This window comes from Actinoplanes sp. NPDC049668, assembly GCF_044465445.1.
Taxonomy (GTDB): domain Bacteria; phylum Actinomycetota; class Actinomycetes; order Mycobacteriales; family Micromonosporaceae; genus Actinoplanes.
This window is the reverse complement of record NZ_JBITLR010000007.1, coordinates 313,305-370,975: the sequence shown is the minus strand read 5'-3', so window position 1 is coordinate 370,975 and position 57,671 is coordinate 313,305. Positions and strand designations below refer to the sequence as shown.

Annotated in this window: 48 protein-coding genes (1 of these 48 only partly in view); 28 read left to right on the top strand and 20 right to left on the bottom strand. The window is 71.1% G+C overall.

From position 1 onward, the window contains the following. Positions 1–413: 413 nt before the first annotated feature. Positions 414–827 carry an Ig-like domain-containing protein gene (locus ACIBSW_RS29790; protein ID WP_354725171.1) on the top strand — a complete coding sequence of 138 codons (414 nt, stop codon included), beginning with the start codon at positions 414–416 and terminating at the stop codon, positions 825–827. Between the two features lie 81 nt (positions 828–908). Here the strand turns inward: ACIBSW_RS29790 and ACIBSW_RS29785 are convergent, their stop codons facing one another. Then, the gene (locus tag ACIBSW_RS29785) at positions 909–1,202 is read right to left on the bottom strand and encodes a hypothetical protein (RefSeq protein ID WP_354725169.1); all 294 of its coding nucleotides are present in this window, start codon (positions 1,200–1,202) and stop codon (positions 909–911) included. Between the two features lie 73 nt (positions 1,203–1,275). Here ACIBSW_RS29785 and ACIBSW_RS29780 point away from each other — a divergent pair, with 73 nt between their 5' ends. Together ACIBSW_RS29780 and ACIBSW_RS29775 are read left to right on the top strand one after the other, a co-directional pair. Next, a complete protein-coding gene (locus ACIBSW_RS29780; RefSeq protein ID WP_354725167.1) occupies positions 1,276–1,647 on the top strand; it encodes an STAS/SEC14 domain-containing protein in 372 nt (123 codons plus the stop codon). Then, positions 1,644–2,066: a nitroreductase/quinone reductase family protein gene (locus tag ACIBSW_RS29775; protein ID WP_354725165.1), complete on the top strand. Its 423-nt coding sequence runs from the start codon at positions 1,644–1,646 to the stop codon at positions 2,064–2,066. Before ACIBSW_RS29780 ends, ACIBSW_RS29775 begins: the two co-directional genes overlap by 4 nt. Positions 2,067–2,108: 42 nt before the next feature. On the opposite strand, the gene ACIBSW_RS29770 is transcribed toward ACIBSW_RS29775, so the two are convergent. Beyond that, positions 2,109–4,868: an HAD-IC family P-type ATPase gene (locus tag ACIBSW_RS29770; RefSeq protein ID WP_354725163.1), complete on the bottom strand. Its 2,760-nt coding sequence runs from the start codon at positions 4,866–4,868 to the stop codon at positions 2,109–2,111. Positions 4,869–5,110: 242 nt separating this feature from the next. Here ACIBSW_RS29770 and ACIBSW_RS29765 point away from each other — a divergent pair, with 242 nt between their 5' ends. After that, positions 5,111–12,769 carry an FG-GAP-like repeat-containing protein gene (locus tag ACIBSW_RS29765; RefSeq protein WP_354725161.1) on the top strand — a complete coding sequence of 2,553 codons (7,659 nt, stop codon included), beginning with the start codon at positions 5,111–5,113 and terminating at the stop codon, positions 12,767–12,769. 25 nt (positions 12,770–12,794) lie between these two features. On the opposite strand, the gene ACIBSW_RS29760 is transcribed toward ACIBSW_RS29765, so the two are convergent. From ACIBSW_RS29760 to ACIBSW_RS29740, 5 genes are read right to left on the bottom strand one after another with little or no spacing between them, the layout of a single operon-like run. Further along, on the bottom strand, positions 12,795–13,274 hold the full coding sequence (locus ACIBSW_RS29760; RefSeq protein WP_354725159.1) for a hypothetical protein: 480 nt from the start codon (positions 13,272–13,274) through the stop codon (positions 12,795–12,797). A 38-nt stretch (positions 13,275–13,312) separates the two neighbouring features. Then, positions 13,313–14,095, bottom strand: a complete 783-nt coding sequence (locus ACIBSW_RS29755) for a MerR family transcriptional regulator (RefSeq protein ID WP_354725157.1) — start codon at positions 14,093–14,095, stop codon at positions 13,313–13,315. A 14-nt stretch (positions 14,096–14,109) separates the two neighbouring features. After that, a complete protein-coding gene (locus ACIBSW_RS29750) occupies positions 14,110–14,871 on the bottom strand; it encodes an ABC transporter permease (RefSeq protein WP_354725155.1) in 762 nt (253 codons plus the stop codon). Continuing rightward, the gene (locus ACIBSW_RS29745) at positions 14,868–15,635 is read right to left on the bottom strand and encodes an ABC transporter ATP-binding protein (protein ID WP_354725154.1); all 768 of its coding nucleotides are present in this window, start codon (positions 15,633–15,635) and stop codon (positions 14,868–14,870) included. Before ACIBSW_RS29745 ends, ACIBSW_RS29750 begins: the two co-directional genes overlap by 4 nt. Before the next feature lie 23 nt (positions 15,636–15,658). Next, positions 15,659–17,245 (bottom strand): ATP-binding protein, encoded by a 1,587-nt coding sequence (locus ACIBSW_RS29740; RefSeq protein WP_354725153.1) that lies wholly within the window; start codon positions 17,243–17,245, stop codon positions 15,659–15,661. A 223-nt stretch (positions 17,246–17,468) separates the two neighbouring features. Between ACIBSW_RS29740 and ACIBSW_RS29735 the strand changes: the two genes are divergently transcribed. Further along, on the top strand, positions 17,469–18,335 hold the full coding sequence (locus ACIBSW_RS29735) for a cation transporter (protein WP_354725151.1): 867 nt from the start codon (positions 17,469–17,471) through the stop codon (positions 18,333–18,335). Here ACIBSW_RS29735 and ACIBSW_RS29730 read toward each other — a convergent pair whose 3' ends face one another. Then, on the bottom strand, positions 18,336–19,523 hold the full coding sequence (locus tag ACIBSW_RS29730) for a methyl-accepting chemotaxis protein (RefSeq protein WP_354725149.1): 1,188 nt from the start codon (positions 19,521–19,523) through the stop codon (positions 18,336–18,338). A gap of 278 nt (positions 19,524–19,801) precedes the next feature. Between ACIBSW_RS29730 and ACIBSW_RS29725 the strand changes: the two genes are divergently transcribed. Further along, positions 19,802–20,026, top strand: coding sequence for a hypothetical protein (locus ACIBSW_RS29725; protein ID WP_354725147.1), 225 nt, complete (start codon positions 19,802–19,804; stop codon positions 20,024–20,026). Further along, entirely contained in the window at positions 20,017–20,433 is a 417-nt protein-coding gene (locus ACIBSW_RS29720) for a PIN domain nuclease (RefSeq protein WP_354725145.1), read from the top strand. The genes ACIBSW_RS29725 and ACIBSW_RS29720 overlap by 10 nt, the downstream gene beginning before the upstream one ends. A gap of 45 nt (positions 20,434–20,478) precedes the next feature. Here ACIBSW_RS29720 and ACIBSW_RS29715 read toward each other — a convergent pair whose 3' ends face one another. Next, positions 20,479–21,648, bottom strand: coding sequence for a MalY/PatB family protein (locus tag ACIBSW_RS29715; protein ID WP_354725143.1), 1,170 nt, complete (start codon positions 21,646–21,648; stop codon positions 20,479–20,481). 124 nt (positions 21,649–21,772) lie between these two features. Between ACIBSW_RS29715 and ACIBSW_RS29710 the strand changes: the two genes are divergently transcribed. From ACIBSW_RS29710 to ACIBSW_RS29700, 3 genes are all read left to right on the top strand, one after another. Beyond that, a complete protein-coding gene (locus ACIBSW_RS29710) occupies positions 21,773–24,253 on the top strand; it encodes a DUF4118 domain-containing protein (protein ID WP_354725141.1) in 2,481 nt (826 codons plus the stop codon). Then, the gene (locus tag ACIBSW_RS29705; RefSeq protein ID WP_354725139.1) at positions 24,250–24,924 is read left to right on the top strand and encodes a response regulator; all 675 of its coding nucleotides are present in this window, start codon (positions 24,250–24,252) and stop codon (positions 24,922–24,924) included. Before ACIBSW_RS29710 ends, ACIBSW_RS29705 begins: the two co-directional genes overlap by 4 nt. Positions 24,925–25,016: 92 nt before the next feature. Beyond that, complete coding sequence (locus ACIBSW_RS29700) at positions 25,017–25,748, top strand: DUF4118 domain-containing protein (protein WP_354725137.1); 732 nt, start codon at positions 25,017–25,019, stop codon at positions 25,746–25,748. Between the two features lie 4 nt (positions 25,749–25,752). On the opposite strand, the gene ACIBSW_RS29695 is transcribed toward ACIBSW_RS29700, so the two are convergent. Genes ACIBSW_RS29695 through ACIBSW_RS29675 form a run of 5 tightly spaced genes read right to left on the bottom strand, consistent with a single transcriptional unit; the run spans position 25,753 to position 30,630 of the window. Next, complete coding sequence (locus tag ACIBSW_RS29695) at positions 25,753–25,887, bottom strand: hypothetical protein (protein ID WP_354725135.1); 135 nt, start codon at positions 25,885–25,887, stop codon at positions 25,753–25,755. 36 nt (positions 25,888–25,923) lie between these two features. Then, a complete protein-coding gene (locus ACIBSW_RS29690) occupies positions 25,924–26,787 on the bottom strand; it encodes a potassium-transporting ATPase subunit C (protein ID WP_354725133.1) in 864 nt (287 codons plus the stop codon). A gap of 5 nt (positions 26,788–26,792) precedes the next feature. Continuing rightward, complete coding sequence (gene kdpB, locus ACIBSW_RS29685; RefSeq protein ID WP_354725131.1) at positions 26,793–28,898, bottom strand: potassium-transporting ATPase subunit KdpB; 2,106 nt, start codon at positions 28,896–28,898, stop codon at positions 26,793–26,795. After that, positions 28,895–30,541 (bottom strand): potassium-transporting ATPase subunit KdpA, encoded by a 1,647-nt coding sequence (kdpA, locus tag ACIBSW_RS29680; protein WP_354725129.1) that lies wholly within the window; start codon positions 30,539–30,541, stop codon positions 28,895–28,897. Before kdpA ends, kdpB begins: the two co-directional genes overlap by 4 nt. Next, positions 30,541–30,630, bottom strand: coding sequence for a potassium-transporting ATPase subunit F (locus ACIBSW_RS29675; RefSeq protein WP_354725127.1), 90 nt, complete (start codon positions 30,628–30,630; stop codon positions 30,541–30,543). The genes kdpA and ACIBSW_RS29675 overlap by 1 nt, the downstream gene beginning before the upstream one ends. Positions 30,631–30,870: 240 nt before the next feature. On the opposite strand from ACIBSW_RS29675, the gene ACIBSW_RS29670 reads away from it, so the two are divergent. The 5 genes from ACIBSW_RS29670 (at position 30,871) to ACIBSW_RS29650 (ending at position 36,996) form a co-directional block, all read left to right on the top strand. Then, positions 30,871–31,209: a YnfA family protein gene (locus ACIBSW_RS29670; protein ID WP_354725125.1), complete on the top strand. Its 339-nt coding sequence runs from the start codon at positions 30,871–30,873 to the stop codon at positions 31,207–31,209. Positions 31,210–31,316: 107 nt separating this feature from the next. Beyond that, the gene (locus tag ACIBSW_RS29665; RefSeq protein ID WP_354725123.1) at positions 31,317–32,357 is read left to right on the top strand and encodes a GGDEF domain-containing protein; all 1,041 of its coding nucleotides are present in this window, start codon (positions 31,317–31,319) and stop codon (positions 32,355–32,357) included. A gap of 824 nt (positions 32,358–33,181) precedes the next feature. Beyond that, on the top strand, positions 33,182–33,775 hold the full coding sequence (locus tag ACIBSW_RS29660) for a hypothetical protein (RefSeq protein ID WP_354725121.1): 594 nt from the start codon (positions 33,182–33,184) through the stop codon (positions 33,773–33,775). Between the two features lie 132 nt (positions 33,776–33,907). Beyond that, complete coding sequence (locus ACIBSW_RS29655) at positions 33,908–35,527, top strand: diguanylate cyclase (RefSeq protein ID WP_404799493.1); 1,620 nt, start codon at positions 33,908–33,910, stop codon at positions 35,525–35,527. 50 nt (positions 35,528–35,577) lie between these two features. Then, complete coding sequence (locus ACIBSW_RS29650; RefSeq protein ID WP_354724504.1) at positions 35,578–36,996, top strand: GGDEF domain-containing protein; 1,419 nt, start codon at positions 35,578–35,580, stop codon at positions 36,994–36,996. Here the strand turns inward: ACIBSW_RS29650 and ACIBSW_RS29645 are convergent, their stop codons facing one another. Together ACIBSW_RS29645 and ACIBSW_RS29640 are read right to left on the bottom strand one after the other, a co-directional pair. Beyond that, positions 36,997–39,096, bottom strand: coding sequence for an alpha-galactosidase (locus ACIBSW_RS29645; protein ID WP_354724502.1), 2,100 nt, complete (start codon positions 39,094–39,096; stop codon positions 36,997–36,999). A 23-nt stretch (positions 39,097–39,119) separates the two neighbouring features. Next, positions 39,120–40,142: a LacI family DNA-binding transcriptional regulator gene (locus ACIBSW_RS29640; RefSeq protein ID WP_354724500.1), complete on the bottom strand. Its 1,023-nt coding sequence runs from the start codon at positions 40,140–40,142 to the stop codon at positions 39,120–39,122. A 141-nt stretch (positions 40,143–40,283) separates the two neighbouring features. On the opposite strand from ACIBSW_RS29640, the gene ACIBSW_RS29635 reads away from it, so the two are divergent. From ACIBSW_RS29635 to ACIBSW_RS29580, 12 genes are all read left to right on the top strand, one after another. After that, a complete protein-coding gene (locus tag ACIBSW_RS29635) occupies positions 40,284–42,302 on the top strand; it encodes a beta-galactosidase (protein ID WP_354724498.1) in 2,019 nt (672 codons plus the stop codon). Further along, positions 42,299–43,174 (top strand): sugar ABC transporter permease, encoded by an 876-nt coding sequence (locus ACIBSW_RS29630; RefSeq protein ID WP_354724496.1) that lies wholly within the window; start codon positions 42,299–42,301, stop codon positions 43,172–43,174. Before ACIBSW_RS29635 ends, ACIBSW_RS29630 begins: the two co-directional genes overlap by 4 nt. Then, on the top strand, positions 43,171–44,082 hold the full coding sequence (locus tag ACIBSW_RS29625) for a carbohydrate ABC transporter permease (RefSeq protein ID WP_354724494.1): 912 nt from the start codon (positions 43,171–43,173) through the stop codon (positions 44,080–44,082). The genes ACIBSW_RS29630 and ACIBSW_RS29625 overlap by 4 nt, the downstream gene beginning before the upstream one ends. A gap of 34 nt (positions 44,083–44,116) precedes the next feature. Continuing rightward, positions 44,117–45,445 carry a sugar ABC transporter substrate-binding protein gene (locus ACIBSW_RS29620; RefSeq protein ID WP_354724492.1) on the top strand — a complete coding sequence of 443 codons (1,329 nt, stop codon included), beginning with the start codon at positions 44,117–44,119 and terminating at the stop codon, positions 45,443–45,445. A 157-nt stretch (positions 45,446–45,602) separates the two neighbouring features. Then, a complete protein-coding gene (locus ACIBSW_RS29615; protein ID WP_354724490.1) occupies positions 45,603–46,619 on the top strand; it encodes a UDP-glucose--hexose-1-phosphate uridylyltransferase in 1,017 nt (338 codons plus the stop codon). Continuing rightward, the gene (gene galK / locus ACIBSW_RS29610) at positions 46,616–47,818 is read left to right on the top strand and encodes a galactokinase (protein WP_354724488.1); all 1,203 of its coding nucleotides are present in this window, start codon (positions 46,616–46,618) and stop codon (positions 47,816–47,818) included. Before ACIBSW_RS29615 ends, galK begins: the two co-directional genes overlap by 4 nt. Positions 47,819–47,911: 93 nt before the next feature. Next, on the top strand, positions 47,912–48,337 hold the full coding sequence (locus tag ACIBSW_RS29605) for a TOBE domain-containing protein (protein WP_354724486.1): 426 nt from the start codon (positions 47,912–47,914) through the stop codon (positions 48,335–48,337). Next, complete coding sequence (gene modA / locus ACIBSW_RS29600; protein ID WP_354724484.1) at positions 48,334–49,110, top strand: molybdate ABC transporter substrate-binding protein; 777 nt, start codon at positions 48,334–48,336, stop codon at positions 49,108–49,110. The genes ACIBSW_RS29605 and modA overlap by 4 nt, the downstream gene beginning before the upstream one ends. Positions 49,111–49,112: 2 nt before the next feature. Next, entirely contained in the window at positions 49,113–49,943 is an 831-nt protein-coding gene (locus tag ACIBSW_RS29595; protein WP_354724482.1) for an ABC transporter permease, read from the top strand. Further along, positions 49,940–51,019, top strand: coding sequence for an ABC transporter ATP-binding protein (locus tag ACIBSW_RS29590; protein ID WP_354724480.1), 1,080 nt, complete (start codon positions 49,940–49,942; stop codon positions 51,017–51,019). The genes ACIBSW_RS29595 and ACIBSW_RS29590 overlap by 4 nt, the downstream gene beginning before the upstream one ends. Before the next feature lie 48 nt (positions 51,020–51,067). After that, positions 51,068–51,832 carry a class I SAM-dependent methyltransferase gene (locus ACIBSW_RS29585; RefSeq protein WP_354724478.1) on the top strand — a complete coding sequence of 255 codons (765 nt, stop codon included), beginning with the start codon at positions 51,068–51,070 and terminating at the stop codon, positions 51,830–51,832. 56 nt (positions 51,833–51,888) lie between these two features. Next, positions 51,889–52,800: a MerR family transcriptional regulator gene (locus ACIBSW_RS29580; RefSeq protein ID WP_354724476.1), complete on the top strand. Its 912-nt coding sequence runs from the start codon at positions 51,889–51,891 to the stop codon at positions 52,798–52,800. Here ACIBSW_RS29580 and ACIBSW_RS29575 read toward each other — a convergent pair. Genes ACIBSW_RS29575 through ACIBSW_RS29560 form a run of 4 tightly spaced genes read right to left on the bottom strand, consistent with a single transcriptional unit; the run spans position 52,790 to position 57,358 of the window. Then, a complete protein-coding gene (locus ACIBSW_RS29575; protein ID WP_354724474.1) occupies positions 52,790–54,259 on the bottom strand; it encodes a GAF domain-containing protein in 1,470 nt (489 codons plus the stop codon). The two genes, ACIBSW_RS29580 and ACIBSW_RS29575, sit on opposite strands and share 11 nt — an antisense overlap. Continuing rightward, positions 54,177–55,148, bottom strand: coding sequence for a HEAT repeat domain-containing protein (locus tag ACIBSW_RS29570; protein ID WP_354724472.1), 972 nt, complete (start codon positions 55,146–55,148; stop codon positions 54,177–54,179). The genes ACIBSW_RS29575 and ACIBSW_RS29570 overlap by 83 nt, the downstream gene beginning before the upstream one ends. Next, positions 55,141–56,679, bottom strand: a complete 1,539-nt coding sequence (locus ACIBSW_RS29565; protein ID WP_354724470.1) for an MFS transporter — start codon at positions 56,677–56,679, stop codon at positions 55,141–55,143. The genes ACIBSW_RS29570 and ACIBSW_RS29565 overlap by 8 nt, the downstream gene beginning before the upstream one ends. Then, positions 56,669–57,358, bottom strand: a complete 690-nt coding sequence (locus tag ACIBSW_RS29560) for an LppX_LprAFG lipoprotein (RefSeq protein ID WP_354724468.1) — start codon at positions 57,356–57,358, stop codon at positions 56,669–56,671. The genes ACIBSW_RS29565 and ACIBSW_RS29560 overlap by 11 nt, the downstream gene beginning before the upstream one ends. Before the next feature lie 128 nt (positions 57,359–57,486). On the opposite strand from ACIBSW_RS29560, the gene ACIBSW_RS29555 reads away from it, so the two are divergent. Continuing rightward, positions 57,487–57,671 carry the start of a diguanylate cyclase gene (locus ACIBSW_RS29555; RefSeq protein ID WP_354724466.1) on the top strand. It continues 1,435 nt past the right edge of the window, so only the first 185 of its 1,620 coding nucleotides appear in the window; its start codon is at positions 57,487–57,489; the stop codon falls past the right edge of the window.

Here is a 57,671-nt window from a genome sequence, read left to right as displayed (position 1 = left end):
ATCTTGCAAGCGGGTCACCCGGATGGGTTTCTCCACCGCGTAAGTGCAGTACGTCGCAGGTCGCTCCGACCGGGATGGACGGTGCAGACGCGAATGCCGCTTTCGCCGCCGTGTCGAATGTGGTCGGACTCGGCCGATTATCTGCGCGGCCGCACTCGGCACTTCCGCTTTAGTCATTAGGAGCGCGACACCCGACCCCCGCGGAGCCTCCCGGGGCCGCTTCTCACTGAATCTCTCGCATTTACCGGAGCCAGCGAATGACCGGGCGGCCGATACGCCCGGCATCCCGCGACACCCTCTCGGCGCACCGGGCCGACAGACTGAGAATGTCTCATACACCCGATAGTGGGCATTTCAACACGCTTGGGTGTGTCCGTGCCTGTTAGACAGACAAACCACCTACTTTGTGCTCCATGAAGCAAACCATCCAGCGATTGCTCGCGATCGCCGTGGCGCTCATAAGCGTCGCTACTGCAAGCCCGGCCCAGGCCGTCGGGGCGCAACCGCCGCCGCAGCGGCTTCACGCCACCGCCTACTACGGCACCCTGGACGTGATCGCCCGCGAGGTGCTCGGTCTCCGGGCCCGGATCACTACCCTCGACGGCCGCCCGGTGCCGGGTCTGCCGGTCTCCTTCGTCACCACCGGCGAGCGCTGGTTCATGTGCGAGGCGACCACCGACTGGAACGGCGTCGCCGAGTGCCGCAACGGGCCCATCCCGCCGCCGATCTCCCTGGCGAACCTGCTGGTGAACGGCTACGACGCCATCTTCTCCGGCAACCGCTGGTTCCGGCCCGTCATGGCGCACAACAACATCGGCATCGGCTGACCGACCCCGCCGCACCCATCGCACCCGCCCGGCTCCGGCCGAGCGGGGCGGTGGGGCGCCCGGGGCCGCCGCCGCGGCGCGTCAGCCGAGACCGCGGTGCCCGGCCCACAGCTCGCCGGCGCGGCCGGCGGCCCGGTCGACCAGGGCCACGAGCTCGGGCCGGTCGGGCACGGTGAACGAGACGTAGGCGCCGCGGCCGCCGGCGGTCGGCCGGCCGTACGCCTTCGCCGCGAGGCTGCCGTCCTTGAGCAGCCGGACGTTGAGCGTGGTCAGCATGAACTCCACACCGCGCCGGGTGTCGGTCCAGCGGAGCTCCTCGGGGATCGTGACGTTGATCGCCAGGGCGCTCACCTCGGGGTCCACGTCACCGCTCATGAACGCAGTTTCTCACGCGGATCACCCATCGCGGATGAGGTGCCCGCGGGCCGGCCGGTGCACAGTCAGATCCATGATCGAAGTGCTTCCCGACCTGCCGGACGGCGCCCTCGGTTTCCGATTCACCGGGCCGATCAGCCGCGAGGAGTACGTGGACATCCTGCTGCCGCCGATGAAGGCCGCGCTCGAGAAGGGCGGGGTACGGCTCCTGTTCGTCATCGACGACGACTTCGGCTGGTTCCAGCCGGGCGCCTTCTGGGAGGACCTGAAGTTCGGCCTCGGCCCGGCCCTGTCACATCACAAGGCCTGGGCACGGATCGCGATCGTCTCCGATCTCGACTGGATACGCCACGCCATGGGCCTGTTCGCCTGGATGATGCCCGGCGAGGCGCGTACCCTCCCGAAGTCGGAGCTGGACCAGGCCAAGCAGTGGGTGGCGGCGTGAGCGACTGGAACACCAAGATCATCGAAGAGTTCCGGGCGAACGAGGGCCGCGTCGGCGGGCCGTTCGCCGGTGCGCCCATGGTGCTGTTGCACCACCGCGGCCGCAAGAGCGGACGCGAACTCGTCGCACCGCTGATGTACCTGCCGAACGAGACCGACGACGACGTCATCCACGTGTTCGCGTCCAAGGGCGGCGCGCCGGAACACCCCGACTGGTACCGCAACGTCGTCGCGGCCGGCCGGGCCACCGTCGAGCTCGGCACCGACACGTACGCCGTGACCGTACGGGAGCTGACCGGCGACGAGCGCGACCGGCGCTTCGACGAGCAGGCCCGCCGCTATCCCGGCTTCGCCGAATACGCGCAGAAGACCGCCGGAATCCGGACCATCCCCGTCGTCGAGCTCACCCGCACGGCCTGACCCCCGGGTGCCGCGGTCACCGCGGCCGCCGGGTACGCCTCGTCAGAGCGGGCTGGTTCGGATGGACTGTGCGTTGCCGGCCCGCGCCGCGCCCCGGGCGCGGCGACGGACGACCACTTTGCGTGCCTCCTCGAGCCACAGCACGACCGAGCCGGCGGCCAGGCAGACCGCGAACTGCGCCCCGCTCAGGTGGGTGGCGTCGAAGAACTCGCCCAGCCACTCGACCTTGACGATGGCGAGCTGGGCGACGGCGACGGCGCCGACGGAGAGCCAGAGGTAGCGGTTCGAGAAGAAGCCGGAGACGAACGCGGACGCCCGCTCGGCGCGCGCGTTGAAGACGTTGAAGAGCTGGGCCAGCACGAACGTGGTCCAGCCCATCGTGGCCGCGACGGCGACGCCGTACGCCGGCTCGGCGAGGGCGACCACCCCGAGGGAGCAGGCGGCCATGACCGCGGCGAGCCAGAGCAGCACCCGCAGGCGGGCACCGGGCAGGATCTGCGTCTTCTTCGCCCGCGGCGGCTCGTCCATCGCCCCCGGGCGGGGCTCGTCGACGCCGAGCGCCAGCGCCGGCGGGCCGTCGCAGATGAGGTTGACCCAGAGAATCTGGATCGTCGTGAACGGCGCGGCCAGGCCCAGCAACGCGCTGGCCAGGACCGCCATGATGGCGCTCAGGTTGGTCGAGAGCTGGAAGCGGACGAACTTGACGATGTTCTCGTAGATCGTCCGCCCCTCGCGGACCGCGGTCACGATCGTCGCGAAGTTGTCGTCCAGCAGGATCATGTCGGCGGCTTCCTTGGTCACCTCGGTGCCGGTGATCCCCATGGCCACGCCGATGTCGGCCTGCTCCAGCGCGGGCGCGTCGTTCACGCCGTCGCCGGTCATCGACACCACCAGGTCGTGCGACTGCAGCGCCCGTACGATGCGCAGCTTGTGCTCGGGCGCGACCCGGGCGAACACGCCGATGTCGCGTACCCGGCCGGCCAGCTCCCGGTCGTCCAGGTGCTCGAGATCGGCGCCGCGGATCACCTCGCCGGTGATGCCGAGGGCGTCGGCGATGGCGCCCGCCGTGGCCGGATGGTCCCCGGTGATCATCTTGATCTCGATGCCGGAGTTGTGCGCGGCGGCGATCGCCTCCTTCGCCTCGATCCGCGGCGGATCCACGATGCCGACCAGGCCGAGGAAGGTCATGCCGGTGGCGGCCTGCGCGAGATCGCCGTCGAGGTCGATCCGGTTACGGGGCACCCAGCGGCCCGCGGCCGCCAGCACGCGCTGCCCGCCCTCCGCGAGCCGCTCGGCGGACGCCCGGACCGCGGCGCGACCCGCGTCGTCGAGGGCCACCGGCTCGCCGTCGTGATCCGCGATGTCGTCGACGCGCTCGAGCACGCTCTCGACCGCGCCCTTGACGCAGATCACCAGCTCGTCGCCGTGCTGCCGCAGCCGGTCCTCGTGGATCGTCGCCATGTACTTGGTGGTGGAGTCGAACGGCACCTCGCCGACCCGCGGGAACCGCTGCCGGGCGCCGTCCACGTCGATGCCCGCCTTGGCGGCCAGGACCACCAGCGCGCCCTCGGTGGGGTCGCCGATGCAGGCGCCGTCGCGGATGACGGCGTCGTTGCAGAGCGCCATCGCGGCCGCGAGCCGGCGCAGCTCGGGCGGCCGGCGGTCGAAGTCGGTGGCGACGATCCGCCCGTCGAGCGAGTAGCCCTGGCCGTCGACGGAGAACTCCTCGTCGCCGCGCACCAGCGTCCGTACGGTCATCTGGTTGAGGGTCAGGGTTCCGGTCTTGTCGCTGCAGATGACCGAGGTCGAGCCGAGGGTCTCCACGGCGTGCAGGCGCTTGACCACCGCGCGACGCTTGGCGAGGCGGCTCATGCCCACCGCGAGCGTCACCGTGACGGTCGCCGGCAGCGCCTCCGGGATGGCCGCGACGGCCAGCGCGATCGCGCCGACGACCAGCTCGGCGAACTCCTGGCCCTGCGCGAGCCCGATCAGCAGCAGACCGAGCACGGCGAAGCCGGCGATGATCGCCAGCCGCCGGCCGAGCTGGGCGGTCTGGCGCTGCAGCGGCGTCGGCTCCGACTCCACCTCGGACATCAGCGTCGCCAGCTTGCCGATCTCGGTGTCCATGCCGGTCGCGGTGACCAGGACCTCCGCCCGGCCGGCCGTGACCGCGGTGTGGGTGAACGCCATGTCGGTACGGTCGGCGAGGGCGGCGTCGCGGCCGACCGGGCCGGAGTCCTTGTCGACCGGCACCGCCTCGCCGGTGAGCGCCGCCTCCGCCATCGCCAGCCGGAACGCGGCGATGAGGCGGCCGTCGGCCGGCACCGTGTCGCCGGCCTCCAGCAGCACGACGTCGCCCGGCACGATCTGATCCGCCGGGATCTGCTGCACGGCGCCGTCGCGGCGGACCCGGGCCTGCTGCACGACGAGCGCCTGGATCGCGGCGAGCGACTTCTGCGCCTGCCGCTCCTGCCAGAACCCGAGCAGGCCGTTGAACACCAGGAGAACCGCGATGAAGGCGGCCTCCTCGATCTCGCCGATGGCCAGGGACAGCACCGCCGCGCCGAACAGCACCAGGATCAGCCCGTCGGTGAACTGCGCCAGCAGCGTGCGCCACCACGGCGTCGGCGGCGCCGACTTGAGCGCGTTCGGCCCGTACCGGGCCTGGCGTGCGGCGACCTCCGCGCTCGACAGGCCCCGCCCGGCGTCGGCGGCCAGCGTCTCGGCCACCTCGTCGACCGTCATGGCATGCCACTGCAGGCCACGCAGTTCCCGCAGATCGGACTCCAGCTCGACGGACAATTGCTTCTCCTTGGTGGTGCCATGGATCCGGCGGGAACTCCTCCCGGCGCCGTGCGGTCAACGTCAGGCGCGCGCCGGGAAGCTGTTCCAAATATCCATATTGCGAAGATAGGCCATATCCGTCCTAAGCCCCGCTGGAAACCCCGAACTTCAATCGCATACCCGACTATCCGCTGACCACCATCGATGGCTTTTGTGCACGATTGGCGCTGAGAGCCATTCCTGCGCCGAGAGCCGAGACCATGGGAGTACGCGCGTCCGCCGCGGTGGTGCTCGTGTGCGGCCTGCTGGCCTCGGATCTGGTCGGAATGCGGCCCGAGGCGCAGAGCCGGGCGGGCGGCCCGGACGCGAGCGGACCCGGCGGCTACACCGACGTCCGGGTGGAGGTGCCCGCCTTCCGCGGTCTCGAACCGGCGCTGCGGCTGAGTTATGACGCGGGTGCGCCGAACGGCTGGCTCGGCGTCGGATGGTCGCTGTCCGGCCTGTCGGAGATAACGCGGCTGGCGCCGGGCCGCGGGGTGCCGAGCCACACGGATCAGGACGAGTTCCACCTCGACGGGCTCCGGCTGGTGCGATGCCGGGCCGGCGGTGCCGCACCGGTACGGAGTCCCGGATGCGAGCATCCGTCCTCACCGGCCGCACAGGGTTACGCCACGCAGGTGGAGGGCTACCGGCGAATCGAATTCGAACCCTCCGCCGCGGGCGGCACGTGGCGCGTCTGGAATCGGGACGGAACGCGGCTGACGTACCGGCCGCGCCTGCCGGTGGGTACGGATCCGGCGGCCTGGCACCTGGCCGGCGTCCAGGATCCGCGGGGCAACCAGGTCGCCTACTCCTACTCACAGAACGCCGACCCGCTCGGCACCGGCCGCGAATATCCACGCGCCATCTCGTACAACGGCGTGGTCGTCACGTTCCACTCGGAGCCTCGGCCCGATCCGATCGATCAGGCCGACGGTCGCGCACTCGTGGTGACCCGGCACCGCCTCAAGTCCATCGACGTCCAGGTGCACGGGGAGCGGCTGCGGGCATACGCGCTGCGGTACGAGACGCGAACGGGCACCACCTCCCGCTCGATGCTGCGAGCGGTGCAACAGTACGGCCGGGACGCCGTGCTCGACGGCTCGGGCACCGTGGTGTCCGGCACGGCCGCGCCTGCCCTCACGCTGACCGCGCAGGCCGGCCCGGCGCCGGCCGCCTGGTGGGCCGCCGAGCCCGTCGCGACGATCCCCGATCCGGGCCCGCGGTGGAACGGCTCGCGACCCGGTTCGGTCTTCCGCGACCAGGTGGTCGACCGCGAGTTCCACCAGCGGCCGCGAGATCCGGAGGACACCCCGTACACGACGGGCGACATCAACGGCGATGACCGCACCGATTGGATCAAGGTCAACGCCAACGACGACGCCGGGCCGGCCCGGGTGGAGATCACCACCGGAGTGAGCGACCGCGGGCTGGTACCGACCTCCGTCTCCGAGATCCTCCCGTGGCCGGACCCGGACGGCTGGGGCGATCCGCTCGACCGTGGCCTGCAGGTGTGGGCGACCGACGTCAACGCGGACGGCAGCGACGACCTGATCCTGACCGTCGGCCATCGGCGGGGCCGGCCGGTGATCTCGTTTCCGGTGGGCGGCCAGACGGCACCACAGGTGATGCTGATCTTCGTGGCGCTGTCCGAGCACGACGGCACCTTCCGCCTGCTGCCGTCGTTCACCGAGACCTCCTGGATCGACAACCCGAACTCGGGCTTCGACATGCTCTGCCAGCCCGGCGACGCGAACGGGGATGGCCGGGCCGATCTGGTCTGCGTGTACTCGGACCCGTTCGTGAGCCCGATCCTGGAGCCGCTCAACCAGTATCTCGGCACCGCGCTGGGCCGGGGCGACGGCACCTTCACCACCGCCTCCGTCGCCGCCCCGGATCGCGGCTCGCACCGCGGCACACCGGACCTGGCCGTCGGCGACGCCGACGCCGACGGCCGCGCCGACGTGAGCCTGGCGTTCAGGCACCGCTGGTGGACCGGATTCGGACGCGGCGACGGCACCTACTCCCTGGTGGATCACCAGACGGCGTTCCACGGATGGAACGGCCGGCTGCGCGCCGCCGACGTCAACGGCGACGGCCGCGCCGATCTGCTGCGGGTGGTCACCCTGCCGGGCCAGCCGACCCGGCGTGGCCTCGTGCAGACCCTGGTGAGCCAGCGCGGCGGCGGCTGGCTGGCGCGGGAGGACCAGGTTCCCGACCGGCTGGTCGGCGACGAGCGATACCTGATGGTCCACGTGACCGCCGGCGACGCCGACGGCGACGGGAACATCGACCTGTTGTTCCCCATGCTGACCGAGGCGCATCCGGCCACCGCCTGCTCGCCCGCGTTCGACCGCCCGCACACCAGCTTCACCCGGGTGTTCGGCGTCGGTGACGGCACGTTCCGGTGGCCGGCGAGCTGGACCGACTGCGGCGCGTCCAGCGAACGCGCGTACACGTTCGACGACCTGCTGACGTGGCAGGGCGTGCACGCCCCGGACGTCGACGGCGACGGCCTCGCGGACCTGTTCGGCATGTACAGCGACGCCGGTCCGCTGATCGCGGTGGATGACGTGTCGCCACGCACCGGGGCGGACAGCGCCCGGCGGTCGATCGGTGCCGACGTGGACGGCGACGGCCGGCAGGACACCCTCTACGTCCATCCGGCCAAGGACTCCACCACGATCTACGCCCTGCTGCGGCGACCGGGCGGCGGCTACCTGCAGCGGGCCCAGCGCGTGTTGCCGGGCCGCGGCACCCAGGTCGCCCGGAACTGGAAGGTCGGCGACGTCAACGCGGACGGCCGCGCCGATCTCATCTACCTGGTGGACGAGCCCGGCCGATTCCGGATCACCTCCCTGCTGGCCGACGGTGCCGGCGGGTGGACCGAGCGGACGCGGGTCGCCTGGCCCAACTACGTCGCGCAGAACCCGGGCGAGTCCGGGCGCGACGACCCCGGCTGGCGGACCATGGATGTCAACGGCGACGGCCGGACGGACCTGATCCACCTGTACCGCGCCGACCAGGTGCTGCGTATCAACACCCTGTTGTCCACCGGCGATGCGGCCTGGACGCCCCGGCCGGGGCGGGTGCCGGGCGAGCCGCCGGCCGCGGGACCGCTGAGCTGGCAACAGGCCGATGTGAACGGTGACGGCCGGACCGACCTCGTCCGGGTTCGCCCGGTCGCCGGCGGCGGCTGGGTGGACACCGTTCTGTCCACCGGCGACGGACTCCGCTGGCGCCGGGCGACCCAGCCCTTCGCCGGCACGCACCTCGCCGTCGACGCCCGCAGGTGGCTGGTAGCGGATGCCAACGGCGATGGCAAGGCGGACCTCGTCCGGCCGGACCGTACGGCGACCGGGATCTCCGTTCGGTCGCTGCTGGCACACGGCGACGGCAGGTGGCGGCCGGAGAACGCCGCCGACGCGTTTCCGAACCCCTTCGCCGACGACGCGGCGATCGCCGACACGGCACGCTGGCGGGTGACCGATGTCAACCACGACGGCCGATCGGACCTGCTGCACCTGCTGCCCTTCCGGCTGCCGCCGCACGTGCCCGGCGGTCAGCCGGAGCTCGGTCTGCGGATCGACACGCTCACCTCGCTGGGGCAGGGGGTGTGGCGGCCCACCGCGCCGGTGCCGAACGCGCTACCCGGCTACGCGTCACCGGGCGCCCTGGAGTTCGCGCCGGCCGACGCGGACGGTGACGCGGACGCGGACCTGGTCCGTCTCGACCTGCGGGCGGGATCGCTGCAGGTCACCACGATCCGCGCGGCCGCGCCGCCGGACCTTCTCGTCGGCGTCGACAACGGCCTCGGCGCCCGGACCAGCATCGGCTACCGGCCGTCGTCGGCGTTCCGGACGCGCAGCCCGCCGGCGCCGGAGTTGTCCGGCTGCCACCTTCCGCACGGCGTCGTCCTGAACCTGCCGGCGGCGGTGGAGCTACGCGTCGCGGGCACCTCGCCGGCGCGCGCGGAGTACGACTACTCGTGTGCGCGATGGTCGTACACCGACCGGCGGCTGCTCGGCTGGGCCCGGACCGCGACAACCCAGGCGGCCGCCGCGAACCGGCCGGCCCGCAGCACCGTGCAGCACTACCGCATCGACGACACCTGCCTGGTGCGGCCGGTGTCGTCCTTCCGCCAGGACGCGGCCGGCCGCCTGCTGGGCCGCACCGTCACCTCGTACCTGCCCACCGGCGGACGCGTCCCGGCCACCTGTCTGCCGGAGACCGCCGGCACCTGGGAGTACGACACACCGACCGGCGGCGGCCCGGCGGTGGGCCGGGAGAGTCGCATCGCGTACGCCTACGACCGTTTCGGCAATGTCGAGCGGTTCCAGGCCCTGGGGGACCCCGCGGACCCGGGCGACGACCAGGTGATCCGGCGGCGTTTTCGACCCGCCACCCAGCCGTGGATCGTCGACGCACCGGCCGGCGAGGAACTTCGGGACGGCACGGGTGCGACCTCGAAACGGCTGCGCGACACCGGTTGGTGCTACGACGGCGACAACGGCCCGCCGCGGGGTGCCTGCCCCGGCGTGCCGGGCAGGCTCGGCCTCCTGACCGCGGTCAAGCGGCTGGACGACCGGGGCCGCTACCTCACCACCACCCTCACCTACGACGCGTTCGGCAACCGCACCTCGGTCACCGACGCCCTCGGTCACACGACTACGACCACCTACGACCCCGAGCGCCAGCTGCTGCCGGAGCGCGTGTGCAACGCGTTGCGGCAGTGCACCGTCACCGACTGGGACCGTCGGCAGGGCCTGATCACGGCGTTCACCGACGCCAACGGCGCCCGGCTGGAGACCGACCCCGATCCGTTCGGCCGGCCGGCGACCGTGCGGCAGCCCGGCCGGGGCGCGGTCCGCTACAGCTATCTCGACTGGAACGATCCGGCCCGCCGACGGATCCGCGAGGTACGCGACGACGGCACCCCCGACGGCCTCTGGTCGGAGACGTTCCTGGACGGGCTGGACCGCCCGACCGGCATCGAACGCGAAGGAGACCAACCCGGTCGCACCTTCGTGCGGCACCTCTTCTACTCCGACGCCGCGGCGCGGCCGGCCGCGACGACCAACTGGTTCAGCCTCCCGGCGGGCGAGGCGCCGGTGGTGGAGCGCTACGCCTACGACGCCGACGGCCGGCTGACCAGCCATACCCATGCCGACGGCGCCATACGCCGGTGGACGTACCGCAACGACGACGAGTACACCTGGGTCGACGAGACCGACGAGCGCGGCGACACCACGACGCGCAAGTCCGACGCGCACGGCCGACTCGCCGTGGTGGAGCAACGGGACCACGGCACCGTGTCCCGGCTGCGCTACGGATACGACGCCGCCGGCCGGCTCAGGACGATGACCGACGACCAGGGCAACGTCAGCCGGTGGTACTACACGCTCCTCGGTGAGGTTGCCGCGATCGACGACCCCGATCTCGGGGTGTGGCGCTGGACCTGGGACCCGGCCGGGAACCGCGACACCCAGACCGACGCGCGCGGCCGGCGGCTCAGGTACCGCTACGACGCCGCCAACCGGCCGGTGGCCGAGATCCGTCGGGACGGTTCCGAGTTCCGGTGGCACTACGACGAGCCGGGGCACGGTGCCGGCATCGGACAGCTCACCTCGGTCGGCGACCCCACCGGTCAGGGCTGCCCGGGCGGCCGGTCCCGGTCGCTGCGCTACCACCCCGGCGGTGACCTCGCCGAGGACCTCAGATGCGTGGGCGGCGATCGGCAGGCCGTCGGCTTCGAGTGGGACGGCCTCGGCCGCCAGCTGGCGGTCACCTACCCCGACGGCGAACGGCAGACGTACGGATATGACACCGCGGGCCGCCTGCGGGACATGCCGGGTCTGGTGGGTGAGTTCCGCTACGACCCCGACGGGAATCCGACCTGGACCGAGCGGGCCGACAGCACCGTCACCGCGTGGACCTGGGATCCGAAAAGGCGCTGGCTCAACGAGATCAGCACCGCCTCCCCCGTCACCGGGCCGCTGCTGCGGATCGGCTACACCCACGAGCCCGACGGCCTGGTGCGGACCGAGTCCGTCACCCCACCGGGACGACAGCTGTCGTTCACCTACGACGGCCTGGACCGGCTCACCGAGGTGACCGGCGCCCTGGCCGAGCACCTGAGCTGGGACACGGTCGGCAACCTGCGGCAGTCGTCGGTCAACGGCGGGTACACCTATCCGCCGCCGGGCCCCGCCGGATGCGGCTCGGGAACCGCGCGGGCGCCGTGCCGGGGTCCGCACGCCGCGTCGAGCATCGCCGGCGAGCGGTACTACTACGACGCCAACGGCAACACCGTGGCGGTAGGCGACGCGCCCACGTACACCGTGCGCGCCAAGCAACCCGGCCGGCGTCGCGACACGCTCTGGGCGATCGCGGCCGATCGCCTCGGCGACCCGCGGCGATGGCCGGAGATCTTCGCGCTGAACCGCGGCGAGCGGTATCCCGACCCGCCCGGCGGCCGCTTCACCGACCCGCACTGGATCTACCCGGGTCAGCGCCTGCGCCTGCCGCCGGCGGCCGGCGCCGCGGGTTGCACCGCCGGGTCCTCGACGACCCCGGCCATGCGGCACCTGGCCTGGGACGACGACAACCGCCTGGTGATGGTCGAGGACGAGGCCGGCCGGCGGACCTGCATGCGGTACGACGCCGACGGCACCCGCGTCGAAACCCGCCACGGTACGCGGGTCCGCCGATACTTCGGGCCGTGGCTCGAGGCGGGCGCGCGCGGAGCCGACAGCGTCAAGTTCTACTGGGCCGGCTCCACGCTCATCGCCGGCCGCGACCGCAACGGTCTGCACTTCTTCCATACCGACCGGCTCGGATCGACCCGTCTGCTGACGACCGGGACCGGGGCGGTCGGCGCCCGCTACGACTACCGCCCGTCCGGGGCGTCGCCGGGCCCGCAGAGCGCGGCCACCGACCTCCGGTTCACCGGTCAGCGTCAGGACCCGTGGTCCGGCCTCATCCAGATGGGCGACCGGTACTACGAGCCCAAGACCGCGCGATTCCTGAGCCCCGACTCCGTCGTGCCGGACCGCGGCCGCACCCAGTCCGGCAACCGGTACCTCTACGCGTACGGCAACCCGCTCGGCTGGACGGACGCCACCGGCCATCAACCCGACGATGCCAGCGACCCCGACGACTGGGCACCGTGGCCGTACGAGGCGGATCCCGGAACCCCCGACTGGTCGGCGGAGCAGGCCCTGGCCGGCCTGGGCGACCCCAACCTGTGGGCCGACGAGATAGACGTGTACGGGCCGGCGCCCCTGCTCGAGGCCGCCGACTCGGCGTCCAACATGTTCAGCTACTTCGTCAGCGATTTCTTCCGGCATACCGACGACATCTTCAGCGGCCGCGACGCCCAGTACTGGCACGCACGCAATCCCGACGACCCGTTCTTCGACCTGCCCGCGCCCGACCCCCACCCCTGGCGGGACGCCAACGGCAACGTGGTTCCGGTGGCGTACGGCATAATCCCGGTGCCACTCACCCTCTCCGGGCCGGTGCTCATCAGAGCGCCTCCAGCAGCCACCGCGGCGGAGATCGCGGAACTGGAGGCGTACATCAAGGGCAGCAACGAGGCGATCTCCGCCGGCAAGCTGTCACCTACCGGACGGGTGCCGACCAGCGGCGCGCTGCGCACCGCGGCGTCGCAGGCCGCTGCCGCCGAACGCGCCGCCGCGGCCGCGAGGGGTGCCCCCTACCAGGGCCACGCCGGGCACGTTCCGGACACGACCTGGATGGGACGGCCCGAACCGCACAGCTGGCTTGATCTGTCGCCGCGAGTCAACATGAGCGTCGGCGGCCAGGCCCCCCAGTATCCGTTGGGGTATCAGCCCACCGAGTTCATCCTCGTCAAATAGCGAGGCTCGGCGGCCGACCGGGTGGTCACCGACCAGGGGTGGCCGGGCTGCTGGGCCATGATCCCGGGAAGCAGATCGACATCAACGTCGTCTGCGCCGGCGACAGCATGGCGCCTCCGGTCTCCGGGAGCCGGCCCTGGGCCCTGCCCGCGAGCTCGTCGGCGTAGCCCGCGAAGGCGTCACTCAGCTCGGGATCGGTGGCCTCGGCGGCGAGCACGCGCGGCACCGCCGCCTGCGCACTCCAGTAGGCCCGCTGGATCTCGGCCAGCTTGGCCTTCGGCCGCTGCTTCCCGACGTACTCGTCCTCAATGGCCTCGCGGTACGCCTGCGTCTGCGGTGCAAGCTCCTCGCCGGCGCCGCCCACGAACGCCCGCGTCGAGTCCTTCCACTTCGCGCACAACGCCGCCGTGTTGTCGGCGTCCTTCCGCGGCTCGCCGGCGGCGGCGCCGCACCCGCTCACACCCAGAGCCACCACCAGAACAGCCATCCCCGTACGCACCCGCATGAACACTCCCCCGTCAAGATCCCTGTCGATGCGGCACCCTAACCCACGGGCGGCTCCTGCAAGCGCTGCATCCGGGTCCACCCGTCCCAGCCGCGTTCGCGCATCAGCTCGCGCAACCGCTCGGCCCGGTTGTCGGACGCGTCGGCGAGATCGTCCAGCAGCGCGAACGACACCTCGTCCCGGTCGCCCTCGCCGAGTTCGAGCTCTCCGTCTGCCTCCGCCTGCTCCGCCAGCTCGACCAGGAGGTCGACGGCCTCAAGGACGAGCGGATCGTCGGTGCCCTCTGTCTCCAGCAGCGCCGACAACACCTGGTAGAGCCGAACGACCCGGGGGTCGTCGAGCTGCGCGAGCTTGTACGGCACCCACTCGACGACCTGGTCGGGCCAGCGGGCCGCGAGCAGGATCCACCCGTCCCGCTCGCCCGCCAGCATCCGCTCGGACGTTCCGATCTCCCGGAGCCGGTCGAGGTAGCCGACCACCTCCGGCGGGAGTATCAGTCGTTCCCCGGCGGCGAGCTGCGCGACCTGCTTGCGGCTGGCCTCCAGCCGGTCGATCTCCGCACGCAGGTGCGCGTCGATCCGCTCGACCGCCTCGGCGAAGGCCGCCTCGTCGGCGTCGAGCATCCGGGCGACCTGCCGCAGCGGCACGCCGGCGTCGGCGAGCGTACGGATCTTGATGAGCGACACCACGGCGGGCGCGCCGTACGTCCGGTAGCCCGAGGCGTCCCGCTCCGGCTCCGGCAGCAGCCCGATCTGGTGGTAGTGCCGCACGGCCCGGACCGTGACGCCCGCGTACGCGGCCAACTGCCCGATCGTCAGCATGCTCAGATCCTGGCTCAGCCGGCCCGGCGGCGGTAGGTGACGCCGGCGAGGGCGATGGCCACGACGAGCAGGCCGACGCACCAGGCGAGGGCGGTCCAGATGCCCGAGCCGACCGGTCGCCCGTCGAACAGCGCCCGGACGCTGTCGACGATCGAGGTCATCGGCTGGTTCTCGGCGAACGCGCGCACCGGGCCGGGCATCGACTCGGTGGGCACGAAGGCCGAGCTGATGAACGGCAGGAAGATCAATGGATAGGCGAACGCGCTGGCGCCGTCCACGGAGCTCGCGGTGAGGCCGGGGATCACCGCGAGCCAGGTCAGCGTCAGGGTGAACAGGACCAGGATGCCGGTGACCCCGAGCCATCCCAGCACGCCCGCACCCGTCCGGAAGCCCATCGCCACGGCGACCAGGACGACGACGACCAGCGAGATCAGGGTGGCGACCACCGAGGTCAGGACGTGCGCCCACAGCACCGCGGACCGGGCGATCGGCATGGACTGGAACCGCTCGAAGATGCCGCCCTGCAGATCCTGGAACAGCCGGTACGCGGTGTAGGAGATGCCCGACGCGATCGTGATGATCAGGATGCCGGGCAGCAGGTAGTTCACGTACGAGCCGGTGCCGGCCTGGATCGCGCCGCCGAGGACGTACACGAAAAGCAGCAGCATGGCGATCGGGGTGACCACCGTCGTGATGATCGTGTCGGGGCTGCGCGCGATGTGGCGCAGCGAGCGTCCCAGCAGGACGGCGGTGTCGCCGACGAAGTGGCTGCTCATGACTGTCCTCCGTGCTTGGCGGCGCCGACCAGGGTGAGGAAGACGTCCTCGAGGGTCGGCTGCTTCTCGACGTACTCGACCTTGGCCGGGGGCAGCAGCCGCCGCAGCTCGTCGAGGGTGCCGTTCACCAGGATGCGGCCGTCGTGCAGGATCGCGATCCGGTCGGCCAGCTGCTCCGCCTCGTCGAGGTACTGCGTGGTGAGCAGCACGGTCGTGCCGCCCGAGGCGAGTTCCTTGACGGCACGCCAGACCTCGAGGCGCGCCTCCGGGTCCAGCCCGGTGGTCGGCTCGTCGAGGAAGATGACCGGCGGCTCCCCGACCAGGCTCATCGCGATGTCCAGCCGGCGGCGCATGCCCCCGGAGTACGTCGCCACCCGGCGGGCGCCGACGTCGGTCAGCGAGAAGCGGCGCAGCAGGTCGTCGGCGACCGTGCCGGCGTTCTTGAGGTGCCGCAGCCGGGCGACCAGGACGAGGTTCTCCCGCCCGGTGAGGATCTCGTCGACCGCCGCGAACTGACCGGTGAGGCTGATGGACTCGCGGACGTCGGCGGCCTGCGTCGCGACGTCGGCGCCGTTGACCTCCGCGCTGCCGGCGTCGGCCTTCAGCAGGGTGGACAGGATCTTCACCAGGGTCGTCTTGCCCGCACCGTTCGAACCGAGCAGCGCGAAGATGCTTCCTCGTGCCACCTCGATGTCCACACCGCGCAGCACCCTCAGTTGTTTGAACGACTTCTCCAGGCCGCGCACGCGTATCGCGTAACTCATGCCGCCAGCATCGAGGGTTGACGCTACGTCAGGGTCAAGCCCGCGTCCCGAGAAACCGCCGGCCTCGGGCTCCGCTGGGCGCTGGGCAGGCACAGCACGAACCGGCTGCCGTGTGGCACGACGTCTTCGTACCAGACCCTGCCCCCGTTCGCCTCGGCGAGCAGTCTGGACAGGTACAGCCCGAAACCGGCGCCGGTCCTCGCCGCGCCGGGCTGCTCGGCCTGGGTGAAGCGGTCGAACAGGTGCGCGACGAACTCCGGCGGTACACCGTTGCCTTCGTCGCTGACGGCGAGGAGGACTTCGTTGCCGGTCTCGTCGAGGGCCGCCGACAAGTGGATGTGGCCGGGACTGTACTTGACCGCGTTCGTGACAAAGTTGGTCAGCACCTCGTGGGTGTGCACCGGGTCGGCCAACACGGCCGCGCCGGGTGGGCCGTAGCCGGCGCTGACCCGCGCACGGGCCTGCCTCGTCAGGTTCTCCATGACCCGCGCCAGCGCCTGCTCGACCGGCAGCGCGACGGGCCGGGTACGGATTTCGCCGCGCTCGGCGCGACAGAGCGCGAGCAGATGCGCTGCCATGTCGAGCAGCTGGTTGACTCGGTCGCCCAGCGCCCCGACGGCCGCACGACGCTCCTCGTCGGTCGTGGTGTCCCATTCATCGGTCAGCTCCTCGGAGCAGGCCGAGATCACGGCCAGGGGCTGGTTGATCTCGTGGGAGAGCGTGGCGATCATGTCGCTCTTCCAGGTGCCCGCGGCCTCCAGCTCGAGATTGACGGCGGCGAGATGCTCGGCCCGCCGGCTCAGTTCGCGGTGCGCCCGGTCGAGATCCTCGTGAGCCGCCGACAGCCGCCGGTAGAGGCTCGCGGTTTCGGCGAGCAGTGCCACCAGCACCACCCCGGCGGTGAGCAGCAGCGTGACCCGAGCCGAATACCAGCCGAGCGTGTAGCGACGCGGGGCGGCCAGGTACAGGATCGCGGTGGCCAGGGACGCGCTGATCGCCACCGCCACCCACCGCTCCGCGGGTGGCCGGCGGCCCAGATCCCGGACCACCACCAGCAGGCAGGCGGCCGTGGTCAGCGTCGCCGCAGAGCCTATCCACCGGCCGGCCGTGGTCTGCGTGCCGCTCTCATAGAGCCGGGGCAGCCAGTCCGCGCCACCGAAGACGACGCCGTTCACCGCCGCCACCAGCACGAGCACCGCGGCGGTCGCGACCGCGGCGGCGGCCCGTCGCCGGGTCCGGACCCGCCCGCACCATCGGGCCGGCAGCGCCGCGACGACCCGTTGTTGCGCCGCCACCACCAGCGGAAAGCCGCCGATGACCGCCAGAAACAGCCACGGTGAGCAGACCTCGGCGAAGGTCGAGTCGGCACTCAGGTGCTGCATCCGGCTGAAGACGACGGCATACGGCACCATCATCGCGCTGGAGTAGAGGTAGGCCGACGACAGGCCCAGCGTCGCCAGCCTGCCGCCGGCCAGGAACTGCTGCACCAGCAGATGCGCGGTCAGCAGATCCGCCGCCGCCATGAGGACGAAGAAACCCACTATCAGGTACGGGTGAACGGCCAGGCGATAGCCGGCGATCGGCACGATGACGAGGGCGGTGGCGATCACCGCGCCCCCGTAAATCCACAGGCCCCGGCGTACCGGGGCGCCCCCGGGGTGTACGGCCATAGCCCACCAAACCCTCACGGATCTCCTGATCAGAGGCTACCCGCGCCGCCGCCGAACTTGCCCGAAAGGGCCCTTTCGCCTCATCCCCCGTTGACACTGGGAGGCGATGGGAACGTCGCGGCAATCCGGTGCGAATCCGCCCAGGGAGCAAGTTGCGCTTCGCGTGTCCCTGGTCGCGACGGCCGTGCTCGCGGCGCTCGGTGTCGGCTGGGGCATGGCCGCGGGTTCCCAGGCCATCCTGCTCGATGGCGCGTACACCCTGATCGGCATGGTCCTGACCGGCCTGTCGCTGCACGCCGCTCGGCTGATGGACGCCGGGCCGACACCCCGCTATCCCTTCGGCCGGGAGTCGCTGGCACCGCTCGTCGTCGGCATGCAGGGACTCGTCCTGCTCGGCACCTGCGGATACGCGGCACTCGACGCCACCCGCGTCATCATCGACGGCGGCACCGAGGACGTCTCGCCGGGTTCCATGGCCGCCTACGGCCTGGTCACCGCCGTCGCTGCGCTGGCGATCCACCGGTACCTGCGGCGCGCGGACCCGGACTCCGACCTCCTCGACGCCGAGGCGCGGCAGTGGTGGGCCGGCGCCCTGCTCAGCCTCGTCGTGCTGGTGGGATCGGCACTCGCGCTGCTGCTCGGCGACCGCCTCGGCCCGGGACCGCATCGCTACCTCGACCCGGTGCTGGTGCTGGTGGCCTGCCTGCTGCTGGCGCCGCAGCCGGTCCACATGATCAGGACCATGGCCGTCGAACTGCTCGAGGGCGCCGCCGATCAGCGCGTCCAGCAGCCCGTCCGTGACCGGGTCGAGCGCGTCGGCGCAGAGTTCGGCCTCGGCCGGTCGGTGCTGCGGGTGGGCAAGGTGGGACGCAAGCTGTACGTGGAGGCCGACTTCATCGTCGAGCCGGGGCGCTGGGACATCGCCGACGAGGACCGGGTCCGCCGAGAGATCGCGTCGCGGCTCTCCGACCTGCCCTACGACGTCTGGCTCAACGTCGAACTGACCACCGACCCCGGCCGACTCCGATGATCAGCGCGCGTTGTCGGTCAGTCGGTCCAGGCCGCTCAGGATGTCGTTGGTGGCGGACGCCGCGGTGGACAGCTGCCGGGTCACCTCCGCCAGGACGGCGGCCTGCTGCTCGACCGAGGCGGCGATGTCGATCTGAACCTGGCTGATCTCGCCGACCGTCTCGGCGGTCGAGGCGAAGCCCGCCGCCGTGGCATTCGTCTGCTCGATGATGGCCTGGATCACGGTGCTGACCTTGCTCGCCGAACCGGAGGTCTCCGTCGCCAGCTGTTTGACCTCGCTCGCCACGACGGCGAATCCCTTACCGAGGTCCCCGGCGCGGGCCGCTTCGATGGTGGCGTTGAGAGCCAGAAGATTCGTCTGCCCCGCGAGCAGGGCGATGAAGCCGTTCACCTCGGCGATCTCCGTGACCGAGCCTTCCAGCACGGTCATCCGCTCCCGCGCGGTGCCGACCGCCCGCTCACCGGACTCGGCGACCGACGCGGCGTGAGCGGAACGCTCCGCGATGTTCCGCACCGCATCGGAGAGGCCCGCCAGCTCGGCGTCGACGGCACCGACCGCCGCGATCGCCTCCCTGGCCGCCGCGGCGAGGCCGGCGGCGTCGAGCGCGATCCGCTCGGCCCGCGCCCGGCTGCGCTCGGCCCGGTCCCGTGCCGCCGCGGCCTCCCGAGCGGTGGCTTCCTGTTCGGCGACGATGCGCTCCCGGCGGGCCTCTTCGGCCCGGGCGGTCATCACCTGGGCCTCGCGTTCGGTCTGCTCGGTGAAGTGCCACATCACCAGGATGGCGGCGACCTCGAGCACGACACAGCCGGCGTGAATCGCGACCATGACGGCCGCCTCCCCGACGGTGTGCATGTGCATACCCAGCACCATCTCCGGCGCGACCAGCCCGAGGATGCCGTGGTGCGCCACGACGACGCCGACGGTGAACAGCAGCGGACCCCACTGCTGGTAGAGCGACACGAAGACCAGAATCGCGAACAGGTGCAGATGCGACGAGGGATCTCCGCCGGCCAGCTGGATCACGGCGAACGACGTCCCGACCAACCCGAGCCCGGTCACCGTCGACCGAACCCTCGGCCCACCGACGGTACGCCCGATGGCGGCCACGACCGCGATGCCGGACGCCAGCAGGGCGCCCTCGTACAGCGGCCGCGGCCCGAGGAAGCCGAGCAGCATCAGCAGTGGCACATGAACCCACAGCAGTCCCTGCAGAATCCGATGGCGCGCCCGCCACGACTCTTGCGAAAGCTGCGCGCCCCGAGGAAGCCTCAATCGCTGACCTGCCATGCGCCCCAGATCGGACGCCACCACACCCACTGAAACGTTCGCCCCCCAGCGTCACTGAGAGATATTCGAGACGTGACCTGCATCAAGTCCGCTTGCCTGGCCCACGGCCAGACCGCAACCGCCTCCTTGCCGAACTCTGGGTGATAGCGTGATATCACGCATACCTTCGGAGGCGCGCCATGGCTGACATCCTCATACGCGATTTGAGCCAGGAAGCCGTCGCCCGCATTGATGCCGCAGCCGCCAACCTCGGCCTTTCACGCAACGAATACCTGCGTCGCAAGTTCGAAGAGGGCATCAGCCCCACCGGCGAGCGGGTGGTCACCGCTGAGGATTGGCAACGATCCGCCGAGGCCTTCGCTGACCTGGCCGACCCCACGGTGATGGACGCCGCATGGCGGTGACGACCTGGCTGATCGACAAGTCTGCGTATGCGCGTCTCCAACTCGGCCAGGTAGCGAATCGCGACAAGTGGAGCGCGCGAATCAGCCGCGGGCTGGTCCGGCTCTCCACGATCACTCGCCTCGAACTCGGCTACTCCGCGCGCTCTGGAGAGACAGGTCGCCGGCAGTTCGTTCTCCCGCCGCTGTCCTTGATGCCGATCGAGTACTTGACGCCCGCCATCGAGGACAGGGCATTCCAGGTACAGATGCTGCTGGCAGACCGTGGTCAGCACCGCGCACCGTCAATTCCCGACCTACTGATCGCGGCGACGGCGGAAAAGGCGGCACTGACCGTCCTCTCCGTCGACAAGGACTTCGACCTCATCGCCACGATCACAGGCCAGCCTGTCCAAACGCTGGACGGCTGAGGCGTGACCACCTGATCCGGATCAACACGAACCTGCTGGCGGCGATCAGAGGTCGGTGACGGCGCCGAGTAGGCGTTCGATGGCCTCGTCGACGGTGGCGCGGGGGCAGCCGAGATTCACCCGCATGTAGCCGTGGCCCTCGGCGCCGAACTTCTGGCCCTTGTCGAGCCAGAGCCGCGCCTCGGTGAGCATGAACTCGTCGAGGGACTCGGCGTCCATGCCGAGGCCGCGGCAGTCCATCCAGGCGAGGTAGAGCGAGTCGGCCGGCAGTACCCGTACCCGTGAGGTCGCGCCGTTGATCCTGTCCGCGAAGTGGGTGTGGTTGTCGCGCAGGTAGGAGAGCAGCGCGTCCAGCCAGGGCGCACCGTGCGCGTAGGCCGCCTCGGCGGCGACCATGCCGAGGACGTTGACCAGCGGAAACACGTTGCGGTCGTACTGGCGGGCGAGCTCCTCACGGAGCCGGCGGTCCGGTACGAAGACGTTCGCGCTCTGCAGGCCGGGAAGGTTGAAGGTCTTGCTCGGGGCGGTGCAGGTGATGCTGTTGCGGGCGAACCGCTCGCCGAGGGAGGCGAACGGGATGTGCCGCTTGGCCCGGTTGAGGATCAGATCCTGGTGGATCTCGTCGGAGACGACCAGGACGCCGTGCCGGTCGCAGATCTCGCCCATCGTGGTCAGCTCCTCGGCCGACCAGACGTTGCCGGTCGGGTTGTGCGGGTGGCTGAGGATGAACATCTTGGTGTCGGGCCGGATGGCGGCCTCGAACGTCCGCGGGTCGAACCGGTAGCCGTCCTGGTTGCGCTCCAGCGGCGCATAGGCGAGGAAGCGGCCGTTGAGCAGGACGTCGTCGTGGAAGTGGGCGTACACCGGTGGCTGGATCAGGATCGAGTCGCCCGGCGCGGAGAATGCCTGCACCGCGGTCTTGAGCGTGGTGATGACGCCCGAGGTCTGCAGCACCCAGTCCCGCGGGACCTCCCAGCCGAAGCGGCTCGCCTGCCAGCCGGTGACGGCATCGAGGTAGCTCTCCGTCGCGCCGGCGGGATAGCCGAAGACTCCGTGATCAACGGCCCGGTGCAGGGCGTCGATGACCGCCGGCGGCGCCTTGAAGTCGGTGTCGGCCACCCACATCGGCAGCGGGTCGCCCGCGCCCGTCCACGCCCACTTCATGGAGTTGGTGTTCGTCCGGTCAACGACCTCGTCGAACAGCTCGTAAGCCATGTAAAGAGACTATGAATTTCGGTGACGAGGTGAGGTACGACCGGGTTTCCCGCGAGAACGTGGGTTCGGTGCGGCGGTAGTGCGCACACTGGTGAGCGAGCGCCGGCGATGGGAGGGATCTGCGGTGCCACGCGGGCAGTTACGCATCTACCTCGGTGCCGCACCCGGCGTCGGCAAGACGTACACGATGCTGGAGGAGGCGCACCGGCGCGCCGCGCGCGGTGCGGACATCGTCGTCGCGTTCGTCGAGACCCACGGTCGGCGGCACACCGCCGCGATGATCGGTGACCTGGAGGTCGTGCCGCGCCACACGCTCGCCTACCGCGGCGCGGAGTTCACCGAGATGGACCTCGACGCCGTCCTGGCCCGCCGGCCGCAGGTCGCCGTCGTCGACGAACTGGCACACACCAACGTCCCCGGCAGCCGTAACGCCAAGCGCTGGCAGGACGTGCACGAGCTGCTCGATGCCGGCATCGACGTGCTGAGCACCGTCAACGTGCAGCACCTCGAATCGCTCAACGACGTCGTCGCCCAGATCACCGGCGTGCCGCAGCGCGAGACCGTCCCCGACGCGGTGGTCCGCGCCGCCGAACAGGTCGAGCTCATCGACATGACCCCCGAGGCCCTGCGCCGGCGGATGGCGCACGGCAACATCTACAAACCCGAGAAGATCGACGCCGCGCTGGGCAACTACTTCCGCACCGGCAACCTCACCGCGCTGCGCGAGCTGGCCCTGCTCTGGCTCGCCGACAAGGTCGACGACCAGCTCGACAGGTACCGCGCCGACCACCACATCGACGCCACCTGGGAGACCCGCGAGCGCGTCGTGGTCGCGCTCACCGGCGGACCCGAAGGTGACACCCTGATCCGGCGGGCCGCCCGCATCGCCGACCGCGCCCGCGGCGCCGACCTGCTCGCCGTACACGTGGCACGCAACGACGGCCTGGCCGGCGCGGACCCGGCCGCCCTGGCCCGGCAGCGGGTCCTGGTCGAAAGCCTCGGCGGCAGCTACCACCAGGTCCTCGGCGCCGACGTTCCCGCCGCGCTCCTCGACTTCGCCCAGGGCGTCAACGCCACCCAGATCGTGCTCGGCGCCAGCCGCCGAGGCCGTTTCGCGCAGCTGTTCGCCGCCGGGGTCGGCGTCACCACCACGCTTCGTTCCGGCACGATCGACGTGCACCTGGTCACGCACGAACGGGCCGGACGCGGGCTGCGCACCGGACGCCTGTCGCCCGCGCTGTCCCGGCGCCGGCGAATCGCCGGGTTCGCCGCCGTGCTGCTCGGGTTGCCCGCGCTGACCGTCGTGCTGCGCGCGGCACCCTCGATGTCGTTGACCAACGACATCCTGCTGTTCCTGGCCGCCGTCGTAGCGGTGGCGCTGATCGGCGGGCTGTGGCCGGCCCTGCTCGCGGCCGTCGGTGGATCCCTGCTGCTGAACTGGTTCTTCACCCCGCCGGTCGGCCGATTCACCATCGCCGAGGGCACCAACCTCCTCGCCCTGACGATCTTCGTGGTGGTCGCGGTCGCGGTCAGCTGGGTCGTCGACACCGCCGCCCGCAAAACCCGCCAGGCCGCGCAGGCCAGCGCCGAAGCGCAGACCCTGGCCACCGTCGCCGGCGGCGTCCTGCGCGGCGCCCGACCCCTGACCGCCCTGCTGGAACGACTACAAGAGACCCTCAACCTGAACGCCGTCACACTGCGCGAACGCGGCACCGTGGTCGCCACCGTCGGCGACAGCCCCTGCACCCCCGACGACGCCGACCAGGACGTCACGGTCGACGCCGACCTGACATTGCTGCTACGCGGACACCCCCTCGCGGCCAGCGACCGGCGCATCGTCGAGGCCTTCGCCGCACAGGCCGCCCTGGCGCTGCGCCAGGAGAGGCTGGCCGCGGAGGCCGCCGCCGCCAAACCCCTCGCCGAAGCCGACAAGATGCGCACCGCACTGCTCGCCGCCGTCAGCCACGACCTGCGCACCCCGCTCGCCGCCGCGAAGGCCGCCATCGCCGGGCTCCGCGCCGACGACGTCGCCTTCGACGAACACGACCGCGCGGAGCTGCTCGCCACCGCCGACGAGTCCCTCGACAAGCTCCACCGGCTCGTCGCGAACCTGCTCGACATGAGCCGCCTGCGGGCCGGCGCGGTCGGCGTCAACGCCATCGACATCGGCGCCGAGGACATCGTCCCCCGCGCCCTCGACGACCTCGGACCGGACGGGCACCGGGTCACCATGCGGGTGCCCGACGACCTGCCCGCCATGCACGCCGACCCCGGCCTGCTCGAACGCATCCTGGTCAACCTCATCGCCAACGCGCTGCGCCACAGCCCCGCCGACCACCCACCCGTCATCACCGCCAGCAGCCTCGGCGACACCGTCGAGCTGCGCATCATCGACCGCGGGCCCGGCATCCCGCACGACCGGTGGGACGATGTGTTCATGCCGTTCCAGCGCCTCGGCGACCGCGACAACGACACCGGCGTCGGTCTCGGCCTCGCCCTGTCCCGCGGCCTCACCGAGGCGATGGGCGGCACCCTCGCCCCCGACGAGACCCCCGGCGGCGGCCTCACAATGATCATTTCCTTGCCGGCGGCGGCCGGCCGATGACCCGCGTCCTCGTCGTCGACGACGATCCGCAGATCGTGCGCGCCCTGCACGTCAACCTGCGCGCCCGCCGCTACGACGTGCACACCGCCGCCGACGGCGCCGGCGCGCTGAAGGCGGCCGCCCTGCACAACCCCGAACTGGTCGTGCTCGACCTCGGACTGCCCGACCTCGACGGCGTCGAGGTCATCCGCGGACTGCGCCAGTGGACCACCATCCCGATCATCGTGCTCTCCGGCCGCGCCGACAGCCACGACAAGGTCGACGCGCTGGACGCCGGTGCCGACGACTACGTCACCAAACCCTTCAGCGTCGACGAACTGCTGGCCCGCATCCGCGCCGTCACCCGCCGGGCCCAGCCCGCCGACGAGACACCGCCCGTAGTCAATGTCGGCGCGCACACCGTCGACCTCGCGAACCACACGATCACCGGCGGCGGCGCCGTCCGGCTCACTCCCACCGAGTGGCAGCTCCTCGAACACCTGCTGCGCAACCCCGGCAAACTCATCACCCAGAGCGCCCTGCTCCGTGAGGTCTGGGGGCCGCAATACTCGACCGAGACCAACTACCTGCGCCAGTACATGGCCCGGCTGCGCCGCAAACTCGAGGCCAATCCCGCCCACCCGCAGCACCTGCTCACCGAGCCCGGCATGGGGTACCGCTTCCGGCCCTGACCCGCAGGCCTCCGCCGCCGCCGTCCAGACCGCGCCGGCCGATCAAGGCAAAGGCGCCACGGCCCGCGGGGGTTCGTGAGTATGGTCGAGCCGTGGCTACCTCGCGCAGGCGGGACTGGCTCGCGGTCGTTCTCGCGGTCGTCGTCCCGTTCGTCGTCTCGACGATGCTGGTGCCGTTGCGCGACCGCATCGAGAACACCGACGTCGCGCTCCTCCTCGTCGTGGTCGTGGTCGCCGTGGCAGGGTTCGGCAACCGGCCGGCCGGCTACCTGGCGGCGCTGTCCGCCGGCGTCTGGTTCGACTTCTTCTTCACCGAGCCCTACCAGGACCTCACCATCGGGGACGGTTCGGACGTCGAGACGCTCGTGCTGCTGATGGTGGTGGGGATAGCGGTGACCGAACTGGCGGTGTGGGGCCGCCGGCAGGCGGCCACCGCCAACCGCGAGGCGGGCTATCTCGAGGGCATTCAGGCCGCCGCCGAGATCGGCGCGACCGGCGGCTCGTCCCAGGAACTGATCAAGCAGGTGTCCGGCCAGCTGGTCGACACCCTGCACCTGCAGAGCGCCCACTACCAGCCCGGCGTCGCCGGCCTCGGCGGCCCGGCCCGGCTCCGCCGCGACGGCCAGATCCTGTGGAAGGGCAGCGTGTGGGACGTCGACCGCAAAGGTCTGCCGGCCGACACCGACATCGAGCTGCTCGTGGAGAACGCCGGCCTCCTGCATGGCCGCTACCTGCTGAGCGCCGTACCGAAAACGTCCGCGCCGCTGAGCGAGCGCCGCGTCGCGGTGACGCTGGCCGACCAGGTGGGCGCGGCCCTGGGTTGAACGCTCAGGTCCGGAAGCGGCCGTCCGGGCCGAGGTCGTCGAGCGCGCGCGGCACGACCTCCTCGGCGGCGAGGGGGTCTTGCCGACGCCGGGGCGGCGCCGAGGTAGATGCGCAGTTCTCCGCGTGCCATCTCGGCACCGCCCTCCTTTCGTCTGCTTGCCGACGAGGGTTCGTCTACTTGCCGTCAAGGGCGAGGTTGAGCTGGAGAACGTTGACGCCGGGTTCGCCGAGGAAACCGAGCGCACGGTCGGCGGTGTTGTCCTTGATCAGGGCTCGCACCTTCTCAGGGCTGAGTCCGCGTTCCCGGGCGATCCGGGGCACCTGCAGTTCGGCGTACGCGGGGCTGATGTTCGGGTCGAGGCCGCTGCCCGAGGCGGTGACGGCGTCGGCGGGGACGGCCGGATCGGCCGGCGCGTCGCCGCGGATCGGCGTGATGACCCCGCCCAGGGCCCGGTAGTCCTGCCCGGTCCTGGCCGGCTCCACCGGTACGCCCTCGTAGGTGGACAGGAAGGGGGTGCCGGTCTGGTTGACCGACACGACCCGGGTGACCGGGCCGGTGAACCCGTCTCGGCGGAAGACGGCGAGGACGGCGCCGACGCCGTCGGCGGTGCAGTAGGGCCGCCGGCCGTCGACGCCCTCGAGCTCGCCGACGGCGACGCTGCGGGAGCAGACCTGGGTGAGCAGGCTCTGCGCGGCGTCGTCGGGGTTGTCGGCGAGGGTGTCGACGATGCTCTCCGGGCCGAGGTTGCTGGCGGAGGTGGAGGTGGGGTCGTAGCCGTCGCCGGCCGCGGACGGCCGGCTCTGGAAGTAGCGCGGTACCGGGTTGCCGTCGGCGTCGGTGAACGCCTGCCCGATCAGCCGGCTGCCGACGGTGGTCTCGCCGAGGTTGACGAGGGAGCCGTCGGTGCGGTTGTCGAGTCCGGGCAGCCGGCCGACGCCGAACATGACCAGGGGGTAGGCGATGCCGAGGAGCACCGTGAAGACCAGCAGGGCGCGCAGTGCGGCCAGGTGCTGAGCGAGCCAGGAGGGAATGCGCACGATGATCAGATCCCGGGGATGAACTGGACGAGGAGGTCGATGAGCTTGATGCCGGCGAACGGGGCGATCACGCCGCCGAGGCCGTAGACCAGCAGGTTGCGGCGCAGCAGCGAACTGGCGCTGGACGGGGTGTAGCGGACCCCCCGCAGGGCCAGCGGGATCAGGGCGACGATCACCAGGGCGTTGAAGATGACCGCGGACAGGATCGCCGAGCCCGGCGAGTGCAGCCGCATCACGTTGAGCGTGTCCAGGCCGGGATACACCGCGGCGAACATGGCCGGGATGATCGCGAAGTACTTGGCGATGTCGTTGGTGATCGAGAACGTCGTGAGTGCACCGCGGGTGATCAGCAACTGCTTGCCGATCTCCACGATCTCGATCAGCTTGGTCGGGTCGGAGTCGAGGTCGACCATGTTGCCGGCCTCCTTCGCGGCCGACGTGCCCGTGTTCATCGCGACGCCGACGTCCGCCTGGGCGAGGGCCGGCGCGTCGTTGGTGCCGTCGCCGGTCATCGCGACCAGCCGCCCGCCCTCCTGCTCCTTACGGATGTAGGCGAGCTTGTCCTCCGGGGTGGCCTCGGCCAGGAAGTCGTCGACGCCGGCCTCGTCCGCGATCGCCTTGGCGGTGCGCGGGTTGTCGCCGGTGATCATCACGGTGCGGATGCCCATCCGGCGCATCTCGTCGAAACGCTCCCGCATCCCGGGCTTGACCACGTCCTTGAGGTGGATCACCCCGAGCGCACGGGCCGGTTGCCCGGCGACGTGCTCGGCGACCACCAGTGGCGTGCCGCCGGTGGTGCTGACCATGTCGACGATCTCGCCGACCTCTTCGGTGGGGTGCCCGCCGTTACTCCGGACCCATTTCATCACCGCCGCGGCGGCTCCCTTGCGAATCTGCCGGTCGCCGAGGTCGACGCCGCTCATCCGGGTCTGCGCGGTGAACGGCACGAACGTCGCCTGCGGCATCAGCCCGGGTTCGCGTTCGCGCAGGCCGAAGTCGGTCTTGGCCAGGACGACCACGGAGCGGCCCTCCGGGGTCTCGTCGGCGAGGCTGGACAGCTGCGCCGCGTCGGCGAGGGTCGCGGCGGTGACGCCGTCCACCGCGATGAACTCGGCGGCCTGGCGGTTGCCGAGGGTGATGGTGCCGGTCTTGTCGAGCAGCAGCGTGTTCACGTCGCCGGCCGCCTCGACCGCACGGCCGCTCATGGCGAGCACGTTGCGCTGTACGAGGCGGTCCATGCCGGCGATGCCGATCGCGGACAGCAGCGCGCCGATGGTGGTCGGGATGAGACAGACGATCAGCGAGACCAGCACGAGGCCGGTGACGCCGTCGCCGTCGATGGCGGCGGTGTCCGGGGCCGCCGCCTGGAACGCCTTGGAGAAGACGGCGAGCGGCTGGAGCGTGACCACGGACAGCAGGAAGATCAGCGTGAGGGCGGCGAGCAGGATGTTCAGCGCGATCTCGTTCGGGGTCTTCTGCCGGTCGGCGCCCTCGACCAGGGCGATCATCCGGTCGACGAAGCTCTCACCGGGCCGCTGGGTGATCCGCACGACGATCCGGTCGGAGAGCACCTTCGTGCCGCCGGTGACCGCGGACCGGTCGCCGCCGGACTCGCGGATGACGGGTGCGGACTCGCCGGTGATCGCCGACTCGTCGACGCTGGCGATGCCCTCGATGACGTCGCCGTCACCCGGGATCGTCTCGCCGGCCTCGACCACGACGATGTCGCCCAGCTTGAGCTCGGGAGCCGGGATGCGGCGCTCGACGCCGTCGACGAGGCGCCGGGCCGTCATGTCCTGCTTCGACTGGCGCAGCGCCGCCGCCCGCGCCTTGCCGCGACCCTCGGCGACGGCCTCGGCCAGGTTCGCGAAGACGACGGTGAGCCACAGCCAGACGGTGACGGACCAGGCCAGCACGCTCGGGCCGGTGATCGCCAGGACGGTCGTGAACACCGCGCCGACCTCGACGAGGAGCATGACCGGGTTGTGCCACAGCGTGCGCGGGTCGAGCTTGACCAGCGCGCCCGGCAGCGAGCGCCAGAGCTGGACCGGGTCGAGCAGGCCACCGCCGACCCGGCGGTTGGAGGGTTTCTCCAGGGTGAGGGTGGTCATGACAGGCCTTCCGCGATGGGTCCGAGGGCGAGTGCGGGCAGGAAGGTGAGCGCGACCAGCACGACGGTGACGCCGACGACCATTCCGACGAACAGGGGTCGGTGGGTGGGCAGGGTGCCCTCGGATTCGGGGGTGGCCTTCTGCCGGGCCAGCGATCCGGCCAGGGCCAACACCAGCACGATGGGCAGGAACCGGCCGAGCAGCATGGCCAGGCCGAGGGCGGTGTCCCACCACGGCGTGTTCACCGTGATGCCGCCGAACGCCGAGCCGTTGTTGTTGCCGGCGGACGTGAACGCGTACAGGACCTCGGACAGGCCGTGCGGGCCGGCGTTGAGTGCCGTGGAGTTGTTGCCGGTGGCGAACGCCAGCGCGGTGCCGGCCAGCACGATCGTCGGGGTGACCAGGAAGTACAGCGAGGCCAGCTTGATCTCCCGGGCGCCGATCTTCTTGCCCAGGTACTCCGGGGTCCGGCCGACCATCAGGCCCGCGACGAACACGGTGATGATCGCCAGGATGAGCAGGCCGTAGAGGCCGGCTCCGACGCCGCCGGGTGCGACCTCGCCGAGCATCATGTTGACCATCGGCATCATGCCGCCGAAGGCCGTGTAGGAGTCGTGGAACGAGTTGACCGCCCCGGTCGAGGTCAGCGTGGTCGCCGCGGCGAAGGTGGCCGAGTTCGGCACGCCGAACCGGACGTCCTTGCCCTCCATGGCGGCGCCGACGGCCTGCGGCACCGTGCCGCCGCCGTGCGTCTCGAAGCCGACGGTCAGGGCGACGGAGGCGAGCGCCAGGATGCCCATGACCGCGACGATCGCGTACCCCTGGCGGTTCTGGCCCACCATGCGGCCGAAGACCCTGGGCATGCTGAACGGGATCAGGAAGATCAGGAAGATCTGCAGCCAGTTCGTCCAGGTGGTGGGGTTCTCGAACGGGTGAGCGGAGTTGACGTTGTAGAAGCCGCCGCCGTTGGTACCCAGTTCCTTGATCGCCTCCTGCGAGGCGACCGGGCCGCCGGTGATGTGCTGCGTCGCACCGGTCAGCGTGGTGACGTCGGTGCCGCCGGAGAGGTTCTGCACCATTCCGGCGACCATGAACGCGATAGTGGCCAGGACACAGATCGGCAGCAGGATGCGCAGGGTGATCCGGGTCAGGTCGACCCAGAAGTTGCCGAGCGTGCCGCCCTTGCGGGCGGCGAAGCCGCGGATCAGCGCCACGGCCACCACGATGCCGACCGACGCGGAGACGAAGTTCTGCACCGCGAGGCCGGCCATCTGCACCAGGTGACCCATCGTCGACTCGCCGGAGTACGCCTGCCAGTTCGTGTTCGTCACGAAGCTGACCGCGGTGTTCCAGGCGACGTGGGTGGTGACCGGGTCGAAGCCCAGCGACAGCCAGAGCTTGTCCTGCACCCGCAGGAACAGGTAGAGGAACAGGATCGAGACCGCCGAGAACGCCAGGACGCTGCGGGCGTAGACACCCCAGGTCTGCTCGGCGGCCGGGTTGACGCCGACGAGGCGGTAGACGCCACGCTCGACGACGTTGCTACGGGTGCCGGTGACGACCCGGTACATGTGGTCGCCGAACGGCCGGTACACCGCCACCAGGGCGATCACCAGCGCGACGACGAAGAGCCGGCCGGCCATCAGAACTTCTCCGGGAACAGCAGGGCGGCCACCATGAAGGCGCCGAGCAGGACGGCCACCATCAGGCCGATGAGGTTGACGGCGCTCACCAGCGTTCGACCGCCCGGATCAGCACGGTCAGCGCCGCGAACAGCACCACCGTGACACCGACGAACACGAGATCAGCCACGAGATGACTCCTAGACGAGGGGGTTGCGTTCTTGCCTAGGAGAAGCACAGCGCGCGCCGGAGCCGTTGTGAGCGCTGTTAACGCGATGACTACGCTCCCGGGTCGTTTCTTGACGCGCCTTTAACGCCACCGCGGCGCACCTGTGTGCTGCCATACGCCTATGACGATCATCCGATCCATCCTGCTGTTCGTCCTCGCCGCCATCGCCGAGATCGGCGGTGCGTGGCTGGTCTGGCAGGGCGTCCGCGAACACAAGGGCCTGCTCTGGATCGGCGCCGGCGTCGCCGCCCTCGGCGCGTACGGCTTCGTCGCCACCCTGCAGCCCGACCCCCACTTCGGGCGCATCCTCGCCGCATACGGTGGCGTGTTCGTCGCCGGCTCGCTGGCCTGGGCCATGGCCTTCGACAAGTTCCGCCCCGACCGCTACGACCTCATCGGCGCCGCCATCTGCCTGCTCGGCGTCGCCGTCATCATGTACGGGCCCCGCGCCACCACGTAGCGGCGGCGATCGGTGCCGCACCCGCAAAGAGCTCAGGTGTCGGCCTTCCCTGCCGATGGACCGCTATTGCGTAGCATGGCGAGCTGCCGGAGGAGGAAATCGCTCAGATGGGTACCCGCGAGGCAACCATCGAGGCGACCCTGCGCCGCCGCCGGACCATCGAGGCGTGCGCGATCGCCGCGCGCAGCCTGGGTCTGCTCGCGACCCTGGCGTTCGTGGCCGGCCTCCTGCCCGGGTCGGGGCCGCGGCACGCGCCCGCGATGTTCGTCGGCTGCCTGATCGCCATAGCGGTCATGACGACCGCGAACATCCTCGCCGTGATCGCGTTCCGGCATCCCGCCCGGCGCTCCTACCATCGCCTCAGCGCCTGGCAGGTACTACTCGACACCACCGCGGTCACCGCCGCGGCCGTGCTCGGCGAGCTGAGCGGCAACGGCACCGTCTCGCCGGCGCTCGCCGTGCCGATCGTGGTGAGTGCCCTTCGGCACCAACTCCGGGGCGCCCTGGCCGTATGGCTGCTCACGTCCCTGGCCTACGGTTGCGTCACCTTCCGTATGCATCCCAGCGAGCTACTGCCCCTGATCAGCATGAACCTGCTGATCGCGCTGATCACCGGTGCGCAGTCCTCCGCGTACGCGCGCCAGCTGACCACACTGGAGGAGGTCCGCGGCGAGCTCGAACACCGCGCCTCGCACGACGACCTGACCGGGCTGCCGAACCGCGCACGGCTGGCCGACCACGCAGAACGGCACGACGATGCCGCGCTGGCGGTGCTGGTGCTCGACCTCAACGGGTTCAAGAAGATCAACGACGCCTGGGGTCATGCCGCCGGTGACGAGCTGCTGCGCCGCGTGGCGGAGCGGCTGACCTCGCACCTGCGGGCTCCGGATCTGGCGGGGCGGTTGGGCGGCGACGAGTTCCTGGTACTCATGCCCGGCACCGACGCCGCCGACCTCGACGCGATCACGGACCGGCTCCGCGAGACCATCGCCGCGCCGATCACCCTCGAATGCGGCACCGCGGAGGTGGGAGTCAGCATCGGGGCCGCCGTCCGGCCTGCGGGTGAGCGGACTTCGCTGGCGACGCTGACCGCCGCCGCGGACGCCGCCATGTACGAGCAGAAGCGCCTCCGGAAGGCCTTACTCTGACAAAGACCGTCGCCTTCCGTTGGTCGGCGAGCTCGACGACTGACAGCAAGACCGGCACAAACCAAAGCGAGCAGCTGACCTCGAATCGGTGTGGTCCGCCCACCAGAAACAGTCGCCACCCTTTCTATTTTGCGGCCGGGCCAGACAATACCTTCGACGTCAGACCATCGATTCGAGCTGGCATTTTGGGAGATCGAAGCCGGTCTCGACCATTCATATGACGCCGCTCGGCAGCACACTCCGTAATCGCCACTCACCGTAGTGGACCATCTGAGCGGCACGGGACGGCGCCACGATGAGCGCGATGGACCTCCTCGTTCGCTCGTCGGTCACCCGGGGCCGTGCACGTGCACATAGTCGAGGGCAATGCAAGCCCGCCAGCCTTACTGTGAACGTGCACACACTAGGCCCGATCCCTCCCGCCGGTCAAGAGCAACTGTTGATTGAGTGCCTTGCCAGGCGAAACGCAGCGCGCCGTGCCGGATCCGCGCTTGACGGCGATGGTCGCCCATCCCGACGCGCGAGCCACGTCCCGCGACCCGTTGTCCACACGCCTTGACCGTGACCGCGCGCGGCGCGATCCATCGTGGATGGCTGTCGTGCGGCGTGCCGGGTCGGCCACCCCGGGCCGACGCCCGGGAGTGGACACCATCCTCACCGTCACTCCTGGTAGCGATCCATACGAGATCAGGTCCCGCCTTCGGAAAGATTGACTTCAGCAATTGCCGTCGCCTACTTTCGCTGTCGAAGCCGGAGTCGACCGCGCAGGCGAGACCACTCAGGGTCGGCCGGTTCAGTTCAGTCTGAGCACAAAGGAGACCTCTATGCCAACTGCCGCGGCTCGCCGTCGCTGGTTCATTCCGCTGATTGCATTATCGGTCGCATTCCTCGCGGCATCCCTCGGACCGCTGGCCCGGGAGGCGCAGGCGGCGCCGCTGGATTGCGGCGCCGCGAAGGGCGCCTACGTGTTCGTCCGGCCGGGCGGGGCGAACGGCCTCGGTCACATCGGCTGGGGCTACCGGACCACGTGCACCGGCAGCTACTCCTACGGTTCGGTGGAGAACCCCACCGGCAAGCCGCACATCGATCGCGGCGCCGACAACGGCTTCTGGCGGCAGGGCGGCACCGAGTCACAGATGCTCAGCGCGATGAGGGGCCGCGGCTACCAGGCGTACAAGCAGACCGTGAGCTCGCGCGCCCGGTTCGACCCCAGCCCGGCGAACGGTGTCGCGGCCGCCGCGGCCGGCCGAGGCTACGACGTCATCGGCAACAACTGCGCCGACGCCGTGTGGGACGTGCTGCACGCATACGGCGTCCCGGACCTGCCCTACCTTCAGCTCCACCCGGCACCCAACAACTGGTACGGGAGCCTGGGCACCACCGCGAACGTCTCCTGGTCGGCATCGACGTCCCTCTGAGCGCTGTGGGGCCGGGCCCGTGCTGGTCCGGCCCCATCCGTGGTGACCTTCGCAACCCACGCCGCGGCGGCGAAATGGTTGAGCCGCCGCTCGGGGAGTCGATCGGAACCGCGACAGGTGAGGGGTGATCCGGTGGCCGGAAGCGTCGTCAGCGCCGAGGAACTGTCGGCTGCGCTCCAGGCGGTCGAGGACCAGGTGGTGACCGACGTCGAGGGCGACCTCGCCACCGCGGTCGAGATCGCGCGGCTGGCCGAGCCGCTGGGCGACCCGCTGCTGCTCGCCCGGGCCCGGCTCTGCGCGGCGAGCCTGCGGCTGCGCTCGGGCGACATCGCCACGGCCACCCGGCAGATCTACGCCCTGCACGAGTGGGCGACTCAACACGGTGACCGGCAGCTGCAGGCCCGCGTTCACATCGCCTGTGCGAACGCCAGCAAGCTGGCGGGCGACACGGCCAAGCGGCTGGAGCACGCGCTGAGCGCGGTCGAGCTGCTGGACGAGACCGCCACCCCGTACATGCAGGTGTCGCACCGCCTGCGGCTGGCCGAGGCGCTCGGCCTCAACGACACCATGGAGGCCGCCAGGCCCCACTTCCGCCAGGCCGAGCAGGCGGCCCGGGAGCTGCACCAGTGGAAGCTGCTCTCCGTCGTGCTCAACAACTGGGCCTACATCGAGTACTGCTGCGGCGAGTTCGCCCGCTCCGAGCAGGTGGCCGACCGGCTGCTGGAGCACGCGGCCGTGCGCGGGTTCGAGCTCGACCCGGCCGCGCTGGACACCATCGGCGCGATCCAGGTCGAGAACGGCCGCTTCGCCGAGGCCGAGCGGACCATGCGGCTGTGCATCCAGCGCTGCGCGGCCGGCGAGAGCGACAACGCCGACGACATGGCCGAGTACCGGCTGACCCTGGCCCGGGCCCTGCGCGGACTGGGCGACCTGGGACAGGCCCAGGCCGCCCTGGACACCTCACGGGCGCTCTGCGCGGCACTGGAGCTGCACGAGGTGATGGTCCGGGTACACCTGGAACAGGCCGAGTTGCACGCCGCCCGCGGCGAGTACCCAGCGGCGTACGCCGAGCAGAAGGCGGCCTTCACCGCCAATGAGAACCTGCGGGTGAAGGAGCGGCAGTCGCAGGCGCAGACCCGCCAGGCCATCTTCGAGACCGCCGAGGCCCGCCAGGACGCCGAGCGGTTCCGGGAGCAGGCCCGCCACGACCCGCTCACCGGTCTGCGCAACCGCCGCTACGTCGACGAGGAGCTGCCCGCCCTGATCGCCGGCGACCCCGACCTCGCCCTGGCGATCGCCGACCTCGACCACTTCAAGCGGATCAACGACACGCTGTCGCACGACACCGGCGACCAGGTGCTGATCCAGGTCGCCGACCTGCTGAAGACCGGACTGGCCGAGGTCGCGCCGGAGGGGTTCGTCGCCCGCCTCGGCGGCGAGGAGTTCCTGCTCGTGCTGCCCGCCACCCGGCTCGGCGCGGCCGTCGGGCACCTCGACGCGATCCGGCGGACGATCGGCGGGCACCGCTGGCACGACGTGACCGGCGAGCTGCCCGTCACGATCAGCATCGGCGTCGCCGCCGCCGGCGAGACCTCGCCACCCAGCCTGCCCGCGACTTTGGCCACCGCCGACCGCAACCTCTACGCCGCCAAAGACGCCGGCCGCGACCGCGTCGTCGCGGACGCGCCGCCCGAGCCCCGCCTTCGCGCATACCGCGATCGATCCATCTCCCGCGCACCTGAGGATTCGTGACCTGTCCCATAGGCGCTCAGCTACCGAGCCGCCCGCACGATCGTCGGTGCATGACCAAGCAGGCCATCTGGCTGTTCGTCGCCGCGGGCGTCGGCGCGACCATCGCAGAGTTGATCTTGTTTGGTGAGCCGGCCGCCGATGTGGTGTATTACGTCGCCGCCGTGCCGCTGTGCTGCCTGGCGTGGTGGGGCGCGTTGCGGCGGCGCCAAGAGGGCGGCCGGCTGATCTGGGCGTTTCTCGCGCTCATGCTGAGCCTGTCGGTCACCGGCGACGCCGTGCAGACCTGGCAGTACTTCAACGGCGGCGCCCCGATCGCGGGCCCGTCCGACGTGTTGTGGCTCGGCGCCTACCCGCCGCAGATCGCCGCGTTGATCCTGATGGCGCGCCGCCGTGCGCCGGGTCAGCTGCGCGCCGCCGCCCTCGACGCGCTGACGCTGACCACCGCCGCCTCGGTCGCCGCGTACCTCTTCCTGATCGAGCCGATGTTCGCCGAGGGCCGGCTGACGGTCGCCGAGACCCTGGTTCCGGTCGCCTACCCGCTCAGCGATGTGACGATGCTGGCGGTCGTCCTGCTGCTGTTGCTGTCCCCCGGGCGCCGCGGCGTTCCCACCGGGCTGCTGCTCAGCTGGGCCGGCCTGGGGCTGTTCATCAACCTCGGCTACAGCGTGGTGTTCTCCGTGGTCAGCTTCGAGTACGTGGACCGGATCGCCGCACTGGTGCTGCTGTGCAACGTCCTCATCACCGCCGTGATCCTGCACCCCGACCGCGGCGAGCTGACCACGCCCGGTCCGCCGTCGACCAAGATGCACCGGGCTCGCGGCATCTTCCTGGGCATGGCGTTGATGGCGGCGCCGGTGATGACGGTCGTGCGCCACAACCTGGAGTTCAGGGCCTGGCTCGTCGTCCTGGTGGCCACCGCGGTGTGCTCGGGACTGGTGGTCACGCGGTTCATGCAGGCCGTACGGGAACAGGAGCGCGCGCAGGCGCAGCTCGCCTTCCAGGCCTGGCACGATCCGCTGACCGGCCTGGCCAACCGCGCCCTGCTGAACGAGCGCCTGCACCGGGACGGTCCTTCGGTGTTGCTCTACCTGGATCTGGACGGCTTCAAGGAAGTCAACGACATGCAGGGCCACGACGCCGGCGACGCCGTGCTGAAGGCGGTGGCCGATCGGCTCACCCAGGCGGTGCGCGCCGACGATGTGGTCGCCCGCATCGGTGGGGACGAGTTCGCCGTGGCCTGCCCCGGCGTCACGATCGACGACGCCGTGGCGTTGGCCGAGCGCATCCTCCGTGACGTCGACGCCCCGATCCCGTTCCGTGACACCACTTTGACCGTCGGCGTCAGCATCGGCATCGCCTCGCACAGCCCCGGTCCCGACGGGTCCCCCGCGCTCGTTCTGCGTTCGGCCGACGAGGCGATGTACAAGGCCAAGCGCCTCGGGCGCGGCCGATGGGTGCTCGCCGGATAGTCAGCTGCCGCCCGCGGCGATCCGGGTCAGTCGGGTCATCGTACTGGCGTGCGCTCCGCCCGGCAGCGCGAGCCGCAGGCCGCAGGCCATCAGAACCCCGGCCGGGTACTGCTCGCCCGTGTCGTCGTCGCGGTACACCGCCTGCGGGTCGAGGCCACGCAGCAGCAGCGCGGGCTCGTGGGGTGCGAAGTCCGCACCGACCCGGAAGGCGAACACGACCGTGTGGTCGCCGTGGACGTACTGCACCGCGCTGGTCGTGGCTCGTGGCGGCCGGAGGCGGTAGAGGTCGCCGTGCTGCACCGTGGGGCGGACGTCGCGGTAGAGGCGGATCAGCTCGCGTGCGGTGTCGCGGTCGCCGGGGCTCCATCGGGTCAGGTCCCCGCCGATGCCGAGCACCCCGGTCATGGCCACGTGGAAACGGAACCGCAGCGGAACCTCGCGCCCGGTCAGCGGGTTCGGGCTGTCGGTGACCCAGGCGACCATCGTGGCCGGCGTGTAGAGCTGGGTGTGTCCGTGCTGGATCGTCAGCCGGTCGACCGCGTCCGTGTTGTCGCTGGCCCAGACCTGGTCGGTGCGGCGCAGAACGCCGAGGTCGATGCGGCCGCCGCCGCCCGCGCAGGATTCGATGCGCAGGCCGGGGTGCGCGACGCGCAGCCGGTGGATGACGGCGTAGACGCCGGCGGCGTGCCCGGTCCAGGCCGGGTCGGCGGCCTCGGTGATGGGCCGGTTGAAGTCCCATTTCAGGAAGGCGGCGCCGGTGTCGCGGACCAGGCGGTCGAGCCACTTCCAGGCCCATTCCCGTACGTCGGCCCGGGTGAAGTCGAGGACGAGCTGGTTGCGTAGCTCGGTGCGCCGCCGGCCGGGGCTGTGGTGGACCCAGTCGGGGTGGCTGCGATAGAGGTCGCTGTCCGGGTTGGTCATCTCGGGTTCGACCCAGAGCCCGAACTGCATGCCGAGGCGGCGGATCCGGTCGGCGAGCGGACGCAGCCCGTCGGGGAAGCGGTCGGGATTCGGGTGCCAGTCGCCGAGTCCGGCGCTGTCGCTGGTGCGGGCACCGAACCAGCCGTCGTCGACCACGAACAGTTCGACGCCGAGGTCCGCGGCGAGCTCGGCGAGTGCGAGCTGGCCCTGCTCGGTGACGTCGAAGGTGGTGGCCTCCCACGAGTTGTAGAGGACCGGCCGCAGCTCACCGGGGTGTGGGCTGATGTGGCGCCGCTGATAGGCATGCCAGGCCCGGCTCGCGGCGCCGAATCCCTCGGCGGTGTAGAGCCCGGCGAAGACCGGGCTGGTCAGCGTCTCCCCCGGGTGCAGCCGGTGCCGCACGCCGTCGTGCCCGGCACCGCCGGTGACGGCGCAGCGGCCGGCGTGACTGCGGGCCGCGGTGATACGCCAGGATCCGCTGGTGGCCAGCGCCATCGACCAGACCTCGCCGTGCTCCTCCCCCGCCGTGCCGTCGTCGATCATGATCCATGGGTTGGCGTGGTGGCCGGTCACCCCACGCCGGCTGGTCAGCTGCGTCTGCGCGGTCGGCACCGGCGTACGGTGCAACATCCCCTCGGCCGACCAGGCCCCGGTCACGTGGCTCATCCGGTAGTCGTCCCGCGGTGGGACACACCACGCGCCGGCGTCCTGGCGGTGCAGCACGATGTCGCCGTCGCCCGCGTCTCCGGTGTGCCGCACGACCGCCCACCGCTCGACGACGTCGGTGCCGGGCGCCGGTCGGTAGTACAGGTCGACGGCCAGCGGTTGGTGGCGGTCGGCGAGGGTGACGGTGAACGCGCCGTCGCGGGCGCCGTGGCCGACGATGCTCAGTTCGAGCCCGGTGGTGCCGTCGGGGAACCAGGCGCCCAGGGCCGCCGGTCCGAAGGTCCGGCCGCCCTCGGCCGGGTAGTCCTCGGCGGCCTCCCAGGGCGCTTCGAAGGTGTCCGGATGCGGTGACGGCCGCGCCGGGAGCGAGGCGGCGGCGCCGATGCTCAGGCGCGGGCCCCAGTGCACGGGCTGAATGACGCCGGCCTCGACGTCGAGGCGGATCGCGTAGGTCACGGCGCCGGCGTGGATCGCCACGGTGGTGGTGTCGTCACAGATCTCGACAGTGTTCACGGTGCTCCCGATGCAGGGGTGGCTCAGGCGGATTCGCGCCAGACGATGGGGGTGGGCAGCAGGACGCCGTTTCCGTCGACGTCTTCGCCGCGCAGTCGCCGCAGCACCAGCTCGGCGGCGCGGGCACCCACCTCGGTCGCCGGCTGGCGCACTGTGGACAGATGGGGTTGGGTGCGCAGCGCCCACGAGCTGTCGTCGAAGCCGACGACGCCGACGTCTCCGGGTACGTCGCGGCCGGCGTCGCGCAACGCCTCGAGCGCGCCGGCGGCGAGCGCGTCGGAGCCGGCGAAGACGCCGTCGATGCCCGGCTCCCGGTCGAGGAGCGTACGCATGCCCCTGACGCCCCAGGAATAGTCGTAAAGGGGGACCTCGGCGACCAGTTCGGGGGCGAAGCGTGACCCGAGGGCCTGACGGAACCCGGTGAGCCGGTCGGCTCCGGAGTCCCGGTCGACGGCGGCGGCGATCATGCCGACGCGCCGCCGGCCGGTGGCCATGAGGCGTTCCGTGATGAGCTTGGCGGACCCGGTGTTGTCGATGCCGACGAAGGGGATGCCCGCGGGCAGATCGCGGGGGTGCCCGACGTAGGTGGTGGGAACGGCCAGCTGGGAGAGCACCCGAATGATCGGGTCGTGGGTGCGCGCGGACACGATGATCACACCGTCGACGAACCCGCCGCTGAGGTACCGGCCGACCCGCTGGGTGTCGCGTTCGGAGTCGACCACCAGGTTCACCATCTGGTAGTCCGCGTCCGACAGGGTCGCGTTGGCCCCCAGCATGAGCGCGCCGATGTTCGGATCCTCGAGGAACATCATGTGCGGTTCCAGGACGACGAACCCCACGGCCTGCGAACGCTGGGTGACCAGATTGCGGGCCGCCGTGTTCGGGACGTACCCGACCTGCGCGATCGCCATCGCGATCGCGGCGCGCGCCTGCGGTGACACGTAGCCGCCGTTGAGGACCCGGCTCACCGTGCCACGGGAGATCCCGGCGGCCGCCGCGACGTCGTGGATCGTGGCGCGGCGCGAGAGCGGGCGGGAGATCGTCACGGCGCCGACTTTAGCCGTTGCTCTTGACCTGAACGATCTTCCAAACCTAATGTGTGCACGTTCACACGCCAACCCGTCGGCACCGCCGGCCGGGGCGATGTGTGCACGTGAACAGACCAGCTCTCCGGACGGACGTCAGTCATGCGCAAACCCGCTGTTCCACCTCGCGGCCCGCTGCCGCTGCCCGGCATCACGCTGGGCTGCGACTACAACCCGGAGCAGTGGCCCCGAGAGGTGTGGGACGCGGACGCGGCCTTGATGGCAGAGGCCGGCATCGATCTCGTGGCGATCAACATCTTCGGCTGGTCGTCCCTCGAGACCCGCGCCGGCGAGTACGCCTTCGACGACCTCGACGCCGTGATCGACCTGCTGCACGGCCACGGGATCCGGGTCAATCTGGGCACCGCGACCTCCTCGCCGCCGCCGTGGCTGACGACACGCCACCCGGAGATCCTGCCGGTGACCGCCGACGGAACCACCCGGTTCCCCGGCGGGCGCCAGGCCTGGTGCCCCAGCTCCCCGGTCTTCCGCCGGCATGCCCTGGCCCTGGTCGAGCAGGTCGCCAAGCGGTACGGCCGGCACCCCGGCGTGGCCCTGTGGCACGTCTCCAACGAGCTCGGCTGCCACAACGCGCTGTGCTACTGCGAGGTGAGCGCCGAGGCGTTCCGCGGCTGGCTCGCCGAGCGCTACGGCAGCATCGAGGCGTTGAACGCGGCCTGGGGAACCTCCTTCTGGAGCCAGCGCTACGGCGACTTCGCCGAGATCCAGCCGCCGAGGGCCGCGCTGTCGCACCGCAACCCGAGCCAGGTCCTGGACTTCCACCGCTTCAGCTCCGACGAACTGCTCGGCCACCACCGCGCCGAGGCCGAAGTGATCCGCCGGTACGCGACCACCCCGGTGACGACCAACTTCATGGTCACCGCGCACATCCGCAACCTCGACTACTGGTCGTGGGCGCCGCACGTCGACGTGATCGCCAACGACCACTACCTCGACCACCGCCTCGGCGATCCCACCGCCGAGCTGTCCTTCGCCGCCGACCTGACCCGTGGGCTGGCCGGCGGTGGCCCCTGGATGCTGATGGAACAGGCCGTGGGCGCCGTCAACTGGCAGCCGCACAACCTGGCGAAGTCACCGGCCCAGATGCTGCGCAACTCGCTGACCCACGTGGCCCGCGGCGCCGACTCGATCTGCTTCTTCCAGTGGCGGGCCTCCCCGCACGGCGCGGAGAAGTTCCACTCGGCGCTCATTCCGCACGCCGGCACCGACACCGTCGCCTGGCGTTCGGTGCTCGACCTGTCGGCCGTGCTGAAGCGGCTCGCCGAGGTCGCCGGCACCCGGGTGGTCGCCGACACCGCGCTGATCTTCAGCTGGCCGTCGTGGTGGGCCGCCGACGGCGACGGCAGCCCGTCCCAGGCGGTGCGCTACCTGGAACAGGTGCACGCCGTGTACAACGCCCTGCGGGAGTTGGGCGTCACCGTCGACATCGTCGCGCCGGGCGCCGACCTGAGCGGCTACCGCCTGGTCGCCGCCCCCTGCCTCTACGCCGTCTCCGACACCGACGCCGCGGTCCTCACCGACTACGTCGCCGGCGGCGGCCACGCCGTCGTCACGTTCTTCAGCGGCATCGCGGACGAGACCGATCGGATCCGGCTCGGCGGCTACCCCGGCGCGTTCCGCGACCTGCTCGGCATCACGGTCGAGGAGTTCTGCCCGCTCACGCCCGGCACCGCGCTCACGCTGACCAACGGCGAGCAGGCCGGCCTCTGGAGCGAACGGCTGCGGCTCACCACGGCCGAGGCGCTGGCGTGCTACCGCGACGGCCCGCTCCCGGGCGTACCGGCCGTCACCCGCAACGCCTTCGGCGCCGGCACGAGCCGGTACATCGCCACCGCCCTCGAACCGGACGCCCTGCGGCAGGTGCTGCGGGAGGCGGCCGAGGCCGCCGGCGTCACGGCCGGCGAGCCGTGCGACGACGGCTCGGTCGAGGTGGTGCGCCGCGCCGACGGCGACCGCCGGTACGTCTTCGTCGTCAACCACGGCACCGACGACATCGAGCTACCTGCGAACGGCCACGAACTCGTCGAGGACCGGCCCGTCGCCGGCCTGCTTCAGGTACCCGGCGGCCAGGTCCGCGTCGTCAGAGAGGTTGCCCGATGAGATCTCCCACCAAGCGCTACACCCGAGCGGTGATGTTCTTCGTCCTGCCGTTCGCGGTGCTGTTCGCGCTCTTCTATCTGATTCCGATCGGCTACGCGATCGTGCAGTCGCTCTTCGTCGTGGAGCGCACCGGCACGTTCGGCCCCGCCCGGGAGGTCTTCGGCGGCCTCGCCCAGTACCAGCGGGTCTTCTCCGACGGGCCGTTCTGGACGTCGGTGGCCCGGGTGCTGCTGTTCGGCGTCGTGCAGGTGCCGGTCATGCTCGGCCTCGCGCTGCTGTTCGCGCTGCTGCTGGACTCCGGGCTGGTCAAGGGGCGCCGGTTCTTCCGGCTCGCCTTCTTCCTCCCGTACGCGGTGCCCGGCGTCGTCGCCGCCATCATGTGGGGTTACCTGTACTCCCCGAACCTGTCGCCGTTCACCGCGGTCACCGCAAACCTCGACCTGCTCTCCGCCGACCTGGTGCTCTGGTCCATGGCTAACGTCGTGACCTGGGTCTTCGTCGGCTACAACATGCTGATCCTCTACTCGGCGCTGCTCGCCATCCCGCAGGAGATCTACGAGGCGGCCAAGCTCGACGGCGCCGGACCGATCCGCACCGCGATCTCCATCAAGGTGCCGCTCATCCTGCCGGCCCTCGTGCTCACCACGGTGTTCTCCATCATCGGCACGCTGCAGTTGCTGGCCGAGCCCCAGGTGTTCCGCAGCTTCAGCTCCGCGGTCAACAGCACCTACACGCCGAACCTGACCGTCTACTCCACCTCGGCGATCCCCAACTTCTCGCTCGCCGCGGCCTTCTCCGTCGTGCTCGCCCTGTCGATCTTCGTGCTGTCGTTCGCCTTCCTCAAGACCACCCAGCGCCGGGGGATCCGATGAGTGTCACCGTCACCACGCCGGTCCGCCGGCAGTCAGGCCCCCGCGTCGACGCCGGACGCCCGGCCGCGGTCCGCGACAGCCTGCTCTCCCGCACCGCCGCCATGGCCGTCATGGCCGTCGCGACCGCATACGTCCTCGTTCCGCTGTGGTGGCTGGTCGTCGGAGCCTCCAAGGACGAGAGCCAGCTGATCGACGGCAACCCGCTGTGGTTCAGCGACTTCCAGCTGTTCACCAACCTCAGCGACCTGTTCCAGTACCGCGACGGCCTGTTCCTGCAGTGGCTGCTCAACAGCGTCGCCTACACCGGCGGCGCGGCGCTGCTCGGCACGCTGTTCGCCGGCATGTGCGGCTACGCACTCGCCGTCTACCGGTTCCCGGGTCGCGAGATGTTGTTCAACATCGTCCTCGGCGGCGTGCTGGTGCCGGCGACCGCGCTGGCCCTGCCGCTGTTCCTCATGTTCAGCCAGCTCCACGCCGCGAACACGTTCTGGTCGGTCTTCCTGCCGAGCATCGTCAATCCGTTCGGCGTCTACCTCGCCCGCGTGTACGCCTCGGCCAGCGTGCCCAGCGACCTGCTCGAGGCGGCCCGGATCGACGGCGCCGGAGAGGTCCGCACGTTCTTCACCGTGTCCATTCGGCTCATGACGCCCGCCCTGATCACCATTTTCCTGTTCCATTTCGTCGCCATCTGGAACAACTTCCTCCTACCGCTGATCATGCTCGGCGACGAGCGGCTCTTTCCCGTCACCCTCGGGCTCTACACCTGGAATTCCCAGGTCGACCAGAATCCCCAGCTGCGCGGCCTGGTCCTCATCGGCGCACTGATGTCCATCGTGCCCGTGGTGCTCGTTTTCCTGTCCCTGCAACGTTTCTGGCGAGCCGGTCTCGGTACCGGTTCGCTCAAGTGATTCACCACCCGGTTACCGCAAAGGAAGTAGAACAATGCGTTCAAGGCTGCGTGCCTCCAGCATCATTCTGATATCCGCACTCGCCGCCGCCGCCTGTTCAGGCACGGAGACGGATGCGACGTCCGGTTCCGCCAAGTCGGCTTGCGCACCCACGCAGGGAAAGGTCGAACTGACCTTCACCTCGTGGATCCCGGAAATCCAGTCGGTCGTCGAGGCCTGGAATGCCAAGAACCCGAACGTCCAGGTCAAGGTCCAGACCGGGCCCGCCGGTAACGCCGGCACCTACCAGAACTTCTCCAACCAGCTGAAGGCCGGCAACGCCCCCGACCTGGGCCAGGTCGAGTACGACACGCTGCCCAGCTTCCGGGTCCAGGACGGCCTCACCGACCTCGGCGGCTGCGACATCGTCATGAAGGCCAAGGACCAGTTCGTCGAGTGGACCTGGAACCAGGTCAGCTTCGGCGAGCAGGGATCCGCCTTCGGCGTCCCGCAGGACGCGGGCCCGATGGCGATGTTCTACCGCAAGGACCTGTTCGAGAAGAACGGCATCAAGGTCCCGACGACCTGGCAGGAGTACGCCGACGCGGCGGCCAAGGTCAAGCAGACCGGCGGCTACATCACCAACTTCTCGCAGGTCGACATCAACCAGTTCGCCGGCATGGCCTGGCAGGCGGGCGGGCACTGGTTCGCCAACGACGGCAACGCCTGGTCGGTGACCTTCACCGACCCGGCCACCACCAAGGTCGCCGACTACTGGCAGGACCTGATCAACCGCAAGCTGGTCTCCGCGGTGCCGCCGTGGACCCCGGAGTGGAACAACGCCTACAACTCCGACAAGGCGTGGACCTGGGTCTCCGCCGTGTGGGGCGCCAACACCATCGCCACCGGCGCGCCGAAGACCGCCGGCAAGTGGGCGGTCGCCCCGATGCCGCAGTGGAACGCCGGCGAGGCCAGCGCCGGGAACTGGGGCGGCTCCAGCACGGTGGTCTTCAAGGGCTCCAAGCACCCCTACGAGGCCGCGCAGTTCGCGCTCTGGCTGAACACCTCCGAGGAGGCGCTCACCCTGCTGAACCAGAAGGCCAACCTGTACCCGGCCACCAAGGCCGGAGCCCAGCTGCCGGCGCTGAAGAAGGGCGTCGAGTTCTACGGCGGCCAGCCCATCTACGACGTCTTCGCCGAGGCGTCGGGTCAGGTGAAGCCCGACTTCGTCTGGGGACCCACCATGACCAAGACCTACACGGACGCCTCGGACGGCTTCAAGGCCGCCGTGTCCGGCAAGGGCACGCTGGGTGAGGCACTGAAGTCCGCCCAGGACTCGACGATCGCCACTCTCAAGTCGCAGTCCATCCCCGTCAAGGAATAACTCCTACTGCGCACACGACCAGCGCAGGGCGGGCACCCCCTCCCCCTGCGCGGGATGGATCCGGAGCCGGGCATCGCCCCGGCACACCAACGCCAGACGCGCTTGCCCGGCTCCGGATCGCCGCAGTCGCCACACCAGCACCTGATCGGACGTAGCCATGTTCACCAGTCCTCACCGCAGACTCAATCGCCTCACCGGCGAATGGCTGCTCGTCTCCCCGCACCGCACCGAGCGCCCCTGGCAGGGGCAGGTCGAGGACGTGGTGATCGAGCAACGCCCGCCACACGACCCCGACTGCTACCTCTGCCCCGGAAGCGTTCGGGCCCGCGGCGCCCGGACCCCGGACTACGCCGAGGCGTACGTGTTCGACAACGACTTCGCCGCGCTGCTGCCCGACTCGCCCACCGAGCGCCTCGACCACAAGGGACTGCTGGTCGCCGAGGGCGAACGTGGGATCTGCCGGGTGGTCTGCTACTCGCCGCGCCACGACCTGACGCTGGGCCAGATGCCGCCCGCCGCGATCCGCCGCGTCGTCGACACCTGGAGCGAGCAGTACACCGACCTCGCCGCCGTCGACTGGGTCCGCAACGTACTCGTCTTCGAGAACCGCGGCGCCATGATGGGCGCCAGCAACCCGCACCCGCACGGCCAGATCTGGGCCGACGAACTGATTCCGAACGAGGTCGTCAAGGAGCTGGACCAGCAACGCGGGTACGCCGAAGACGGCGGATGCCTGCTGTGTGACTACCTCGAGGTGGAGATCCAGGACGGCCGGCGCGTGGTCATCGAGAACGACCACTTCGTGGCGCTGGTCCCATTCTGGGCCGTCTGGCCGTTCGAAACGCTCGTGCTGCCCCGGGCGCACCACGGCGCCCTGCCGACGCTCGACCCGGCGCAGCGCGACGGCCTGGCCGACATCCTGGGCCGGCTGGCCCGCCGGTACGACAACCTGTTCGGGGTCAGCTTCCCGTACTCGATGGGCCTGCACCAGCAGCCCACCGACGGCGCGGACCATCCCGAATGGCACCTGCACGCGCACTTCTACCCGCCGCTGCTGCGCTCGGCCACCGTCCGGAAGTTCATGGTCGGCTACGAACTCCTGGGCCAGCCGCAACGCGACATCACCCCGGAGAGCGCCGCCCAGCGGCTCCGCGACCTGCCGGACCGCCGATGACACTCCGCGTGCCACCGTGGTTGCCGGACGCCGCCGCGGCCGGCGACCTCCCGCACCGATTCGAGCGGGCGTTCGGCGCCCCCGCCGACCTGATCGTGTACTCGCCCGGACGGATCAACATGCTCGGCGAGCACACCGACTACAACGACGGCTGGGCCCTGCCCGCCGCCCTCGACATCGGAACCGACATCGCGGTACGCCACCGGACGCACGGCCTGCTCCGCGTGCACGCCCTGCGGTTCGACGCGACGGACGAGAGGCCGCTCACCGACCTTCAACCCGGCGACGGACCGGAGTGGACCCGATACGTCCGCGGCTGCGCGGCGGTGCTGCGCGACGCCGGCCACCACCTAGACGGCGCCGACCTGATGATCGCCGGCGACCTCCCGCTCGGCTCCGGCCTGTCCTCCTCGGCCTCGCTCGAACTGGGCGTCCTCGCCGCCCTGCTGTCCCTGACCGGCGAAACCCCCGAGCCCACCGAACTGGCCCGCCTCGCTCAGCGCGTCGAGAACGAGATCGTCGGCGTGCACAGCGGCATCATGGACCAGCTCGCCGTCGCCTCCGGGGTCGCCGGGCACCTCCTGCTGATCGACTGCCGCAGCCTGGACGTCGACCCCGTGCCGCTGCCGGCCGACGTGCGCGTCCTCATCCTCGACAGCGCCGTCCCGCGTACCCTCGCCGGCTCCGCCTACAACCAGCGCCGAGCCGAATGCGAGTCCGCGCTGCGCACTCTCCGGACGGCCGACCCGACCGTCCGGGCGCTGCGGGACGTGACGGAGGACCTGCTCACCCTCCAGCAGAGCCGCCTTGATCCGGTGGAGTTCAAACGTGCCCGCCACGTCGTCACCGAGAACCGGCGCGTCCTCGACGGCGTCACCGCCCTACGACGAGGCGCCGTCGACGAGTTCGGCCGCCTGATGAACCTGTCCCACGCCAGCCTCCGCGACGACTACCAGGTCAGCGCCCCCGAACTCGACACGCTCGTGGACATCGCCACCCGGACGCCCGGCGTCCTGGGCGCCCGGCTGACCGGCGCAGGCTTCGGCGGCTGCGCCGTCGCCCTGGCCACCGCCGCCGCCGCCGAGGACGCCGCCGCGGCGATCGCCGCCCAGTACCGACAGGCAACCGACCGACCCGGCACCGCGTCAATCTGCATCCCGAGCGCCGGCACCCACGTCGGACCACGGATGACGCCGTGATGCAGATGCTGGCCGACGAAGCGCCGCACCCTGGTTTCCACCAGGAAGGATGACTCTTTTACCTCGGATATGCCAGGACGTAGAGTGTGCGTCGTGACGGACTTTCGGATCGGTGAGGCCGCCGAGCTGCTCGGCGTCAGCGTCGACACCATGCGCCGCTGGGTCGACGCCGGCCGGTTGCCCGCCACCCGCGACGAGCACGGCCACCGCACGATCACCGGCCCCGACCTGGCCGCGTACGCGCAGACGCTGGCCGGCGAGGCCGACCCGACGGACTCCTCGTCGGCCCGTAACCGGCTGCGGGGCATCGTCACCGCCGTGGTCAAGGACACGGTGATGGCGCAGGTGGACATCCAGGCCGGCCCGTTCCGGGTGGTCTCCCTGATGAGCCGTGAGGCCGTCGACGACCTGGACCTGCAGGTCGGCTCCGTGGCCGTCGCGGTGATCAAGTCGACCAACGTCGTGGTGGAGAGGCCGTCATCGGCTCCCGGTGGCAGCAAGGGGAGGAACCAACAGTGAGACTCCGCAACGCCCTGGCCGCACTCGCCGTCTCGGGCCTACTCATATCGACCGGCTGCGGCGACAGCACCGACGGCAGCCCCGGCGCGGCCGGCGTCACCGGCGACATCACCGTGTTCGCCCCGGCGTCGTTGACCGAGTCGTTCACCACCATCGGCAAGGACTTCGAGGCCGCCAACCCGGGTACGAAGGTCGTCTTCAACTTCGCCGGCAGCTCGGCCCTGGCCACCCAGATCAACCAGGGTGCACCGGCCGACGTGTTCGCCTCCGCCTCGCCGGCCACCATGAAGACCGTCACCGACGCCGGCAACGCCGAGGGCGCCCCCACCACGTTCGTCAAGAATCAGCTGGTCATCGCCGTGCCCGAGGGCAACCCCAAGGGCGTCAAGGGCCTTGCCGATCTGACCGGGCCCGGGGTGAAGGTCGCGTTGTGCGCCGAGCAGGTGCCCTGCGGCGCGGCGGCGACCAAGGCCCTCGCCGCCGCCGGGGTGAAGATCACCCCGGTGACCCTGGAGCAGGACGTCAAGGCGGCGCTGTCCAAGGTGAAGCTCGGCGAGGTCGACGCCGCGCTGGTGTACCGGACCGATGCGAAGGCCTCGGACGCCGACGTGGACGGCATCGAGTTCCCCGAGTCGGCCGGAGCGATCAACGAATATCCGATCGTGGTGTTGAAGAACGCCCCGAACAAGGCCGGCGGGCAGGCGTTCGTCGCCTACGTGCAGTCGGACAAGGCCAGGACCGTCCTCACCACGGCCGGGTTCCAAGCGCCGTAACCATGACCCTCGACAGCGACCGCCCCGCCGCGGCGGGGCCCCGGCGGGCTCGCCGCCAGCGCGTCCCGATCGCGCTGCTGGTGCCCGCCGGCCTCGGCCTGGCGTTCCTGGTCCTGCCCCTGGCCGGGCTGCTCATCCGGGTGCCGTGGGCCACCCTGCCGCAGCGCCTGGCCGAACCCGGCGTGCTCACCGCGCTGCGGCTGTCGCTGCAGACCGCCACCCTGGCCACACTGCTCTGCCTCGCCCTCGGCGTGCCCCTCGCCTGGCTGCTCGCCCGGGTCGACTTCCCCGGCCGCCGGCTCGTACGGGCCCTGGTCACCGTCCCGCTCGTGCTGCCGCCGGTCGTCGGCGGCATCGCCCTGCTGCTGGTCTTCGGCCGCCGAGGCCTCCTCGGCTCCTGGCTCGACCAGGCGTTCGGCATCACCCTGCCGTTCACCACCGCCGGCGTCGTCATCGCCGAGGCCTTCGTCGCCATGCCCTTCCTCATCATCGCCGTCGAAGGGGCACTCCGCGGCGCCGACACCCGCTACGAGGAGGCCGCCGCCACCCTCGGCGCCCGCCGCTGGACCACCTTCACCCACGTCACCCTGCCCCTGGTCGCACCCGGCGTCGCCGCCGGCGCCGTACTGTGCTGGGCCCGCGCCCTCGGCGAGTTCGGCGCCACCATCACCTTCGCCGGCAACTTCCCCGGCGTCACCCAGACCATGCCCCTCGCGGTGTACCTCGCCCTCGAGACCGACCTGGACGCCGCGATCGTGCTCAGCCTGATCCTGCTCATCGTCTCCGTCACCATCCTCGCCGCGCTCCGCGACAAATGGATCACCAGCCCATGACCCCGGTCGCCGGCCCGGCGGCGCTCGACGCCCACCTCGTCGTCGACCGCGGCACCTTCCGCCTCGACATCGAGCTGCGCATCGCCGCCGGCGAGGTCGTCGCCCTGCTCGGCCCCAACGGCGCCGGCAAGACCACCGCCCTGCGCGCCCTCGCCGGCCTCGAAGCGCTCACCGCCGGCCACGTCCGGCTCGCCGGCCACGACCTCGACCGGCCCGACACCCGGCGGTGGACACCCACCGAACGACGACCGATCGGCGTGGTCTTCCAGGACTACCTGCTCTTCCCGCACCTCACCGCGCTGGACAACGTCGCGTTCGGCCCCCGCCGACACGGCACCGACCGGCGCCGGGCGCGCGAGCAGGCCGCCGACTGGCTCGCCCGCGTCGGGCTCACCGAACACGCCGCGCGCAAACCCCGCCAGCTCTCCGGCGGGCAGGCCCAGCGGGTCGCGCTCGCCCGCGCCCTGGCCGTGCACCCCGCCCTGCTGCTGCTCGACGAGCCACTCGCCGCGCTGGACGCCCGCACCCGGCTGGACACCCGCGCCGAACTGCACCGCCACCTCGCCGAACACCCCGGCGCCACCCTGCTGGTCACCCACGACCCGCTCGACGCCCTGGTGCTCGCCGACCGGCTCGTCATCATCGAGAACGGCCGCCTGGTGCAGGAGGGCGACGCCGCCACCATCACCGCCCGGCCCCGCACCGACTACGTCGCCCGCCTCGTCGGCCTCAACCTCTACCGCGGCCACGCCGACGGCCACACCGTCCGCGTCGGCGACGGCTTCACCCTCACCACCACCGACCGCCTCGACGGCGACGCCTTCGTCGCGTTCCCGCCGACAGCCGTCGCCCTGCACCCGCACCGCCCCGAGGGCAGCCCCCGCAACACCTGGCCCGCCACCATCACCGGCGTGCAACGCCACGGCGACAACCTGCGCGTCCAGCTCGACGGCCCGATCATCGTCGCCGCCGACATCACCCCGGCCGCCGCAGCGCACCTGCACATCGCCCCCGGCCAGACCGTGTGGGCCGCCGTCAAAGCCACCGAAACCCACGCCTACCCCGCCGCCGGCTAGCGCGTCGGCCTTGACCTGTACCCGGGGGTGCGGGTTTAGCGTCAGCGCATGATCAAGGCACCGAGTGGCGACGTCGACTACGAGACGGACGGCCACGGATACGCGCTACAACGGCGCCCCGATCCGCGGATCGCGGCGATGATCCACACGGCGTTGGGTGAGGCCCGGACGGTCCTGAACGTGGGGGCCGGTGCCGGCTCCTATGAGCCCGCCGACCGGTACGTCATCGCGGTCGAGCCGTCCGCCCGGATGCGCGCCCAGCGTCCCGCGACCGCGGCCCCTGCCCTGGACGCCACCGCCGAGCGGCTGCCGTTCGACGACGACAGCTTCGACGCGGTGATGGCCACCGTCACCGTGCACCAGTGGTCGGACACCGCTCGCGGCCTGGCCGAAATGCGCCGGGTCGCCCGCGGCCCGGTGTTGGTGCTGACGGGCGACGGCGACGCCCTCGACCGGCTCTGGCTGGCCGAGTACGCCCCGGAACTCATCGCCGCGGAACGCCGCCGCTATCCGTCGATCGCCGGCATCGCGGCCGCGGTCGGATCCCATGCCGAGATCATCGAGGTGCCGGTCCCGATCGACTGCGTCGACGGCTTCACCGAGGCCTACTACGCCCGCCCCGAGCGCTTCCTCGACGAACGGGTCCGGGCCGCGCAGTCCGCATGGGGCTTCGTCGACGAGGCCGCCACCACCCGCGCCGTCGACCGGCTGCGCGCCGACCTCGACTCCGGCGCCTGGGACGCCCGCCACGGTCACCTCCGTACCCAGCCGACGTTCACCGGGTCGATGCGCCTGATCGTGGGCCGGCCGTGACCGACGTCCGCCGATGCCTGCGCCCGTACCCATGGGTCCGGGTTTAGGGTCGCGGCATGCGAGTGGGGGAACTGGCGCGCCGGACCGGGACCACCGTCCGCGCCCTGCGGTACTACGAGGCGGCCGGGTTGGTCGTGCCGCGACGCCTCGGCAACGGCTACCGCGAGTACGACCCGATCGCGGTACGCCTCGTCGACCAGATTCGCGAGCTGATGGCGCTCGGCCTCAGCGTCGAGGAGACCCGCCCCTTCGTCGAGTCGATCGCCGACGGAGCCGACGACGCCCACGTCTGCGCCGCGGCGCTCGCGACATACCGCAGCACCATCACCGGCCTGCAAGAACGCATCGGCCAGCTGACCGCCCAACGCGACGCCCTCGACGCCCGCCTCGACGCCGCCGCGAGTCGCGTGATCACCGCCGGGCCGGCCGCCGGCGCGGACCCAGGCAGCCTCATCGGCAGAGCGATGCCGTCCCTCGACTTCTACGCCACCGACGGTCGACCCGTCGACCTCGCCGCGCTCGGCCCCGGACGCAGCGTCATCTTCGTCTACCCGCTCACCGGCCGGCCCGGCGTAGACCTGCCCAACGGCCTGCTGGAAATCCACGGCGCGCGAGCCAGCACCGAACAGGCCGCCTGGTTCCGCGACCACCACACGGAAATCCTCACTGCCGGGGCGGCGCGCGTCTACGGGCTGTCCGCGCAGTCGACCGGCTACCAACGCGAACTCGTGCACCGGCTCCGGCTGCCGTACCCGCTGATCCCCGACCCCAAGCTCACCCTGGCCGCCAAGCTCGGCCTACCCACTTCCACCGCAGCCGACATGACCTTGTACGACCGGCTGACGCTGGTCGTCAGCGACAACACGATCGAGCACGTGTTCCACCCGATCCCCGCCCCCGCGCCGCACCCGCTGGACGTGATGCGCTGGCTCACCAAACGACGCCAGGCGAACCAGGTCAGCGGTTGACGTAGGCGGCCAGGCCGCCCAGCGCTTCGCTGGCGATGAACACCGAACGCACGCTGATGATCGCTTCCTCGACGTGGGCGGCGCAGCCCCAGGCCGCGTCGCCCCACGAGTCGGCGACCTTGATCTCGGCCGGTTCGGCGCAGCCGGCGGTGCCACCGAGCTGGCAGCGTTCCGGGTGTGGCACGGCCGACTGGGCAGCCGCGGCGGCGCGCATCTGGGCGGCGAGCTCCGCCGCGGCGGTGGCGCGCTGCTCGGCCTCGGCACGTAGTTCCCGCTCCGCGCGGACCGCCTCGGCCAGCTCGTCATGCGCGAGCCTGGCGCGTGCCTCGGCGGCCGCCTTCGCCTGTTCGATGTGGTGGCGCTCGATCGCCAGGGCCGCGGTGTCGGCGAAGACCCGGGCGAGCGCGAAGTCGGCGTCCTGCGGGACGCGCGGAGCACGGTGATACATGGCGAACGTGCCCAGCAGGTCACCGTCGCGGGCCAGGATCGGCGTGGACCAGCAGGCGCCGAGCCCGGCCCGGCCGGCCAGGTCCCGGAAGTCGGCCCAGAACGGGTCGGTGGCGATGCCGGTGACGATCACCGGTTCCCGCCGGTGGGCGGCCGTGCCGCACGACCCGACGCCCTCACCGGTGGCGATCCCGTCGATCGCCTCGTTGTAGAAATCGGGCAGGCTGGGTGCCGCGCCGTGACGCAGATGCCGACCGTCGGGATCGGCCAGCAGAACCGAGACGAGAACCTCCTGCCGGGCGAGGTTCTCGATGCACCGGGCCATACCGTCCAGCACCTCGGGCAGCGGCGCCTGACGGGCGATCTGCTCCAACAGCGCACGATGCTCGGCCATCAACCGCTGGGCGTGCTCGACCTGGGTGGTCTCTACCCCGATCAGGTGGATCCCGGTGACCTCACCGTCGGCATCGTGGCGCGGCTCACAGGTGAGGTCGAAGAATGCCTCGCCGGCACCGAGAACGACCCGGGCATTGCGGCCGGCGTACGGCTCCCCGGTGCGAAAGACCTGATCGAGCAGGGTGATGAAGCCCTGCTCTGCCAGTTCAGGCGCAAGATCCGCGAGCCTGGCTCCAGGACCATCCGGCCGCCCGCCGACGGCGGCGAAGAACGCGGGGTTCGCCGTCTCCACCAGATGCTCCGGGCCGGCCAGCAACGCGAAGACGACCGACGACTCCCCGAACAACGGGCGCAGATCCTCCGCCGTTCCCGAAACAGCTCGACGCACGGTAGCCGTCCGATCGCTGGAAACCGGCGTCATGCTGGTGATCCGCCTCTCGCCCGTGAAAAAGGACGCCTGAGCAGAGCCCGACGCCGCCGGGGGCAGCCTATCCGGATGACGGCTGAGCTGCTCAACTGCGGCAGCAGAGCGGTCAGTCCGACCAAGGGCCGGACGGGAGGGTGTGCTTGTCCTCGAGGCGGTCCAGCGTGTAGGCCGCGACCGCTGCGATGTCACCGTCCAGGAACGGCAGATGCGGCACCGGGGCCGGCGCCTCGGTCGCGGCCTCGACGTCGGCCAGGATGTCCGGGCCCGGGTGGTTGAGCAGCTGGGCCAAACTGATCGCGGTGGCCCAGCGCTCGGCCAGGTTCGTCGCGCCCTCCCAGCGGGCGGTGATCGCCGCCGCGGCGGCCGGGTCCTCGGTGCCGCGGGCGCAGATGCCGGCCGCCATCGCCGCGGCCGACGCCACGATCGGGTCCTCCTCGCCGATCACCCGGATCAGCGCCGGGACCACCGACGCCGCGTCCTCCGGGAAGTACGCCAACAGCTGGGCGGCGTAGATCCGGGTACCGAGGTGGTCGGCGGACAGTGCCTGGATGTAGGCAGGCACACCAGCACGCACGGCGTCGTAGGCCTCGACGTCCCAGCGCTCGGCCAGCCGGTCCCGTTCGACGTTCGCGTGGCGGGCACGCTGTTCCCGCGCGGCGTGCTCCTGCGGATCCTTGGCGGAGGCGACCCAGGCGGCCTCCTCCGCTTCCAGCTCCTCGACGGTCAAGGCGGCTTTGCGCACGCTTTCCCGCCGCCGGTGCGCGTAGTCCGGCCGGTCGTTGAGCGTGTACTCCTCGTCCCCGATGGCGATATGCAACAGAACCTGGCAGGCGGCGAACCGGTCGGGCGCCTGCGAGTCGGCCACCACGTCGATGAGGAACGGCGCCGCCACGGCCGAGGCGGGGTACCGGGAACCCTGGTGCACGAAGCGATCGGAGAGGTACCTGTAGCCGAGCAGCCGCCGCTGCGGGTCGGTGGACCAGATGGCGTTCAGGGCGACGGGAACTTCCTCGGGCGGGCCGTACACCTCGAGCGAGGCCCAATCGACGGACTCTGCATCGCTACGACGTTCAGGCATGCGCAACACCCGCGGTGGTTCGCTTGCCGCCCAGCAGCAGGCCGAGCAGGGCACCGACTACGCAGAGGCCGGCCGTGAACAGGAAAATCTCCTGGTACTCGGTCTGCAGGGCGGCCTTGACCGCCACGTCGTAGACGGCGAGCCGGGCCTGGTATTCGGCAGGGTCGACGCCGAACGGCAGCGGGGTGTCGAGGGTCGCGGTCAGCTCCCGGAAGCGGTGCAGGCCCCACGCGGTGAGCGCGGCGACGCCGAGCAGCATGCCGACCATCCGGGACACGACCGCGGCGGCGGAGGCCACGCCGTGCCGGTCCGGGGGCGTCACGCGCAGCACGGCCGCGGCGAGCGGCGCGATGACCAGGCCGAGGCCGAGGCCCGCGATGGCGAGGTCGGTGTCGAGGCGGGGCAGGATTCCGGCGTACCGGGTGGCGAGCACGTCGGCCGGCCAGTACGCGATCAGTCCGTACCCGAAAGCGGCCGTGAGCAGGCCGACCAGGGTGACCAGACGCTCGCTCAGGCGGGCGAGCAACGCGCCGCCGAGCACGGCGCCGATCGGCAGGGCGATCAGGAAGCGGGTGAGCAGCAGCGTGCCACCGAACGCGTCCTTGCCGAGCAGCGTCTGCGCGACCAGCTGGACGTCGACGAGCGTCACCATCAGGGCGGCGCCGGTGCAGAAACTCGCGCCGAGCGCGGCGAGAAAAGGCGCCATGCGCACGCCCGCCGGATCGAACAGCTTGGTCCGGGCCCGGCTTTCCCACAAACCGAAGATCACGAGTACGGCGACAGCCGCGCCGAGGGTGGCGGGCCCCCACGACGGCAGCACCGCGCGCTCGGGATCCGGGTTGTAGAGACCCACGACGAGCAGGGACAGACCGGCCGCGAGCAGGATGCCGCCGAGCACGTCGACGCCGGGACGGTGCGGCCGGGCGGCGGTCTCGCGGGGCAGCGCGAACAGTACGGCGACGGCGGCCAGCGCCGCCAGCGGGATGTTGATCCAGAAGATGCCCCGCCAGCCGATCAGCGCGGCGACCGCGCCGCCGTAGATCGGGCCGAGCACGCTGCCCAGTTCCTGCGCGGCGCCGACCCCGCCGAGGGCGACCGCGCGGCGGTGCTGCGCGGTCCAGAGGTCGCCGGCCAGGGCCATGGTCACCGGCAGCAGCGCCCCGCCGGCCAGCCCCTGCAGCACGCGGCCGGCCACCAGCCAGTGGAGCGACTCGCCCGAGGCGGCGGTCACCGCCGAACCCACGGCGAAGCCGGCCAGGCAGGCGACGATGACCGCGCGGCGGCCGAACCGGTCGGAGAGCGAGCCGAGCAGCGGCATACCGGCCACGTACCCGAGCAGGTAGCCGGTCACGATCGGCGTGGCGCGCTCGAGCCGGTTCAGCGGGATGTGCACGTCGCCGAGGATGTCGGTCAGAACGGTCACCACGACGTACGCGTCGAGGGCCGCGAGCAGAACGGTGGCGCCACCGACGCTGATCGCCAGGCGCCGCCGTGCCGCTGCCGGCGCGGCGTCGGTGGTGCTAGGGGGCACTGATCGTCACCGGTGCGTCGAACTCCTTGAACGTCACCGTCACCGTGCCGCCCGACATGGTGAAGGTCGCCTTGAGCAGGCGCTTGTCGGCGTCAGCGATCCACAGTTTGGCCGTGATGTTGCCGGTCGAGCCGGGGATCAGCGCGGCCAGGGCGGTGCCGGTCGTGTTGACCGCGACGCGCCAGGCGTCCTTGCCGTCGACCGGCTCCGACGCCTCGGTGGTGGCGCCGGTCGCCGTTTCGAGCACCTTCGTGATGCCACGGTCGGGGTCGAGGATGGCCGACGGGTCGTAGACGGTGGCCGCCAACGTGAGCGGCAGCGTCTGGTATCCACCGGTCGGGCCCTTCAGATAGAGCTTGTCGCCGACGATCACGAACTCCAGCTCGACGAGGCTGCCGGCCTGCTCGACCTGAGCAGTGCCCTTGGCGCTGCCTTCCCTGGTCAGCGTGCCCTCGGCGCGGCGCAGGCCGAGCCCGGCGATCTCACCGTCGGCGGTGATCAGGAACTGGGCGGTCTTGATCTCACGCATCGCCGCGGCGGACTCTTTCACCAGCGTTTCGCCGGCCGGCAGACTGACCGCCGCCGCCTCACCTCCGCCGTTCTCGGCCTTGTCGGGGGTGCACGCGACCAGCGAGAACAGGACGGCAGACAGCGCGAGGGCGGGGCGGAGTCGGAACATACCGCGAATGCTAGACGGGCACGCAAGTCGTGTCGGTCACGCCGAGGCCTCAAACCCTCCGCTTCTGCTCACCCGGGTTTCCGCCCTGCCGATGAGCCTCATGGCAGTTCGAGTGGGGAGGCGGCGGCGTGGCAACGTTTGTGCTGTCTCTGCTGTTCCTCGCGGCCGCGGGCGTCGCGGCGGCCGTCTCTGTCACCGGCTGGCGACGCCGCCACATTGCGCCCGGCTACGGCGCGATGGCGGTCCTCGGGGCCGGCATCACCCAGTGGGCGGTCGCGGACGCCGCGTCCATGCAGTTCCGCGACCCCGACAT

Excerpts from the sequence above, each read along its gene's own strand:
- ACIBSW_RS29670 (WP_354725125.1), top strand. The coding sequence starts at position 30,871 with ATGACGATCATCCGATCCATCCTGCTGTTCGTCCTCGCCGCCATCGCC.
- galK (WP_354724488.1), top strand. The coding sequence starts at position 46,616 with ATGACACTCCGCGTGCCACCGTGGTTGCCGGACGCCGCCGCGGCCGGC.
- ACIBSW_RS29790 (WP_354725171.1), top strand. The coding sequence starts at position 414 with ATGAAGCAAACCATCCAGCGATTGCTCGCGATCGCCGTGGCGCTCATA.
- ACIBSW_RS29785 (WP_354725169.1), bottom strand. The coding sequence starts at position 1,202 with ATGAGCGGTGACGTGGACCCCGAGGTGAGCGCCCTGGCGATCAACGTC.
- ACIBSW_RS29635 (WP_354724498.1), top strand. The coding sequence starts at position 40,284 with ATGCGCAAACCCGCTGTTCCACCTCGCGGCCCGCTGCCGCTGCCCGGC.
- ACIBSW_RS29715 (WP_354725143.1), bottom strand. The coding sequence starts at position 21,648 with ATGGCTTACGAGCTGTTCGACGAGGTCGTTGACCGGACGAACACCAAC.
- ACIBSW_RS29630 (WP_354724496.1), top strand. The coding sequence starts at position 42,299 with ATGAGATCTCCCACCAAGCGCTACACCCGAGCGGTGATGTTCTTCGTC.
- ACIBSW_RS29595 (WP_354724482.1), top strand. The coding sequence starts at position 49,113 with ATGACCCTCGACAGCGACCGCCCCGCCGCGGCGGGGCCCCGGCGGGCT.
- ACIBSW_RS29570 (WP_354724472.1), bottom strand. The coding sequence starts at position 55,148 with ATGCCTGAACGTCGTAGCGATGCAGAGTCCGTCGATTGGGCCTCGCTC.
- ACIBSW_RS29590 (WP_354724480.1), top strand. The coding sequence starts at position 49,940 with ATGACCCCGGTCGCCGGCCCGGCGGCGCTCGACGCCCACCTCGTCGTC.
- ACIBSW_RS29780 (WP_354725167.1), top strand. The coding sequence starts at position 1,276 with ATGATCGAAGTGCTTCCCGACCTGCCGGACGGCGCCCTCGGTTTCCGA.
- ACIBSW_RS29580 (WP_354724476.1), top strand. The coding sequence starts at position 51,889 with ATGCGAGTGGGGGAACTGGCGCGCCGGACCGGGACCACCGTCCGCGCC.
- kdpB (WP_354725131.1), bottom strand. The coding sequence starts at position 28,898 with ATGACCACCCTCACCCTGGAGAAACCCTCCAACCGCCGGGTCGGCGGT.
- ACIBSW_RS29620 (WP_354724492.1), top strand. The coding sequence starts at position 44,117 with ATGCGTTCAAGGCTGCGTGCCTCCAGCATCATTCTGATATCCGCACTC.
- ACIBSW_RS29560 (WP_354724468.1), bottom strand. The coding sequence starts at position 57,358 with ATGTTCCGACTCCGCCCCGCCCTCGCGCTGTCTGCCGTCCTGTTCTCG.
- ACIBSW_RS29750 (WP_354725155.1), bottom strand. The coding sequence starts at position 14,871 with ATGAGCAGCCACTTCGTCGGCGACACCGCCGTCCTGCTGGGACGCTCG.
- ACIBSW_RS29660 (WP_354725121.1), top strand. The coding sequence starts at position 33,182 with ATGCCAACTGCCGCGGCTCGCCGTCGCTGGTTCATTCCGCTGATTGCA.
- ACIBSW_RS29720 (WP_354725145.1), top strand. The coding sequence starts at position 20,017 with ATGGCGGTGACGACCTGGCTGATCGACAAGTCTGCGTATGCGCGTCTC.
- ACIBSW_RS29725 (WP_354725147.1), top strand. The coding sequence starts at position 19,802 with ATGGCTGACATCCTCATACGCGATTTGAGCCAGGAAGCCGTCGCCCGC.
- ACIBSW_RS29755 (WP_354725157.1), bottom strand. The coding sequence starts at position 14,095 with ATGCTGACGATCGGGCAGTTGGCCGCGTACGCGGGCGTCACGGTCCGG.
- ACIBSW_RS29625 (WP_354724494.1), top strand. The coding sequence starts at position 43,171 with ATGAGTGTCACCGTCACCACGCCGGTCCGCCGGCAGTCAGGCCCCCGC.
- kdpA (WP_354725129.1), bottom strand. The coding sequence starts at position 30,541 with ATGGCCGGCCGGCTCTTCGTCGTCGCGCTGGTGATCGCCCTGGTGGCG.
- ACIBSW_RS29650 (WP_354724504.1), top strand. The coding sequence starts at position 35,578 with ATGACCAAGCAGGCCATCTGGCTGTTCGTCGCCGCGGGCGTCGGCGCG.
- ACIBSW_RS29585 (WP_354724478.1), top strand. The coding sequence starts at position 51,068 with ATGATCAAGGCACCGAGTGGCGACGTCGACTACGAGACGGACGGCCAC.
- ACIBSW_RS29705 (WP_354725139.1), top strand. The coding sequence starts at position 24,250 with ATGACCCGCGTCCTCGTCGTCGACGACGATCCGCAGATCGTGCGCGCC.
- ACIBSW_RS29745 (WP_354725154.1), bottom strand. The coding sequence starts at position 15,635 with ATGAGTTACGCGATACGCGTGCGCGGCCTGGAGAAGTCGTTCAAACAA.
- ACIBSW_RS29665 (WP_354725123.1), top strand. The coding sequence starts at position 31,317 with ATGGGTACCCGCGAGGCAACCATCGAGGCGACCCTGCGCCGCCGCCGG.
- ACIBSW_RS29765 (WP_354725161.1), top strand. The coding sequence starts at position 5,111 with ATGGGAGTACGCGCGTCCGCCGCGGTGGTGCTCGTGTGCGGCCTGCTG.
- ACIBSW_RS29760 (WP_354725159.1), bottom strand. The coding sequence starts at position 13,274 with ATGCGGGTGCGTACGGGGATGGCTGTTCTGGTGGTGGCTCTGGGTGTG.
- ACIBSW_RS29615 (WP_354724490.1), top strand. The coding sequence starts at position 45,603 with ATGTTCACCAGTCCTCACCGCAGACTCAATCGCCTCACCGGCGAATGG.